The following is a 54,901-nucleotide window of genomic DNA, read 5'->3' on the forward strand; positions in this document are numbered from 1 at the left end:
AAACCGTCTTGATGCTCGCCGACACCGTCGAGCCGGTCTCACCGCCGGCGTCGATCCGCGAAGAGCTGATGGCGCGCATCCTGGTGACTCCGCAGATATCGGATGCTGCTCCCGAGCCCGACGAGGAGGACTTCGCCGCAGCGGGCCCCGCTCCGGTGACCGCGCCCGCTCGCGCCGCCACGGGAGGGATGCGACGCCGGTGGTTCACCCTGGCCGCCTCGATCGTGGCCGTACTCGCCCTCGGGTTCGGCGCGGTGACGATCGGGCAGCAGTTGACGCGCCCGGCCGCCGTGGTCGCTCTCGAGCAGATCCAGGGCGCCCCCGATGCGCAGTCGGCCTCCGTCACTCTCACCGGCGGCGGAGAAGCCACCGCCCACTGGTCGGCCGAGCGCGGCGAGGTCGTGCTGGTCTCCGACGGGATGCCCGCTATCGCCGACGACCAGACGTTCGAGCTCTGGTACGTGCGCGAGGGCGCTCCGATCCCGGCGGGAACGTTCGGTCCGACCGACGGCACCGCCACCGCTCTGCTCGCCGGCGCCTACCAGCCCGGTGACACGATCGCGGTGACGATCGAGCCCGACGGCGGATCGCCCACGGGCGTGCCGACGAGCGACCCGATCGTGGCGATCGCCACGGCCTGAGGGGCACGCAGAGAGGATGCCGCGCAGCATCCGACCCCGATCCGTCGCGGGTAGCCTTGATGGGTGAGCGACGATTCGAGGGAGTACCACAAGCCGGTGCGCCGGCCCGCGGAGCTCTTCGACAGGCTCTTCGCTGGCGATGATCCGGCCCAGGTGTCGCGGGTGGCCCACAGCACCGCGCACGCGCTCATCTCGCGGGTGCGGGACGCCCCCGACGTCGACGTCGTCGAGCGGCTGGTCGCGTTCACCGACCGCAACGGTATCGACGACATCGCCGAGCTGTGGTCGCGTTCGCCCGCGCGAACGCTCCCCGGGGCGCTCTGGCGCCTGTATCTGCTGCAGCTGATGATCCACGACGATCCGCAGACGGCCGCCCTGCTCTACGACCGCGGACGCATCGAGATCGCCTCTCCCGACCCCGTGGTCGCGGGTGCCCCGACGCCGGCCGGCCCCGACGAGCTGGTCGCTCTGATCGACACGATCCTGCGCGGGGTGTTCCAGGGTGACTTCGCCGTCGCGCTCGACCGCGCTGCGGCGTTCTGCCGCGTGCAGGCCGCCGGCGCCACGCACCTCGCCGACGACTACGAGCCCACCGAGCCACAGCGCGCGTCGACGCTCACGACCCGCGCGCTGCGCCTGGCGACGTACGCGGGCGACCTTGCCGGGTGCGCGACGCTCTGGCGTCGTCAGTCGCTCGACTGACCCCCGCCCGAGGGCACGAAAAAGCCGGGCCGCAGAAACGCCTCTCGGCGCATGGCCGCTCAGAGCGGCAAAAGTTGGAGCCCGGGGTTACTGCGGCCCGGCCATACCAGTGTAACAAGGTCGGCTCGGGGGTATTCCCCGAGGTCTAGGCTCGGGGAATGGCCTGGAGCTTCGCCCTCGTGATCGACCCCGCAGCATCCGACGACCCGCGCACCGACTTCGCCGACACGTTCACCGTGATCGACCCGACGGCCCCCGCGCTGAGCGTGGGGGAGCTGAGCACGCAGCGCGGCGACGGCATCTTCGAATCGATCGGTGTCGTCGACGGGCATCCGCAGGAGGTCGACGCGCACCTCGAGCGTCTCGTGCACTCCGCCGAGCTGTGCGACCTGCCCGTGCCGCATCTGGCCCAGTGGCGGCAGGCCGTGAAGACCGTGGCGGATGCTGCCGATCCCGGCGAGAGCGTCATCAAACTCATCCTGAGCCGCGGCGTGGAGCACGGCCCGACCCCGACGGCGTGGGTGACGCTCGCCCGCGCGGCCGACAACACCCGGCCGCGCACCGAGGGCATCCGCGTGGTGCAGCTCGACCGTGGTTACGGCGTCAACGCGTCGGCCGATGCCCCGTGGCTGCTGCTCGGGGCGAAGACGCTCTCGTACGCGGTGAACATGGCCGCGATCCGCGAGGCGAAGCGTCGCGGCGCTGACGACGCGGTGTTCGTGTCGTCCGACGGCTACGTGCTCGAGGGGCCGACCTCGTCGATCGTGCTGCGCTTCGGCGACGTGTTCGTCACCCCCGAGCCCAGCGGCGGCATTCTGCACGGCACGACGCAGCTCAGCCTGTTCGCCTACCTCGAAGCCGAGGGCTACGCGACGCAGTACCGGCGCGTGCTTCCCGCGGAGCTCGCCGAAGCGGATGCGGCGTGGCTGGTCTCCAGCATCCGTCTCGCCGCCCCCATCACCTCGGTCGACGGCGTCGACCTCGCGCTCGACCGCGAGCTGACGGCGTCGATCAACGCCTACCTGCTCTCGCCCCGCGACTGACCGGGCCGGGTTCGGCGCGAGTTGCCGCAACCGGGCCTCACCGAGAGGCGGGAGGCCCCGCATTGCGGCAACTCACGGCCGCGGGCTGCCCCGGAACCGCGAAGGCCCCCACCGGGGAGGTGGGGGCCTTCGCGTTCAGAGGGTGCGGATCAACCGAAGCGACCCGAGACGTAGTCCTCGGTGGCCTGCACCTTGGGCTGCGTGAAGATCGAGGAGGTGTCGTTGTACTCGATCAGCTTGCCGGGCTTGCCGGTGCCGGCGATGTTGAAGAACGCGGTCTTGTCCGACACGCGCGAGGCCTGCTGCATGTTGTGGGTCACGATGACGACCGTGTAGTCGTTCTTGAGCTCGGAGATGAGCTCTTCGATCGCGTAGGTCGAGATCGGGTCGAGAGCCGAGCAGGGCTCGTCCATCAGGATGACCTGGGGTGAGACGGCGATCGCGCGAGCGATGCACAGACGCTGCTGCTGCCCGCCCGAGAGGCCCGAGCCGGGCTTGTCGAGGCGGTCCTTGACCTCGTTCCAGAGGTTGGCGCCCTGCAGCGACTTCTCGACCAGAGCGTCGGCATCGGACTTCGAGATGCGCTTGTTGTTGAGCTTCACGCCCGCGAGCACGTTCTCCTTGATCGACATCGTCGGGAACGGGTTGGGGCGCTGGAACACCATGCCCACCTGACGGCGCACGAGCACCGGGTCGACACCGGGCCCGTAGAGGTCGTTGCCGTCGAGCAGCACCTTGCCCTCGACGCGGGCCTTCGGGATCACCTCGTGCATGCGGTTGAGCGTGCGGAGGAAGGTCGATTTGCCGCAACCGGAGGGACCGATGAAGGCCGTGACCGTGCGGGGCTCGATGTTGAGGGAGACGCCCTCGACGGCGAGGAAGTCGCCGTAGTAGACGTTGAGGTCGTTGACTTCGATGCTCTTGGACACTTCAGGCTTTCTTTTCGGTTCAGCGGCCGGTCTTGGGGGCGAACAGCTTGGCGATGACGCGCGCCACGATGTTGAGCACCATGACGATGACGATCAGCGCGAGGGCGGCTGCCCACGCGCGACCGACGAACGCCTCGGCCGGGATGCCCTGGTTCATGTACTGGGTGTAGGTGAAGACGGGCAGGCTCATCATGCGTCCGCTGAACAGGTCGTAGTTCATGGATGCTGTGGCGCCCGCGGTGATGAGCAGCGGAGCCGTCTCGCCGATCACGCGCGAGATCGACAGCATCACGCCCGTCGTGATTCCCGCGATGGCCGTCGGGAGGACGACCTTGGCGATCGTCAGCCACTTCGGCACGCCCAGCGCGTACGCCGCTTCGCGCAGCTCGTTGGGTACGAGGCGGAGCATCTCTTCGGTCGAGCGGACGACGACGGGGATCATCAGCACCGCGAGGGCCACCGCACCGACGATGCCGAGCCGGATGCCGGGGCCGAAGAACAGCGCGAAGAGGGCGTAGGCGAACAGGCCGGCGACGATCGACGGGATGCCCGTCATGACGTCGACGAGGAAGGTGATGCCCTTCGCGAGGCGGTTGTCCTTGCCGTACTCGATCAGGTAGATCGCGGTGAAGATGCCGATCGGGATCGAGATGACGGCCGCGGCGAGCGTGATGAGCAGCGTGCCGACGATCGCGTGGAGCGCACCGCCGCCTTCTCCCACCACGTTGCGCATCGAGGAGGTGAAGAACGTCGCCGTCCAGTTCGGGGCGCCGGCGACGATCACCGTGACCGCGACCGAGACGAGCGGAACCATGGCCACGGCGAAGGCGGCCGTGACGACGCCGGTCACGAGACGGTCGACGGCCTTGCGGCGGCCCTCGACGATGGCGGAGATCGTGAAGATCAGCACGAGGTAGAGGAGCGCGCCGAGCACGGCAGCCCCGGCGATGTTGAGGCCGGCGCCGGACGCACTGGCCATGATGCCGAACGCGGCGAAGGTGACGGCCAGGGAGCCGATCAGAAGCACCCAGGGCGACCAGCCCGGAAGGCGGCCGTTGGTCAGGCCGTCGGTCGAGACGGACGGCCGCGTGGGGGTCAGCGTTGTAGTCGACATGTCAGTTGGCCCCCGAGAATTCCTTGCGCCGGCTCACGATGTAGCGAGCGAGCGCGTTGACGGCGAATGTGACGACGAACAGCACGAGGCCGGTGGCGATGAGCACGTTCACGTTGAGCCCGTAGGCCTCGGGGAAGCTCAGCGCGATGTTCGCGGCGATCGTGTTGGGGTTGTCGGGGGTGAGGAGCGCGAAGGTCACGCCTCCCGAGACGGAGAGCACCATGGCGACGGCCATGGTCTCGCCGAGGGCGCGGCCGAGGCCGAGCATCGAGGCCGAGACGATACCGCTGCGGGCGAAGGGGAAGACCGCCATCCGCACCATTTCCCAGCGCGTCGAGCCGAGCGCGAGCGCGGCCTCTTCGTGCAGGTTGGGCGTCTGGAGGAAGATCTCTCGGCAGATCGCCGTGATGATCGGGGTGACCATGACCGCGAGCACGATGGCGGCGGTGAAGATCGTGCGGCCGGTGCTGGAGACGGGGCCTGCGAACAGCGGGAACCACCCGGCGTTGTCGACCAGCCAGGTGTAGACGGGCTGGACGGCCGGGGCGAGGACGCCGATGCCCCAGAGGCCGAAGACGACCGAGGGGACGGCGGCAAGGAGGTCGACGACGTAGCCGAGAGCCTGGGCGAGTCGGCGGGGCGCGTAGTGGGAGATGAAGAGAGCGACGCCGATCGACAACGGCACCGCCATGAGCAGCGCGAGAGCGGCTGCCCACACGGTGCCGAAGACGAGGGGGCCGACGTACGACCAGAAGTCGGCGGGGAGGATCGAGGCGTCCGCGTTCGTGGCGAACAACGCCGGGAGCGACTGCACGATCAGGAAGATGGCGACGGCGGCGAGGGTGACGAGGATCATCGAGCCGGCGAACAGCGCCGCTCCCGAGAACCATCGATCGCCCGGGCGGCTCTTCGCTTTCGGGGGCTCGGTCCTGGTGACCGCCGGTGTTGTGGTCATTGCTTCGATTCTCGGTCGGAGTCGGGTGTCGGGGAGGAGCGCTGCGGGCCTGAAGATGCCCGGTCCGACCTTACGGCCGGACCGGGCATCTGTGGGGTCTTACTTGATGGCGTCGATCGCCGTGGTGATCTGCTCGCGCAGGGTGTCGGAGATCGGCGAGCTGCCGGCGGCAGCGGCGACGGCGTCCTGGCCCTCTTCGCTGGCTGCGTAGGTGAAGAAGCCCTTCACGTTCGCGGCTGCGGCCTCGTCCTCGTAGTCGGCGCAGCCGATGAGGTAGCTGACGAGCACGATCGGGTAGGCACCGGCCGCGGTGGTGGTGCGGTCGATCTCGATGGCGATGTCGGTCGCGGCGCGACCCTCCGCCTCGGGCGAGGCGTCGACGACCGCCGCGGCGGCTTCGGGGGAGTAGGGGACGAACTCTTCGCCGACCTTGACCGCAACGGTGCCGAGGTCGCCGGCGCGCGAGGCGTCGGCGTAGCCGATGGTGCCCTGTCCGCCCTGGACGGCGCTGATGACGCCCGAGGTGCCGTTGGCGGCTTCTCCGCCGGAGAGCGGCCAGACGCCGTCGGGCTCACTGGTCCAGACCGAGGGGGCGGTTGCGAAGAGGTAGTCGGTGAAGTTCTCGGTGGTGCCCGAGTCGTCCGAACGGTGCACGGCGGTGATCGCGGTGCTCGGGAGCTCGACGCCGGCGTTCAACGCGGCGATGGCCGGGTCGTTCCAGGTCGTGATGGTGCCCGCGAACATGCCGGCCAGAGTGGCGGGGTCCAGGTTCAGCGAGTCGACGCCCTCGAGGTTGAAGACGACGGCGATCGGCGAGATGTAGGTCGGCAGCTCGACGAGGTCGGAGCCCTCGGCGCACGAGCCGAACGGGCCCTCTTCGATCTCCTCGGCGCTGAACGCGCGGTCGGAGCCGGCGAAGGCGAAAGCGCCCTCCTGGAACGACTCGCGGCCCGCGCCGGAGCCGGCGGCGTCGTAGTTGACCGTCAGCTCGGGGTTGGCCGTCTGGATGCCCGCGGTCCAGGTCTGGACGGCGACTTCCTGCGACGAGGCGCCGCCGCCGACGAGGGTGCCGGTGAGCGTGCCGGTGCTGGACGAGCTGTCGTTGCCGGAGTCGGCGGGAGCCTCGTTCGAGGCGCACCCGGCGAGGGCGAGGGCTGCGACAGCAGCCACGGCGCCGAACTGGGCGAAACGGTTGAGCTTCACGATGTGAATCCTTCGCGTGTGAGGGAAGAGAAGAACCCGGTGCAGGGTTCGAAACCCGGTGCAGGGTTCGTCGTGAACGCTAGACAGCGACTCTTAAGCAACCGGGCTGAAGAGGTGAACGGACGGTGAACAGGCCCGGGATTCCGCGGGTCTGGGGGCCGGTTCAATAGGCTGTGAAAATGCCCGTGACGGACTCTCCTCCCCTCGGCGCGCAGTCCGTGCTCGACCGCTCCGCCTCCGCACCCGCTCCGCGTACCCTCATCGACGTGCTGGCGGAGGTCGCCGCACGCCATCCCGAGGCCTCCGCCGTCGACGACGGATCGGGCGCGCTGAGCTACCGAGAGCTGCTGGCGCGCGTGTGGCAGACGGCCGCACGCCTGCACGAGGCGGGCGTCGAGCGTGGCGACCGTGTCGGGGTGCGGATGCCGTCTGGCTCGAAGGAGCTCTACGTCTCGATCCTCGGCGTGCTCGCCGCCGGTGCGGCCTACGTGCCGGTCGACGCCGACGACCCGGAGGAGCGCGCGCGCCTGGTCTTCGGGGAGGCGCGGGTCGCGGGCGTGATCACCGGCACCGGCGACTACACGCCGGCCGTGGACGACGACGATGCCGATGTCGCTGTCGAAGAGCTGCCGGTCTCCACGCTGTTCGCCGGAGATGCGCCGCATCCGAGCACCCGATCGACGCCCATCGTCGCCCCGCCCACGGTCGACGACGACGCCTGGATCATCTTCACCTCCGGGTCGACGGGAGTGCCGAAGGGGGTCGCGGTCTCGCACCGATCGGCGGCGGCGTTCGTCGACGCGGAAGCGCGCATGTTCCTGCAGGATGCTCCGCTCGGCCCGGGCGACCGGGTGCTGGCGGGCCTGTCGGTCGCGTTCGACGCGTCGTGCGAGGAGATGTGGCTCGCGTGGGGGCACGGTGCCTGCCTGGTGCCCGCGCCGCGCTCGCTCGTGCGGTCGGGCGAAGACCTCGCGCCGTGGCTGCTGCGTCAGGGCATCACCGTCGTCTCCACGGTGCCGACGCTCGCCGCGATGTGGCCGGGCGACGCGATCGAGAATGTGCGCCTGCTGATCTTCGGCGGTGAGGCGTGCCCGCCCGAGCTCGCGGCACGCCTGGTGGCCGAGGGGCGCGAGGTGTGGAACACCTACGGACCGACCGAGGCGACCGTCGTCGCGTGCGGCGCCCCGCTCGACGGATCCATGCCCGTCCGCATCGGTCTGCCGCTCGACGGGTGGGCGCTCGCGGTGGTCGACGACGCGGGCCACCGGGTCGCGGAGGGCGGCATCGGCGAGCTGATCATCGGCGGGGTGGGACTCGCGCGCTACCTCGACCCCGCGAAGGATCGCGAGAAGTACGCGCCCATGCCCACGCTGGGCTGGGACCGCGCCTACCGCTCGGGCGACCTGGTGCGTTTCGACCCCGAGGGCCTCGTCTTCCAGGGCCGCGCCGACGACCAGGTCAAGGTCGGCGGGCGCCGCATCGAGCTCGGCGAGGTCGAGTCGGCCCTGCAAGACCTGCCCGGGATCGCCGCCGCCACCGTCGCCGTGCGCCACACCGAGGCCGGCGTGCCGATCCTCGTCGGCTACCTCGTGACCGAAGGCGGTGCGGAGCTCGACCGCTCGGCCGCGCGGGCGGCGCTGGGCGAACGACTGCCGGCGGCGACCATTCCGCTCCTCGCCGTCGTCGACGAGCTGCCCGTGCGCACCTCGGGCAAGGTCGACCGCGCCGCCCTCCCGTGGCCGCTCCCGGGTGTGGACGCCCCGGTCGCCGTCGACTTCTCGCCCGCGGAGGCCTGGCTCGCCGAGCAGTGGCAGGCCGTGCTCGGCATGCCGGTGCCCGACCGCAAGGCCGACTTCTTCGACCTCGGCGGTGGCTCGCTCGCCGCAGCTCAGCTCGTGTCGCGCATCCGCGCGCGCGTGCCGGAGTTCTCGGTCGCCGACATCTACGACGTCCCCCGGCTCGGCGCGATGGCGAAGGCGCTCGGGCCGCTCGGCGATGACGACGCGAACGCGGGATTCCGCCGCCCGCTGCCGACACCGCGCGCGACGCAGTGGGCGCAGACCCTCCTCGGCGTTCCGCTGTTCATCCTCTCGGGCGTGCGCTGGCTGCTCTACCTGCTGACCGCCAGCGCCATCCTGCAGCTCGTGCCCGGCTTCGACGCTCTCCCGACCGCGCCGTGGCCGCTCATCGTGATCGGCCTCGTCGTGTTCGCGACGCCGTTCGGGCGCATGGCGATCGCTGCAGCATCCGCCCGGCTCCTGCTCGCCGGCCTCGTACCCGGCGACTACCCGCGCGGCGGCTCGGTGCACCTGCGGCTGTGGCTGGCCGAGCAGATCGCGGCCCAGGTCGATGCGGTCGGCCTCGCCGGCGCCCCCTGGGTGACGTACTACGCCCGCGCGCTCGGTGCCAAGATCGGCCGCGACGTCGACCTGCACACGCTCCCGCCGGTGACCGGCATGCTCGAGATCGGCGACCGCGCATCGATCGAACCCGAGGTCGACCTCACGGGGTACTGGATCGACGGCGACCTCGTGCGCATCGGACGAGTGCGCATCGGCGCCGAAGCCAGCATCGGCGCGCGCAGCACCCTCGCCCCGGGCACCCGGATCGGGCAGCGCGCCGAGATCGCGCCGGGCTCGGCCGTGTTCGGCCGCGTGCGCGCCGACCAGACCTGGGCGGGCTCTCCCGCTGTGCGGGTCGGCGGTGCGGGCGGCGGATGGCCGGCCGAGAGACCTCCGGCCGCTCACCGCTGGCTGTGGGGGTATGCCGCGTCGGCCGCCGCACTCGCGCTGCTGCCGCTGATCGCCTTCGCCGTCGGCGGGCTGGTGCTCGCGCAGGGCATGCGCGGCGCGGCAGACCTCGCCTCGGCGCTCGCCGCCGCCCTCGTGTGGCTCGTGCCGGCGGTGCTCGCGGTGGGGGTCGTCTTCGCGGGTTCGGTCGTCGTGCTCGTGCGGGTGCTGTCGATCGCCCTCCGCGAGGGGGTGCACCCCGTGCGCAGTCGTGTGGCCTGGCAGGCATGGACGATCGAGCGGCTGCTCGACGCGTCGCGCACGATCCTCTTCCCGCTGTATTCCAGTCTGTTCACCCCGGTGTGGCTCAGGATGCTGGGAGCCCGCGTGGGCCGCGACGTGGAGGCATCGACGGTTCTGCTGATCCCGTCGATGGCGCGGATCGAGGACGGCGCCTTCCTCGCCGACGACACGATGGTCGCCTCCTACGAGCTGCACTCCGGATGGCTGCGGATCGGTCCCGTCCGGATCGGCAAGCGCGCCTTCCTCGGCAATTCCGGCATGGCGGCGCCCGGTCATCGCGTGCCGCGCGACGGTCTCGTCGCGGTTCTGTCTTCGGCGCCGATCAAGGCGAAGGCGGGGTCGTCGTGGCTGGGTTCGCCCGCCGTGCGGCTGCGGCGCCTCTCGGCCGCCGGCGACGAATCGCGCACGTACCGCCCGACGCCGGGCCTGCGCGTGGCCCGGGCACTGTGGGAGATCTGCCGCGTCGTGCCGGTCTTCGTCACGTGCGCGATCGGTGTGCTGGTGCTGTTCGCCCTCGCGGCGCTGTGGGATTCTCTCGGCCCCGTCGGTGCGCTCCTGCTGTCGGGGGTCGTGATGCTGGCTGCCGGTGCGGTGGCGGCGACGGCGTCGACCCTGGCCAAGTGGATCATCGTCGGTCCGATCCGTGCGGGCGAGCAGCCGCTCTGGTCGAGCTTCGTGTGGCGCACCGAGGTGTCGGACACCTTCACCGAGATGGTGGCCGCACCGTGGTTCGCCCGCGCCGCGACGGGAACCCCGGCCCTGGCGATGTGGCTGCGATCGCTGGGCGCGAAGATCGGCACGGGCGTCTGGTGCGAGAGCTACTGGCTGCCCGAGCCCGACCTCGTGACGCTCGGCGATGCCTCGACCGTGAACCGCGGATGCGTCGTGCAGACGCACCTCTTCCACGACCGGATCATGAGCATGGATGCGGTGGAGCTCGAGGCGGGGGCGACCCTCGGCCCGCACAGCGTGGTGCTGCCGGCCGCGGCGATCGGCGCTCACGCGACGGTCGGGCCGGCGTCGCTCGTCATGCGCGGCGAGACCGTCCCGGTCGGATCGCGGTGGAGCGGAAACCCGATCGGTCCGTGGCGCGCGGTCAAGGCCCGCGCCTACCAGTCGACACAATGACAGGCTGGGGTGAACACCAGAGAACGGCTCCGCACGCCCGGCGCCACGGACACCCCGACAGAGGCCCAGTGACAGAGCTCGCGCACGACCCGTACATGCCCCAGAGCGGCGATCCGACGTTCGGCGTCGAGTCGTACGACCTGCGGATCGGTTACCGCGTGCGAACCAACCGCCTGGAGGGGGTGGCGACCCTCCACGCGGTCGCCCACGTCGCTCTTCGGGCGTTCACGCTCGACCTGGTGGGGCTTCGCGCGACGCGGGTGCGCGTGAACGGCGAGGCGAGAACGTCATACCGCCCCGGACCCCGCAAGCTCCGCGTCGTGCCCGTCGCCCCGATCGCCGCGGGGGAGCGCTTCACCGTGGAGGTCGTCTACGCCGGGCAGCCCGCGCCTCGTCGCTCCCGATGGGGCGCCATCGGCTGGGAGGAGCTCGACGACGGGGCGCTCGTCGCCGCTCAGCCCACGGGAGCCCCGACGTGGTTCCCGTGCAACGACCGGCCCGCCGACCGTGCGCGCTACCGGCTCGAGATCACGACCGAGGACGGCTACGAGACCGCCGCGACCGGCACGCCGAGTGCGCCCGTGCGCCGCGGCGGAACGGTCACCACGACCTTCGCCTCCGACACCCCGACCGCGACCTATCTCGCGGCCGTGCACATCGGCCGCTACCGCACGACACCCCTCGCGGGCACGGGAGTCGCCGCCGTTCCCACGGTGCGCGTGAGCGCACCGCCGGCCCTCCGCGAGGCGGTCGCGTCGGCCTTCGCCGACGTGCCGCGCATGCTGCGCGTGTTCGGCGAGGCGTTCGGACCCTACCCGCAGACCGATTGCGCACTCGTGGTCACAGACGACGTGCTCGAGATCCCGCTCGAGGCGCAGGGGCTTGCCGTCTTCGGTTCCAACCATCTCGCGCCCGCGTCGCAGCGACTCGTCGCCCACGAGCTCGCCCACCAGTGGTTCGGCAACAGCGTCGGGCTCGCGCGCTGGGAAGACATCTGGCTCAACGAGGGCTTCGCCTGCTACGCCGAATGGGTGTGGTCGGAAGCATCCGGTTCCACCAGTGCCGCCGCGCTCGCCGCGTCGTACCACGCCCGTCTCGCCGCCGAACCGCAGGATCTCGTTCTGGCCGACCCCGGACCCGACCGCATGTTCGACGACGTCGTCTACAAGCGCGGCGCGCTGACCCTCCACGCGCTGCGCACGCTCCTGGGCGACGAGACGTTCTTCCGGATGCTGCGCGACTGGACCGCGGTGAATCGGCACCGCACCGTGGTGACCGACGACTTCCGCCGCGCGGTCGCGACGGCCGGCGGAGCCGCCGCGGTGGCGCAGCTGGGCGCGTGGATCGACAGGACGCCGTTGCCGCCGCTCGGCTGAGTGCGGCGTCGGCGTACTGCCAGAATGGACGCCATGCGACGGTTGCGAGTGTCTCGCCTCGTGCGCGGGTCGCTCGCGGCGTGCGTGGCGACCTTCGTCGCCCTCCTCTCGCATGTGTCGGCCGGAGGCGCGATGCCGGGCTGGATCGGCATCGTCGTGCCGCTCATGATCTCGGTGCCGGTCTGTGTCGTCCTCGCCGGTCGCAGCCTCTCGGCGGTGCGTCTGGGGCTCGCCGTCGGCATCAGTCAGACGCTGTTCCACACGCTGTTCGTGCTCGGAACCTTCGCGCCCTCCAGCGGCGTGGCGACGAACCGCGCCCATGTGCACCAGGTGGGCCTGAGCATGCCGATGGATGCCGCGGCCGAGACGGTCGTCACCGGTGCCGGCGCGGCGATGTGGCTCGCGCACGCGATCGCCGCGATCGTCACCGTCGCAGCGGTTCACCGCGGTGAGGCCACCGGGCGACGGCTCATCGAGCTCGCCCGCCGACTCCTGTCGTGGGTGCGCCGCCGCATCCTGACTCCCTCGATCTTCTCGCCCCCGGTGCCCCGCCTCGTGCGGGCGGGGGTCGTCTCGGTACGACCGGCCCTGTCGGTCGTCGTCGTCGCGTCATCGCGCCGGAGGGGTCCGCCCGTCGTCCCCGCGGTCTGAGCACGGCAACGCCGCGCACCGACCCTTCGACGACCCCTTCTTCTGCGATCGACGCGTCCGCTCCGCGTGCTCCCTCACGGGTGTGCGCGGCGCCGTCGTCGACGACCCCGAAACGAGAGACCTCCCCATGACCACGACACTCGCGCGCCCCGACGGCGGGGCGCTTCCCGAGGCGAAGAAGCAGAAAGGCTGGTTCGGCCAGCTGCTGCTCCGCCTGCACTTCTACGCCGGCATTCTCGTCGGCCCGTTCATCTTCGTCGCCGCCGTGAGCGGCGCCCTCTACGCCCTGACCCCGCAGGTCGAGCAGGTCGTCTACGACCATGAGCTGCGCGCACCGGTCACCGGCACCTCGCTGACCCTCGGCGACCAGATCGAGATCGCCGAGGCGTATATCGGCGACGCCGCCGCGCTCTCGGCGGTGCGGCCGGCCCCCGAACCCGGCGACACCACCCGCATCCTGTTCGCGCAGGACGGACTCGGCGAGAGCGAGTCGCGCGCGGTCTTCATCGACCCCGGCACGGGGCAGATCCGTGGCGACCTCGTCGTCTACGGCACCAGCGGGGCACTGCCCTTGCGCACCTGGGTCGATCAGTTGCACCGCAACCTCAATCTCGGCGAACCCGGTCGGTACTACAGCGAGCTCGCGGCATCCTGGCTCGGCGTCGTCGCGCTCGCGGGTCTCGCTCTGTGGATCATCCGCGTCCGTCGCTCGAAGACCAAGAAAGACTTCGTGCGCCCCAATCGCGCGTACCGCGGATACCGCCGGGTGTTCTCGTGGCACACCTCCGTCGGCATCTGGGTGCTGGTGGGCGCGCTCTTCCTCTCCGCCACGGGCATCACCTGGTCGGCCTACGCGGGCGCGAACGTCACCGACCTCCGGGCGGCGCTGGACTGGGGCACCCCCTCGGTGAGCACGAGCCTCTCGGGTGAGGCGGACGCCGGCGGCGGAGAGCACGCCGACCACCACGGCGGGGGGAGCGCCCCGACCGGTGGCGCCGACCCCGCGACGTTCGACGCCGTCCTCGCCGTCGCGCAGGGCGTGAACGTCAACACCGGCCGCGTGGAGATCACACCTCCCGCCGAGCCCGGCACGGCCTGGGTGGTCAAGGAGATCCAGCGCAGCTTCCCCACGGAGGTCGACGCCGTCGCGGTCGACGGCTCCACCCTCGAGGTGGTCGACCGCGTCGACTTCGCGCAGTTCTCGCTCCCCGCCAAGCTCGCGCGCTGGGGCATCGACATCCACATGGGCTCGATGTTCGGCCTCGTCAACCAGATCGTGATGTTCGTCATCGCCTCGGGGATCGCCGCGATGGTCGTGCTCGGCTACGCGATGTGGTGGAAGCGGCGCCCCACGCGCACGGGTGCTCTCGTCGGCACGCCCCCGCGTCGCGGCGCACTGCGGGGCGCACCGTGGTGGGGCCTCGTCGCCGTGATCGTCGGCGCGGTCGCCGTCGGGCTCTGGTTGCCGTTCGTCGGCTACACGCTGGCGGCGTTCGTCGTGATCGACGTCGTCGTCGGATGGTGGCAGCGCTCGAGAACCCGCGCCTGACCACCGCTGACGGTCGGGACGCGTGTCCCGGCCGTCAGCCCGACGTCGTCGCGAAAGCGGCGGAGAGCACGATCCCGGTCGGCCCGTCGAGGTCGACGCCGGAGAGCGCGAACGCCCGGCCGGGCACGCGGGCGGTCCACGACGCGGCCGTACCGACCACGTCGACCAGAGCGGGGTCGAGGCGGAGCCCCCGTCCATCGGCCTTGAGGGTCGCCTCGACGCGCGTCCACGCGCGAACGTCGGCGGGCCGCTCGCCGAGCACGCCCGCGAGGCCGACCGCGTCGCGGCGCGGATCGTCGACGAGCTCGGCGTCGATGCCGACGGCCGCGGCCTCCGCGCGCGAGACGACGGCGACGACCGCATGGTCGCCGGCGTAGGTGACGGATGCTTCGAACTCCGCGCCGGCGATGCGCACCGGCCCGTGGTCGCCGCCGCAGCGCGCGCATCGGTTCGACAGCGCGGCCCCGGGCACGAGGTCGCGGATCAGCTCCCAGGCCGCCGTGCGCCGCGCGAGGCCGGCCGGCACGCGGCCCCACGCGAGGCGGAGCGACGTGGGGGCACCCGTCATCGCTAGAGCCTCGGGTCGTGCGTCTCGATCGAGACGATGCCCGCGCCGGGGTTGTCGACCGACAGATGCGCCACCGAGAAGGCCGCGGTGTCCAGCGTGGATGCGCTGCCGAGATAGGCGCCGGGGCGGGTGCCCGTGGCCGCCGCCAGCTCCGACAGGATGTCGGGGAGCACCGGTCCGTGGCTGCACAGCACGACGGGCTTGCGCGCGCGAACTCGCTCGACGACGACGGTGCGGGGGTCTGACACGCCGTCCGACCACGCCTGCTCGCTGATGAGGTCGGAGCGGTCGACGCGGCGTCCCAGAGCGGCCGAGAGCGGCATGACCGTGCGGATGCATCGTTCGGCGGGGCTGGAGACGATGCGCCGCACCCCGAACGCCAGCAGCGGTCCGACGATCGCGTTGGACTGGCGCCGACCGCGGGTGTTCAGCGGACGTGCCGCGTCGTCGCCGTCCCAGTCCTCCCTCGCCTTCGCCTTGGCGTGGCGCAGCACGACGAGGGGGAACGTGCGCAGCACGCCACCGTCGACGAGCGCGGTGAACGCGTCGAGGATCTCGATGTCGACGGGGTAGCTCAGCCGTGCGCGGGCCTTCTTGACGCTCATCCACTCGACGGCGGAGACCTCTTTGTTGGGAACGAACGATGTCGAGCGCACCGCCGCATCCGTCGCCTCGGTCGCCCAGTAGTGCACGATCTTCGTGCGGCCGTTGGGCATCGCGTAGCGCGAGACCCCCACGGGTGCTCCGAGAGCGACGCGCAGGCCCGTCTCTTCGCGGATCTCGCGCACGGCGGCCTCGGCGAGCGTCTCGCCCGGCTCGAGCTTGCCCTTGGGCAGCGTCAGGTCGCGGTACCGCGTGCGCGTGATCAGCAGCACGCGCAGCTTTCCGTCGACCACTCGCCACACCACACCGCCGGCGGCATAGACAGCGGTCTCGGTCATCGAACCGCCCGGGCCCGGCGCCGACGCTGCACGTTCACCATCGTCTTGTCCTGCATGTCCACGAGGGGTCGGCCGTCGGCGTCCACGCTCCGACGGATCCACTCGCCGTCGGCCCGAAGGTGCCACGAGCTGGTGCCGTCGCTCATGGCGAGGTCGAAGAGGGCGCTCAATTCGAGCAACTGTGCGGGATCGATGACGCGCACGAGCGCCTCGACGCGGCGGTCGAGGTTGCGGTGCATCATGTCGGCGCTGCCGATGTACACCTGCGGATCGCCGTCGTTCTCGAAGGCGAAGATGCGCGAGTGCTCGAGGTAGCGCCCCAGGATGCTGCGCACCGTGATGTTCTCGCTGAGTCCGGGCACGCCCGGCTTGAGTGAACAGATGCCCCGCACCCACACCTCTACCTTCACGCCGGCCTGGCTCGCGCGATACAGCGCGTCGATGATCTGCTCGTCGACCATCGAGTTGACCTTGATCCGCACGCGCGCGGGCTTGCCCGCCTGGGCGTTGTCGCGCTCGCGCTCGATGAGGCGTACGAGCCCCTTGCGCAGGTGGAGGGGGGCCACCAGCAGGCGCTTGAACTTCTTCTCGATCGCGTAGCCGCTCAGCTCGTTGAACAGGCGCGTGAGGTCGCGGCCGACCTGGTCGTCGACGGTGAAGAGGCCGAAGTCCTCGTAGATGCGGCTGGTCTTGGGGTTGTAGTTGCCCGTGCCGACGTGGCTGTAGTGGCGCAGCACGCCCTCTTCCTCGCGGATGACGAGGGCGAGCTTGCAGTGGGTCTTGAGTCCCACGAGGCCGTAGACCACGTGGACGCCGGCCTTTTCGAGCTTGCGGGCCCAGACGATGTTGTTCGCCTCGTCGAAACGCGCCTTCACCTCGACGAGGGCGAGCACCTGCTTGCCGGCCTCGGCGGCGTCGATGAGCGCCTGCACGATCGGGCTGTCTCCCGACGTGCGGTACAGCGTCTGCTTGATGGCGAGCACGTGAGGGTCGCGTGCGGCCTGCTCGAGGAAGGCCTGCACGCTCGTTGCGAACGACTCGTACGGGTGGTGCACCAGCACGTCGGCCGATCGGATCGCGGAGAACAGGTCGGCCCGGCCGTTCTGCTCGCCCGGCTGGAAGGCCGCGGCGGTCTTGGGCACGTGGGGCGGGTAGTGCAGATCGGGCCGGTCGATCTTCGACAGGTCGAACAGGCCGCGCAGGTCGAGCGGGCCGGGGAGGCGGTAGACCTCCTGCTCGGTGATATCGAGCTCGGTGATGAGCAGATCGAGGGTGAGATCGTCCATGTCGTCGGTGATCTCGAGGCGGATCGGCGGCCCGAACCGGCGCCGCAGCAGCTCGGCTTCGAGGGCCTGGATGAGGTTCTCTGTCTCATCCTCCTCGATCGTCATGTCTTCGTTGCGGGTGAGCCGGAAGGCGTGGTGGTCGAGCACCTCCATGCCGGGGAACAGGTGCCCCAGGTGGTTGGAGATGAGCTCTTCGAGCGGCAGGTAGCGCACCCGGTCGCTCGCCGCGACCTTGACGAAGCGGGGGAGCATCGGCGGCACCTTCAAGCGCGCGAACTCCTGACGACCGGTGCGGGCGTTGCGCACCCGGATGGCGAGGTTCAGCGACAGGCCCGAGATGTAGGGGAACGGGTGCGCGGGATCGACGGCGAGCGGCATGAGCACGGGGAAGACCTGCGTCTGGAAGTACTCGGTGAGCGTCTCGCGGTCGCCGTCCTCGAGCGAGTCCCAGGTGACGACGTCGATGCCCGAGTCGGACAGCGCCGGGCGCACCAGGTCGTTCCATGCCGCGGCATGGCGCAACTGCAGCGCGTGCGCGTCGGCCGAGATGTCGGCGAGCACCTCCTGCGGCGCGCGTCCGACGTTCGTCGGCACGGCGAGACCGGTGAGGATGCGGCGTGCGAGACCCGCGACGCGCACCATGAAGAACTCGTCGAGGTTGCTGGCGAAGATCGCCAGGAAGTTCGCCCGTTCCAGGGTGGGGAGCGTCGGGTCTTCGGCCAGCTCGAGAACGCGCTGATTGAAGGCCAGCCAGCTCAGCTCGCGGTCGAGGTAGCGATTCTCGGGAAGCTGGGCGTCGGCCGCCTCGACCGCTTCGTCGAAGTCGTCGTCATCCGCGTCGCCGAGACCTGAATCGAGCGCGTCGTCCTGGATCATTCCCTCATCATGGCAGGGCGAGGTGACACCCGCGTGAACGGGCCGACGGCTTTTCGAGCGCCTACGAGGCTCCCGGTGCTGCCGCGCCGGGAGGAACGTCGTCTTCGTACACGTTGAACCGGTAGCCGACGTTGCGCACCGTGCCGATGAGCTGCTCGAGATCGCCGAGCTTCGCGCGCAGGCGTCGCACGTGCACGTCGACCGTGCGGGTGCCGCCGAAGTAGTCGTAGCCCCAGACTTCGCTCAGCAGCTGCTCGCGCGTGAACACCCGGGAGGGGTGCGTGGCGAAGAAGTGCAGCAGCTGGAACTCCTTGTAGGTGAGGTCGAGCGGCTTGCCGTGCACCTTCGCCGAGTACGACGACTCGTCGATCGTGATGCCGGAGGTCTGGATGCGGCTGGAGACCTGCTCCTTCGCCATCCGACCGACGGCGAGCCGGATGCGCGCGTCGACCTCGGCGGGTCCGGCCGTCATCAGGATGACGTCGTCGACGCCCCAGTCGGTCGAGACCGCGGTGAGTCCGCCTTCGGTGACGACCAGCACGAGCGGGGCGTCGAGCCCCGTGGTGTTCAGGATCTTGCAGAGCGACTTCGCGCCGACGAGGTCGGCGCGCGCGTCGATGAACACCACATCGGCGCTGGGGGCGTTCACCAGTTGCGCCGGTTCGGCAGGGATCTGCCGAACGCGATGACTGAGGAGTTCGAGCGCGGGCAGCACGGAGCTGCCGCCGGGGGCGGAACTCAGAACGAGAAGCTGTGCCAACAGGGACCTCCGCGTCGCGTTCCCCGCGACGTGCCCATCCTAGGGCGACTCGGGCGAACCGGTGTTCGCGGGTGCGCGCGGGCGCCGCGTAAGCGAGAATGTCGAAATGCCCGGTCCTGAACTCGCACCTCGCCGCACGGTCGGCGGGGTGATCGCCGTCTGGGTGGCCGCCGCCCTCGCCGGGATCGCGATCGGAATCTTCGTGCCCGCCGACGATCGAGCCGCCTGGCTCACCGTCGGACTCGCCGCAAGCCTCGTGCTGGCTTTCACCATCCAGCTGTCGTACGGCCGTTCGCAGCAGTTCGTCGAGCGGGTCGCCGCGAGCGTGCTCGGGGCACTCGTCGTGCTGGGCGTCATCAGCGCGGGCTTCGGGCTCGCCGCGATCGTTCCCGGATAGACTGCACGCATGGACCTCCTCGCGCTCGAACTGTTCTTCGTGGGCCTGCTGGGCTTGGCCTCGCTCGCCATCGCTTTCGTCTCGGTGGTCGTCGTGAAGAACCTGTACCGCGGTCAGCGCTGATAGAACGTGTTCGACCTTCCCACCGACCTCCCCGCAGACCTCGCGCCGCTCTCCTGGCTGGTCGGCGTCTGGGAGGGGACGGGCGTGCTCGACTACGAAGCATCCGGGCACACCTATGCCGGCGAGTTCGCCCACCGGGTGAGCTTCAGCCATGACGGCGGTTCGTACTTGAACTATTCGGCCAGCGCGTGGCTGCAGTCCGGCGACGCGACCACACCGCTCGTGTCCGAGATGGGCTACTGGCGTCTGAGTCGTCCCGCCACCGACGCCGACGCGGGGCCGGGTCTCCTTCCGGCACGCGAACCCGCCACGGCCCGCACCGTCGACGACGTCGAAGCGCTCCGCAACGCCGAGGGCGGGTTCGACATCGAGGTCTCGCTCGTGCACGCCGACGGGGTGCACGAGCTGTACCTCGGTCAGGTGCGCGGACCCCGCATCGATCTCTCGACCGACGCCGTGGTGCGTGCGGCCGGTGCGAAGGACTACGTCGCCGCCACCCGCATGTACGGGCTCGTCGATGCCCATCTGCTCTGGGCGTGGGACATCGCTGCCTTCGGCCAGGAGGTGCGCTCGCACGCCTCAGCGCGTCTGGCGCGGGTCGACTGATGGCCACCGACTACTCCGGCGTTGCGGGCGCCGTCGCCGACGAACGGGGCCTGCGTCACGTGGGCGGTCCGCTCGCCGAGCAGCGCGCGCTCGTCGCGGGCCGCGCCGTCGCCCCGCTGGGCGATCGCCGCGTGCTCACGGTCTCGGGCGAAGACAGGCTGAGCTGGCTCGACTCGCTGTCGTCGCAGTCGCTGACCCATCTGGCGCCCGGCGTCGGCACCGAGACACTGATCCTCGACCCGCAGGGCCGGGTCGAGCACGCTGCATCCGTCGTCGACGACGGCGAGACGGCGTGGCTGCTCGTGGACGACTCGGATGCTGCGGCCCTGGCGACCTGGCTCACGAAGATGCGCTTCCGGCTGCGCGTCGAGGTGCGCGACCGCTCCGACGACCTGGCGCTCGTGGGCGGCACCGCAGCGGCCGTCGCCGCCCTGGCCGCGGTCGGTCCGACGGGCACCCCCGTGCGCTGGCGCGACCCGTGGCCCGACGTCTCGCCGGGAGGCTGGGGCTATGCGGCCGTCGAGCCGCACCCCGGTGCCGATCGCGACTGGACCGAGGCCGTCGTCACCCTCGCCGAGCTCGACGAGATCGTCGCCTCGGCCGCGCGCGGCGAGATCGCCCTGGCCGGCCGTGACGCCGTCGATGCGCTCCGTGTCGCCGCCTGGCGGCCCCGAGTGAGCGCCGACGCCGACGAACGCGCCCTCCCGCACGAGCTCGACTGGATGCGCACCGCCGTCCACCTGTCGAAGGGCTGCTACCGCGGACAGGAGACCGTCGCCAAGGTGCACAACCTCGGGCATCCGCCGCGCCGTCTCGTCGCTCTCCAGCTCGACGGGAGCGACAGCGTGCTGCCCGCGCCGGGCGACGTCGTCCGGGCGGGGGAGAACGAGGTCGGGGCGATCACGTCCGTCGCTCTCCACTACGAGGACGGCCCCATCGCCCTGGCGATCGTGAAGCGCTCGGCGCCCACCGACGTCGACCTCGTCGTCGAGACGAGCGACGGTCCGGTCTCGGCCGCCCAGGAGGTCGTCGTTCCGCGCGACGCGGGGGCCACGGCATCCGTTCCCCGTCTTCCTCGGCTGGGGCGGCGCGCCGCTTCGTCGTGAGCTCCGCGAACGAGCCCGCACCGACGACGGGAGTCGTCACGACGGGGTGGCGGTCGAGACTCGATCTTCGTCCTCGCCTGTTCCGGGTGCGCGACTCGGGAGCCGCGATCATCCAGATCGTGCTCGCCGCCACCGGCGCCTACACCTTCGCCCACCTCGTCCTGGGTCACGCGCTGCCGCTCGTCGCCGCGACCGTCACCGTGTCGAGTCTCGGGCTCGTGCGCGACGCGCGACCGCGACGGGTCATCGAAACGGTCGCCGGGATGCTGGTGGGCATCCTCATCGCCGAGGTCATCGTGCTCGTCGCCGGCGGCGGCTGGTGGCAGATCGCGCTCGCGTTGGGCACGACCCTGATCGTCGCCCGGTTTCTCTCGGCGCAGCCCGGCTTCGCCATCGCGGCGGCCATTCAGGCGCTCATCGCCCTCACCGTCGGTGTCGGAGCGCCGCCGTTCCTGCGGCTGCTCGACGGCATCGTCGGAGGGATCGCGGCGCTACTCGTGACCGCCCTCGTGCCCCGCAGCGGGCGTCGGCCGGAGCTGCGCGACGCGGCCACCCTCTTCGCCGGGGTGGACAGTGCCATCTCCACGCTCGTGCAGGCGCTGCGACGGGGCGACCGGTTGCGCGCCGATCGCGGCCTCGAGAAGGCGCGCGCACTCCAGGCGGCGGTCGACCAGTGGCGCACATCGCTCGAGTCGGGGCTCGCGATCGCCCGCATCTCGCCCTTCCTGCACCGCGAGCGCTCGGAGCTCGCGCGACACGAACGCATGCGCCAGTCGATGGATCTCGCGACCCGCAACCTGCGGGTCGTCGCCCGCCGCATCTCGTATCTCGTCGACGACGGCCAGCCCCGGGAGGTCGCCGCCGATCTCCTCGCCGAACTCGGTCGCGCCGCGCGGCTCGTCGCCGACTCCCTCGACGACATCTCGGTGGAGCCCGCCGCCCGGGCGGTGATCGTCGGCATCGCCGCCCGGCTCGACCCCGCCGCGATGCTGCCCGGGGCGGGCCTCGGCGACCACAACCTGATCGCGGCGCTCAGGCCGCTCGCGGTAGACCTCCTCACCGCGACCGGCATGCCGCCGGGGGATGCCCGGGCGATCATCCCGCGCATCTGACCCGGCGTGCGGCTCGCCGAGGCCGTCGCAGCGTTCAGCGGGGCGCGACCGCGTGCCAGGGCACGCCGACCTCGCCGAGGCGCCATCGCGAGCGCTCGAGCAGCGGCCATCCCGCGTCCGCGACGGCGGCGAGGGCCGTACGCCATCGCGAGACGGGGCCGAACGCCGACTGCGCGGCAGCGCGCTCCCATTCGCGGTCGAGGGCGGCGAGCAGATCGTGCACGCGCTCGCCGGGCACGTTGCGGTGGATGAGGGCCTTGGGCAGCCGCTCGGCGGCGATCGACGGCTGCTGCAGCCCGGCCAGACGCAGCGACAGGGTCAGGCTCCGCGGTGCGGCGTCGTGGCCGACCTCGACCCAGGTCATCACGCGGCCGATCTCGTCGCACGTGCCCTCGACGAGCATCCCGCCGGGCGCGAGACGTGAGGCCATGCGTCCCCACGCGTCGGAGACGTCGCCTTCGTCGTACTGGCGCAGCACGTTCATCGCGCGGATGACGGCAGGACGCCGCCCGGCGGGCAGCGGAACCTCGAACCCGCCGCGCGCGAACGACACCCCCGTGATGCCCGATGCGTCGAGCTGCGCCCGCGCTCGCGCCACGCGCTCCGGATCGATCTCGAGGCCGCGAACCTCGACATCGGGGCGCACGCGGGCCAGCCGCTGCGTCAGCTCGAGCGTCGTCACCGCGCTGGCGCCGAAGCCGAGATCGACCACGAGCGGGTCATCGGTTCGTCGCAGCACCCGGTGCCGGGCGATCCATCGATCGACCCGCCGCAGCCGATTCGTACCGGTGGTGCCGCGGGTGATCTGACCGACCGGCGACGCCCCCACATCCCCAGTGTGCCAGGGCCGCTCTCGATAGGATGGCGGCATGACCGCGCCATACACGCTGATCCTCCTCCGACACGGCCAGAGCGAGTGGAACAAGACCAACCAGTTCACCGGTTGGGTCGACGTCCGTCTCACCGAACAGGGCAAGACCGAGGCCGCCCGCGGCGGCGAACTGCTGGCCGAATCGGGGCTGCTGCCCGATGTGCTGCACACGTCGGTGCTCAGCCGCGCGATCCAGACCGCCAACATCGCGCTCGACGCGGCCGACCGGCTGTGGATCCCCGTGAAGCGGTCGTGGCGTCTCAACGAGCGCCACTACGGCGCCCTCCAGGGCAAGGACAAGGCCCAGACACTCGAAGAGTTCGGACCCGAGCAGTTCAAGCTCTGGCGTCGCTCGTTCGACGTTCCGCCGCCGGCCCTCCCCGCCGACGACGAGTACAGCCAGGTCGGCGACCCCCGCTACGTCGGCATCGACGGCGAGGTGCCCCACACCGAATCGCTCAAGCTCGTCATCGACCGCATGCTCCCGTACTGGGAAGACGCGATCGTCCCCGACCTGCGCGCCGGCAAGACGGTGCTCGTCACCGCCCACGGTAATTCGCTGCGGGGCCTCGTCAAGAAGCTCGAGGGCATCAGCGACGACGACATCGCCGAGTTGAACATCCCCACCGGCATCCCGCTCGTCTACCGTCTCGACGAGAACCTCGAGCCCGTCGGCAAGGGCGAGTACCTCGACCCGGAGGCCGCCGCCGCCGGCGCCGCGGCCGTGGCCGCACAGGGCAAGGGCTGACCCGAGGCTGAAACGACGAAGAGCGGATGCTGCGCAGCATCCGCTCTTCGTCGTTCGAGCGTCGTTACATGGGGAGCGTCACCGAGTCGTCGGCGCCCGCCCAGTCGCCGGTGGCGAGGTAGACGACCCGCTTGGCGACGGAGACCGCGTGGTCGCCGAAGCGCTCGTGGTAGCGGCTGGCGAGGGTCGCGTCGACCGTTGCGGTGGCCTCGCCCGTCCAGCCTTCGCCGAGCACCTTCTCGAACACGCTGAGGTGCAGGTCGTCGATGGCGTCGTCGTCGTTGCGGATCTCTTCCGCGATGGAGAGGTCTTCGGTGCGCAGCAGCTCGGTGAGCTTCTTCGCGACTGTCACGTCGAGCTCGCCCATGCGGGTGAAGGTCGACTTGAGGCCCTTGGGGATGGCGCGCTCGGGGAAGCGCGAACGCGACAGCTGGGCGATGTGCTCGGCGAGGTCGCCCATGCGCTCGAGCGAAGCGCTCACGCGCAGCGCAGTGACCACGATGCGCAGATCACGGGCGACGGGCTGCTGGCGGGCGAGGATCTCGATGGCGAGCTCGTCGAGGGCTGCAGCCTTCTCGTCGATGATCGCGTCGGCCTCGATGACGGCTTCGGCGAGGCCGACGTCGCTCGTGGAGAACGATTGGGTGGCCTTCTCGATGGCGACCGTGACGAGTTCGGCGATCTCGACGAGTCGTGCTTGCACGTCCTCGAGGGACTGGTGGAATACTTCACGCATTGCGGCAACCTTCCTGATTCGCAGGCACGCCGGTGCATCCCGCTACCCAGGCGATTTTCCCCAGCCGAGGTTAACGAGCGGTGCCTTACGAGTGAACAGTATCGGGTGCGAACGGGGTACGACGGGGGCTGGGCGGGGGTTGACGTCTCGTGCCGTTTACTCTTGGCCTATGGATCAGACGCAGCTCACGCTGCTCGCCCTCCTCCTGGGAGCGGTGATCGGCGGCGGTGTGAGCGGGTTGATCTCCTACGCCTTCCGGATTCGGGATCGCGCCATCGCCCGCACGTCGGACGACGTGCCCTCGGGTGTGTCGGCGATCCTCGCCGCGATGGACGACGCCGCGATCGTCACCGACGCGTCATCTACCGTGCTGGCCGCGTCGGCGCCGGCCGAGGTCTTCGGCCTTCGCGTCGGCGAGGTCATCCCGAGCGACGAGGTGCGCACTCTCGCGCGTCTCTCGCGCGACTCGGGCGCGCCGGCGACCGAGAACCTGCGTCTGCAGCGCGGCGCCGCGCCGTCGGAACCGCGTCTGGTCGCCGCGCGGGCGACGGCCATCTCGCCACGGCTCACACTCGTGCTGATCCGCGACATCACCGAGCGCGAGCGCGTCGAGGAGATGCGCCGCGACTTCGTCGCCAACACCAGCCACGAGCTGAAGACCCCCGTCGGCGCGGTGACTCTGCTCGCCGAGGCGATCGAGATGGCCGCCGACGACCCCGACCAGGTGCGCATCTTCACCGCGCGCCTCAGCGCCGAGGCCTCGCGGCTCGGTGCCCTCACCTCGCGCATCATGAGCCTCTCGCGGCTGCAGGCGTCGGCCGAGCTGACGGAGGTGCGAGACGTCTCGATCGACGAGGTCGTCGCCTCGGCCGTCGATGCCCACACGCTGCAGGCGGATTCCGCGCAGGTCTCGATCGTCCGCGGCGGCACCCGCGGCCTGTACGTCCGCGGCGAGGCGCAGGTGCTGAGCGAGGCCGTCGGCAACCTCATCGCGAACGCCATCGCCTACTCGCCCCAGGGCTCGAGCGTCGGCGTCGGGGTGAAGGCGATCGACGGAGTGGTCGAGATCGCCGTGACCGACCGCGGCATCGGCATCCACGAGAGCGACCAGAACCGTGTGTTCGAACGGTTCTACCGCGCCGACCAGGCTCGTTCGCGCCGCACGGGTGGCACGGGCCTCGGCTTGTCGATCGTCAAGCATGCCGTGCAGCGTCACGGCGGTGAGGTGCGGCTCTGGTCGCGCCCCGGTCGCGGATCGACGTTCACCATCCGCCTGCCCCTGGCCGATGTGCCCGAGGATCGGGCGCCGCGCACCAAAGCCCGTCGCAAGCCCCGCAAGGCGGCCGTGACGAGCCGTTCCACACCCGTGAAGGGGGAAACAGCATGACCCGAGTGCTTATCGTGGAGGACGAGCCCGATCTCGCCGACCCGCTGGCCTATCTGCTGCGTCGGGAGGGGTACGAGGTCGAGATCGCCGAGGACGGCGCGATCGCGCTGTCCGCCTTCCGTGAGCGCGGTGCCGACATCGTGCTGCTCGACCTCATGCTCCCCGGCATGCCCGGTACGGAGGTGTGCCGTCAACTCCGTCTCAGCACCACCGTGCCGATCATCATGCTCACCGCGAAGGACTCCGAGGTCGACATCGTGGTGGGGCTCGAGCTCGGCGCCGACGACTACGTCACCAAGCCTTACTCGGCTCGGGAGCTCCTCGCCCGCATGCGGGCTGTGCTCCGGCGCTATTCGCAGGTGGAGTCCGACCTCGACGACCGCGTGCTCACCGGCGGGCGTGTGACCCTCGACATCGACCGGCACACGGTGTCGGTCGAGAACAACGAGATCAGCATGCCGCTGAAGGAGTTCGAGCTCCTCGAGGTGCTCATGCGCAACGCGGGTCGCGTTCTCACGCGCGGCCAGCTCATCGACCGCGTCTGGGGCACCGACTACTTCGGCGACACCAAGACGCTCGACGTGCACATCAAGCGCATCCGATCGCGCATCGAGCAGAACCCCAGTGACCCGAACATGCTCGTCACGGTGCGGGGTCTCGGCTACCGCTTCGAGGGATGACAGAAGCCGCGCTCACCCGTCGGGGTGAGCGCGGCTGTCACGGCGTAATCAGGCCTCAGGGCTGGAAGTCGCCGTAGTAGTCGAGTTCGCCGTCGAGAACGGGCACCTGGTAGAGCACGCCCTCGGAATCGCCCGACTGGAAGTAGACCGGGATCGTCGATCCGGGGAGGCCGTCGATCGCGTCGAGGGCGAGCGGCGGCTCGTTCTCCGCCGAGTCGCCGAGGCTCACGGTCTCGCGGGCGCCGACGCGGACGGTCGCCGTCTGAGCGGTGGAACCTTCGCCGAGCTCGAGGCTCAGGGTCTGCGGTTCGTCGGTCTCGTTGACGATCGCGGCGATCATGTTGGCCGCGTCGCCGTCGGCGTCGCTGATGATGACGACGTTGCGCACCTTCAGCGGCCCGGAGTCGGGGATGTTCACCCCGTCACCGGGGGAGTAGGGCAGCTTCGTCGCCTGGGTGGAGACGAGGGCGCAGCCGCTCGTTCCCAGGAGGACGGCGGCACTCAGGGCGATAGACGCGACGAGGCGGGATTTCACGGTTCCTCCCAGCGGAGCAGACGGCATCTTATGCAGTCTACGCGGTCGCTCGACCCCCCGCGGGACCGCGTCGTCCGTGGCGTTCCCGGCTCCAGGGTGGAGAACCTTAGCGCAAACCTGCCTGTGGTATCCTGGACGTTGCCGAAAGGACATAACTACATGCTTTTTGAGGTTGGCGAGACGGTCGTTTACCCCCACCACGGGGCGGCCACGATCATCGAGGTCAAGGACCGGATCATTCGTGGCGAGTCCAAGAAATACCTGAAGCTCAACGTCACCCAGGGAGACCTGATCATCGAGGTGCCCGCCGAGAACGTCGACCTCGTCGGCGTCCGCGACGTCATCGGCAAAGAGGGCCTCGACCGCGTGTTCGACGTGCTCCGCGCCCCCTTCACCGAGGAGCCGACCAACTGGTCGCGTCGGTACAAGGCGAACCTCGAGAAGCTCGCTTCCGGTGACGTGATCAAGGTCAGCGAGGTCGTGCGCGACCTCTGGCGCCGCGACCAGGACCGCGGTCTGTCCGCGGGTGAGAAGCGGATGCTGGCGAAGGCACGACAGATCCTCGTGTCGGAGCTCGCTCTGGCCGAGAAGACCGACGAGGAGCGAGCGGGTCTCGTTCTCGATGAGGTCCTCGCCTCCTAGAGGCAGATAGCGTGGCGGCGTGAGCATGCTGCCGGTTCCCCACGTCGCCATCATCGTCGTCGCCGCCGGGTCGGGTACCCGCCTCGGCGCGGGCGGACCGAAGGCGATGGTCGGAATCGACGAGTCGTCGATCCTCCGCCACGCGCTGGCCGGCGTCTTCCGCGCCGAGCCCGCGCAGGTGGTGATCGTCGCCCCCGCGACGCATCAGGGCGATGCCCTGACCGACGCCCTGGCGGCGGCGGGCGGCCGACGAGACCTCGTCACCGTCGTCGCCGGCGGATCCACGCGGCAGCAATCGGTCGCCGCGGGGCTGCGGGCACTCTGGCCCGACGTCGAATACGTGCTCGTCCACGACGCCGCGCGGGCGTTGGCGCCCGCGGCGCTGTTCGCCCGTGTGCTCGACGCGCTGCACGACGGTCTTCCCGCTGTGCTCCCCGCGCTTCCGGTCATCGACACCGTCAAGCGCGTCGCCGGGCCACGCGTACGAGAAGGGGTCGATCGTGCCGATCTCGTCGCGGCCCAGACGCCGCAGGGGTTCCGCCGCGACATCCTCGACACGGCCTATCGTCTGGCCGACCACGAGCACACCGACGATGCCGCTCTCGTGGCCGCCGCCGGCCACCCGATCGCGATCGTCGACGGCGATCCGCTGGCGTTCAAGATCACGACGCCCGCCGACCTCGATCGAGCCCGTCATCTCGTCGCGCCGGTGCCGCGGGCGCAGACGCTTCTCGATGCGCCGCAGGCGGCCCCGCGCGTGGGTCTCGGCACCGACGTGCACGGTTTCGGGGGTGACGGTGCTCTCTGGCTCGCGGGGGTGGAGTGGCCGGGCGAGCCGGCGCTGTCGGGGCACTCCGACGGCGACGCCGTGGCCCATGCGATCGTCGACGCCCTCTTGGGGGCGGCCGGCCTCGGCGACATCGGCACGCACTTCGGCACCGACCGCCCCGAGTACGTCGGTGCGCACGCCGACGTCTTCCTCTCGCGCACGGCGGCGCTGCTCGGGGAGGCGGGGTGGCGTATCGGCAACGTCTCGGTGCAGATGCAGGCGAACCGCCCGCGCTTCGCTCCGCGCCGGGCCGAGGCCGAAGCGGCCCTTTCCGCAGCGCTCGGCGGGGCTTCCGTCTCGGTCAGCGCGACGACGACCGACGGGCTTGGTTTCACGGGCCGCGGCGAAGGAGTCGCCGTCACGGCGGTCGCCCTCCTCCTCCCGGCGTAAATCCGCGCGGCACGTCAGAGCGCGCGCGACGAACGCCGGGAACGGGTCGTCGACGGCGCGCGCGGCCTAGCAGCATCCGTCCGACTCCGCGGCGGGGGAATGCGTCGGCTCCGCGCGTCGATGTCAGCCCTCGACGGCGAACGGTGCCGGATCGCGGCGTGGCCGGGATCCGACGGCCAGGAGCACCAGGCCCGCGCCCAGGACGGCGAGTCCGCCGACCGCGAGCGGGGAGAGACGTTCGCCGAGCACCGCGACCCCGAGCACTCCCGCGGTCAGGGGTTCGGCGAGCGTGAGGGTCGCCGCCACCGACGCGGTGAGGCGGCCGAGTCCCCACGTGAAGAGCGTGTAGGCGACGGCGATCGTCGCGAGCCCCAGCCAGAGCGACATGGCGAGCCCGCCGGGCGCACCGAGCCACGACAGGTCGACGAACGGCAGCGCCGCGAAGGCCACGGCCGCCGACGTCGCACCCATCGCGCCGGCGACGGTGAACGGATCCCATCCGCCGTCCATGAGCCGGCGCTGCGCGTTCGCGAACACCGCGAACGAGGCACCCGCTCCGACCGAGCCGACGAAACCGAGCGGATCGGCACCGGCGGCGCCGTCTGCGCCGCCGACGCCCAGCAGCACGACGCCGACGAGGGCGAGGGTCGTCGCTGCCACCCAGACCACGGAGGGGCGACGCTTCGTGAGGGCCCACTCGATCAGTCCGGCGATCACAGGCGCCGAGCCGAGCGCCACCACGGTGCCCACCGCGACGCCATTGCGCTCGGTGCCGAGGAAGAACAGCGGCTGATAGACGGCCAGGCACACGCCGGTGACCGCCATGAGTACGACGGCGCGCGGAGTCAGGCGCGGCGAAGCCGATGCGCGACGGCGCGACCGTGCGCCGAGCGACAGCCCGATCGCCGCCAGCGCCGTACCGCCGATGGCGAGCCGCATCGCCCCCACCGCGAGGGGCGTCGTATCGGCGGGACCGAGCGCTTGGGACGTGCCCGTCGTGCCGAAGAGAACGGCGGCGGCGACCACGGCGATCAGGGCGAGCATCCTCCAGTTCTATCGGCTGCCGGGCGCCCGTTACGCCACGAGGGCCCCGGGTAGGCTGGAGCGGTGACTCTCCGGCTGTACGACACGAAAGCGCAGGCCCTGCGCGACTTCGTCCCGCTCGACCCCGGAAACGTCTCGATCTACGTCTGCGGCCCGACCGTGCAGTCAGGACCACACATCGGCCACGTGCGCGCGGCCCTCGCGTTCGACATCCTGCGCCGCTGGCTCGCGCACCGCTTCGGTCGTGTCACCTTCGTCCGCAACGTCACCGACATCGACGACAAGGTGCTCGCCAACGCGACAGCCGTCGAGCCCTGGTGGGCGCTCGCCTACCGTATGGAGCTCGCGTTCTCACGCGCCTACGCCGCGATCGGGATTCTCCCGCCGACCTACGAGCCGCGCGCCACGGCGTCGATCCCGCAGATGCAGGAGCTCATCGCGCGACTGATCGACGCGGGGCACGCCTACCCCTCGGCAGCGAACGCGGATGCCGCGGGAGACGTCTATTTCGACGTGCGGTCGTGGGGCGACTACGGCTCGCTGACCCATCAGTCGCTCGACGCGATGGAGCCGGCCGCCGATGCCGACCCCCGCGGCAAACGCGATCCTCGCGACTTCGCCCTGTGGAAGGGCGCCAAGGCGGGCGAGCCCACCAGCGCGATCTGGGACTCCCCGTGGGGCCCCGGACGCCCGGGGTGGCACATCGAGTGCTCCGCGATGTCACGCCGCTACCTCGGCGCGGAGTTCGACATCCACGGCGGCGGGCTCGATCTGCGCTTTCCGCACCACGAGAACGAGCTCGCCCAGTCGACGGCCGCCGGAGACGCGTTCGCGCGGTACTGGGTGCATAACGGGCTCGTCACCGTCGACGGTCAGAAGATGTCGAAGTCGATCGGCAACTTCGTGCTCGCCGACGACGTGCTCGCCGAGCGCGACCCGCTCGTCGTGCGCTACGCGCTCGGCGCGGCCCACTACCGCTCGAGCCTCGACATCTCCGATCGCGCGTTCTCGGAGGCCGAGGCCGCTCTCGAGCGCATCCGCACCTTCGAGGAGCGCGCGGTGCGTCTGCTCGCCCCCGATGAGGGCGGACGGAAGATGGATGCCGTGGTGCCCGAGCGGTTCGCCGCCGCCCTCGACGACGACCTCGGCGTGCCGCAGGCGCTCGCCGTCATCCACGAGACCGTGCGCGAGGGCAACCTCGCCCTCGACACCGGAGACCGCGACGCCGTCGCCGCTGCCTTCGCCGCCGTGGCCGTCATGACGGGCGTTCTCGGCATCGACCCCCTCGACCCCCGATGGTCGCACGACGGCGATGGCGCTGATGCCGCCGCCCTCGACGCCCTCGTGCTCACCATGATCAACCAACGCGCCGATGCGCGAGCGAGCAAGGACTGGGCGACGGCCGACCGCATCCGCGATGCGATCGCGGCGGCCGGCATCGTCCTCGAAGACGGTCCCGAGGGGACCCATTGGAGCGTGAACCGTGGCTAATTTCGGAAACCCGTCGGCCGGGCGTGGCAAGAAGAAGGGCCCGACCAAAGGCACGGGCGGCAAGAACAAGCGGGCCCTCGAGGGGCGCGGACCCACCCCCAAGGCCGAGGAGCGCGCCTGGCACCCCGCCGGCAAGCGCAAGGCCGCCCAGGAGCGCCTCGCCGCGGCTGGTGGCGGCAAGGGCGGCCGACCCGCCGTGCGCGCGACCGGCGGCAACGCCAGCCGCGGCGGACGGCCGAAGCAGGACGACGACACCGAAACGGTCACCGGTCGCAACTCGGTGCTCGAGGCGCTGCGGGCGAAGATCCCCGCGACGGCGTTCTACATCGCCCAGCGCGTCGAGATGGACGACCGCGTGAAGGAGATGCTGTCGATCGCGACGAACCGGCAGATCCCCGTGCTCGAGGTCACCCGTCCCGAGCTCGACCGCATGGCCGGGTTCGACGGTGTTCACCAGGGCGTGGCGCTCAAGGTGCCGCCCTACGAGTACGCGCACCCGCAGGACCTGCTCGAGCAGATCATCGACCGGGGAGAGCTGCCGTTGCTGGTCGCCCTCGACGGGGTCACCGATCCGCGCAACCTCGGTGCCATCATCCGCTCGACCGCCGCTTTCGGCGGGCAGGGCCTGATCATTCCGCAGCGGCGGTCCGCCGGGGTCAACTCGGCCGCCTGGAAGACGAGCGCGGGAGCCGCCGCCCGCATCCCCGTGGCACTCGCGCCGAACCTGACCGCCACCCTCAAGGACCTCAAGAAGCAGGGCGTGTTCGTGCTCGGTCTCGACGGTGACGGCGATGTGTCGCTGCCGGCGCTCGATCTCGCCGACCGTCCCGTCATCATCGTGGTGGGCTCCGAGGGCAAGGGCCTGTCGCGCCTGGTGACCGAGACGTGCGACCAGATCGTCTCGATCCCGATCTCGACGGCCACCGAGTCGCTGAACGCCGGGATCGCAGCATCCGTCGCCCTATACCAGGTCTCCACTCTGCGCTCCGTCCGCGAGTGACGCCGTCGGCGGGGCTGATCCCGCCGAGGCCCGCTCGATGATCCGCGCACCGATCGAAGGGAACGTCATGGCCCGCATCGCCGTCATCGGAGGAACCGGCTACGCCGGCAGCCACATCGTCGCCGAGGGAGTCCGCCGTGGTCACACGGTGGTCTCGGTCGCACGCACCGTGCCCAACGAGCGCGTCGAGGGCGCGACCTACATCGAGGGCACCCTGCTCGACGTACCGAACCTCGTCGCCGAGCTGCAGGGGGTCGACGTGATCGTGTCGACCGTGCCCGGCCGCGGCGACATGCTCGGAAAGGTGCGCCCGGCCGTCGCCGAGCTCGTCGCGGCTCTGCCCGACACGGTCCGGATCGGCGTCATTGGCGGCGCGGGCGGAAGCCTCGTCGCCGCAGGAGGACCGCGGCTCATCGACACCGACGGCTTCGCCGAGGAGTACAAGCCCGAAGCGCGGGAGGCCATCGAGATCCTCGAAGACCTCGAGCGCACGCCGGCATCGCGCGACTGGTTCTACGTGCACCCCGCCGCCGGTTTCGGCGCGTGGGCGCCGGGCGAGCGCACGGGTTCGTACCGCGACGGCGGCGACGTGCTCGTGACCGACGCCGAGGGCGAATCGTTCATCTCCGGGCCCGACCTGGGGGTCGCCGTGATTGACGAGATCGAGTCGCCGAAGCATCCGCGCGGCCGCTTCACCGTCGGCTACTGACGCTCTTCTGACGCCCGAACGGGTTTCGCGGTCAGCGCGCCAGGTCAGACGAGGTCGCGCCAGTCGATGTCGTCGGCGGGGTCGGGGGTCGGGATGCTGCCCGTGATGACGGGGATCGTCAGCGTCTCGGTCGACGGGCCCATCAGCGTGGCCTCGTCGCGGCGGTGGCGCAGCACGTCGTCGATGTAGGAGGTCAGCACCTCCGCCAGCGGCACGGCGCGCCCGCGGGCCTGCGACATGTACCAGCGGTGCTCCAGCACCTGGTGGAACACCTCGGCGGGCTCGAGCTTCGCGCGCAGGTCGAAGGGGATCGCCATGACGATCGGCTCGAACACGCGGGTGAGCCATTCGTGGGCGACCATCTCCTCGTCGGCTCCCAGGCGAGAGATGCGCGCGCGGAACTCGTCGAGATCGTTCAGCAGTCGTCGGGCCTGGTTCTCCTCGACGTCCAAGCCGGTCAACCGGATGAGGCGCCGTTGGTGGTGTCCGGCGTCGACGACTTTGGGTTCGATCGCCACGCGCGTGCCGTCGGAGGTCGTCTGCATCGACATCTCGCCGATGTCGAATCCCAGCGCGTTGAGGCGCTGCACCCGCTCGGTGATGCGCCACGACTCGTCGACGGTGAAGGTCTCCTGGTCGGTGAGGGCCGCCCACAGCGACCAGTACGACGACATGATGCCGTCGGCGATCTGCACCGCGTCGATGCCGCCCTCGAGGCGCCCGCCCGCCTCGAGGTCCATGATCTCGCCGGCGATGTTCGTGCGGGCCACGTCGAGATCGTGCTCGCGCTGGCCGCGCGTCAGGCCGCCCTCGTGCAGCTCGCCGGTCTCGGCGTCGACGAGGTAGGCCGCGAAGGCCCCCGCGTCGCGGCGGAAGAGGGTGTTCGACAGTGAGACGTCGCCCCAGAAGAAGCCCACGTTGTGCAGGCGCACCAGCAGCACCGCGAGGGCGTCGACGAGCCGTGTGGCGGTATCCGGCCGCAGCACCTGGGTGAACAGCGCGCGGTAGGGGAGCGAGAAGCGCAGATGCGCGGTGACGAGCGCCGCGGGGAGGGGCTCGCCGTCGGCGTCGGTCCTGCCCGCGATGACGGCGACGCGATCGACGCACGGGGCGTCGAGGCGGGTGAGATTGCCGAGCATGTCGTACTCGCGGCGCGCCATCTCCTCGGTGGTCTCCTTGATGGCGACCACGCGGCCCGATAGGTTCGCGAAACGCACGAGGTGCCGGGAGAGGCCCTTCGGGAGGAACACGATGTTGCTGCTCGGCCAGTCGGCGAGGGGCGTCGACCAGGGGAGGGCGAGCAGCCCCGGGTCGACGGAGCTGGCGGTGATGCTGAGGGAGTCGGACACGAGACCTTCCTTCACAAAGACGCGGCGCGCCCGTCGGATCCTTCGATGGAATCGAGGACCGACGGACGCGCCGCGACGGTGCTTCTGACGTTGTGCGTGTTGGCTTACGCCGAGGCGATGGCCTTGTCGTTCAGGCGCTCGCCCGAGTCGGCGTCGAACGCGTGCACGTGACCGGCGCTGGCGGCCAGGGTGACCGTCTCGCCCGCGTTCGGGTGGCTGCGGCCGTCGACGCGCGCGACGAGGTCGGCGCGCTTGCCGTTGATCTCGGTGTGGCCGTAGAGGTAGCCGTCTGCGCCGAGTTCCTCGACGAGGTCGACGACGACCGAGAGGCCCTTGCCGTCGGCGGGGCCGACCACGATGTCTTCGGGGCGCACACCCACGGTGACCTGGCTGCCGTTGGCGCGGCCGACGGTGTCGCGGTCGAGCGGCACGACCTCGGTGCCGAAGCGCACGCCGCCCTCGGCGAGGTCGGCCGAGAACAGGTTCATGGCCGGCGAACCGATGAAGCCGGCGACGAATACGTTGTTCGGCTTCTCGTACAGGTCGCGCGGGGTGCCGACCTGCTGGAGGATGCCGTCCTTGAGAACCGCGATGCGGTCGCCCATGGTGAGCGCCTCGGTCTGGTCGTGCGTGACGTAGACCGTGGTGACGCCGAGGCGACGCTGCAGCGACGCGATCTGGGTGCGGGTCTGCACGCGGAGCTTGGCGTCGAGGTTCGACAGCGGCTCGTCCATGAGGAAGACCTGGGGCTGACGCACGATGGCGCGGCCCATGGCGACGCGCTGACGCTGACCACCCGAGAGCGCCTTCGGCTTGCGGGTCAGGTACTCCTCGAGGTCGAGGAGCTTGGCGGCCTCGAGCACGCGGGTGGCGCGCTCGTCCTTGCCGACGCCGGCGATCTTGAGCGCGAAGCCCATGTTCTCGGCAACCGTCATGTGCGGGTAGAGCGCGTAGTTCTGGAAGACCATCGCGATGTCGCGGTCTTTCGGGGGCACATCGGTGACGTCGCGGTCACCGATGAGGATGCGACCGTCGTTGACCTCTTCGAGGCCCGCGAGCATGCGCAGGGACGTGGACTTTCCGCAACCGGAGGGGCCGACGAGAACGAGGAACTCGCCATCGCTCACCTCGAGGTTGAGCTTGTCGACCGCGGGGCGCGTGCCACCGGGGTACAGACGGGTTGCGTTGTCAAACGTGACGGACGCCATATTCTCTTCTCCTTCACCGGCAGGTACGTGCCGGACGATCCGTAGTGATGGAATGAGCGGGGCGGGTAAGCCCCGTGCGCACGGCTTCGGGCGCAGGGTCATTATGTCACGACCCGGACCCGCTCGGGTGGGGCCACGGATCGGCCGTGCGTCTGGGCTTTTCCCAGCCTGCCTGGCTAGCATCGTCATTCGACCGCGTTCTCCTGCGGCACGCCGGGATCCGAGCCGGCGCACGTCTTTTCCAGAAGGTTTCATGTCCCACGACGAGTCCCCGAACGTGCCCGCGAAGCGCGACCGCCGAGAGGCCGTCCGCGAGAAAGCGCAGCAGGTTCAGACGAAGCAGTCTCGCCTGCGCATCCTGCGCGGCGTGCTGATCGGCGTGGCTGCGCTCGTCGTCGTCGGCGGCACGGCCTTCGGTGTCGCGTGGGCGCTCGACTCCACAGCATCCACCCCCCAGGCGCAGCCCGAGAACGCGTCGCAGGACGGTTTCACCGTCTCCGACATCACCGCTGTCGGCGGCGGCGACGGTTCGATCGCAGACGCCACCCCCGTGCCCGAGCCGACGGATGCTGCGGTCGAGGGCGAAGCCGCGCCGACCACGACACCGACGGCCGCCCCCGCGGTCGACATCCGCGTGTACGTCGACTACCTCTCCGCCGGTGCACGCGAGTTCCAGCTCGCCAACCGGTCGCAGCTCTCGCAGTGGGTGAGCAGCGACACCGCGTCGCTCACCTACTACCCCGTCGCGATGCTCACGGCGAAGTCGAACGGAACGAAGTACTCGCTGCGTGCCGCGAGCGCGGCCGCCTGCGTCGCCACGCACTCGCCCGAACGGTTCTTCGACTTCAACAACGAGTTGCTGCGCGCCCAGCCCGAGATCGACACCGATGGACACTCCGATTCGGAACTTGCCGACCTCGCGCAGGGCTCGAGCGTCACCGACCCCACGACCGTGCGCTCGTGCATCGAGAACGAGGAGTTCGCGGCCTGGGCGAAGGCGGCGACCGATCGCGCTCTCAAGGGGCTGCCCGACACCGAAGGGCTCACCCTCGACAGCATGCCGAAGGTGCTCGTCAACGGCACGCCCTACGTGGGCAAGCTGAGCGACCCGAAGGAGTTCCAGCAGTTCGTCTTCGCCGTCGCGAGCGACGCCTACTTCCGCACCGCCACGCCGACGCCCACCCCCTCGGCGACCCCTGCCGAGACGGCCGCTCCGGCACAGACCGCGGCTCCTGAAGAGACCGCCACCGCCGCTCCGTAAGGCGTGCCCGTGCGCCGATAGACTGGGCGCTCCGCCGGCTTGGCGCAATTGGTAGCGCACCGTACTTGTAATACGGGGGTTGCAGGTTCAAGTCCTGTAGCCGGCACTGTTTGGGCGGGATCCGGCCGCTCCCACGCTTCGATTCCTTCGAGATCCATCGTTTACCCATCGCTTTCAGATGCCGGCTACCACGGTAGGCTCGACAGCACGTCTTTGGGGGAGAGCATGAAGGTTCGCATCGGTGCCGCTGCGCTCGCGGCAGTCTTTATCTTGACGGGGTGCGCTAGTGCCGCGCCGGCGGCGCCCACAGAACCGCCCATAGCGACAGACGCAAGCTCCCCAGACAACACCGCGGCGTGCGAGTCGTTCTGGGATGCGACTGTGGAGCTCGCTCAGGCACTCACTGGTGATGCCAACGCGGTGGAGGCCACAGGCGGTCTCGAAGCGAAGTTCGACGGCGCCTACTTGGATGCCACGGGCGAGGTCGCAAAGCGCATCGAGCGAACGATGGACAATTTCCCGCCTGAGGGCCTGCACATGCTCATGATCGACAGCAGCCAGTTCATGGAAGACATGGAGTCGGTCGTGCGTGCCTGCCGCGCCGACGGAGTTCCGCTTGAGGCGGCGTCTTCAGTAGTCGAGTGACCCGCGATGCCGACATTCGACGAGTGCTTAGCCGAGGCGTACGCGGAGTACATCAGATCGTGGCTGGACGCGCAGCCACGCCCGTAGCCACTCGTCGTTCTCTGGACTGTCGGAGTTCAGCGCGCTGACGTATGAGGCGTCTCGCCAGCATCGGGTTCAACGCAAGCGCTTCTTGGGTGTCGATCGCGCGCCCGAGCAGCTGGAAGTATCGGGCGGGCGGGATGCCGAGATCGGTGCGGCACGCCTCGAGCTTCGCAGCGTGACGCCTCGGATCACGGCCCCACTTCTCCTCGAAGTCGAGCTCGGTCATGGTCGGCATGTGGAGAGTCTCCTCGCGGCCACCGACACCGCGGCTACGCTCACCCGCATGGACGAGCTACCGAACCCGCTCGCGTGCCCGCTCTGCGAGACAGCGCTACTCGACCCAACGTGGTGCCGCCACTGCCGCCTGCCAATTGTCCCCGCCCCGGCGTAGCATCCCGCAGGTGACGCTCTCCCCCGACACCATGCTCGACATTCGCCTGTCGACGATCTGCTCGAAACACCGATACGACTCCGACCCGCGCGCCGCGATCGACGAGCTACTCGCCGCCGCCGGCCACCGGACCGAGATCCTCGCGCACGTCGCCGGCACCTGGTCCGGGTATCACGGCGAGGACGACTACACCCGGGTACTCGCAGAAGCGTTGCGCGGGATTCCTGGCGCCGAGCGATGGGTGTCCGTCGGGAAGTACCGGCGCGGTATTCCGAACAACGGGGCAACCCCGCTGCCCCCGACTCCTAGGCTGGACTGATGCTGATCGGCACTATCCGCCCCACCGAGACCCGAACCGTAGAAGTCGAAGGCGAGTCGCTCGCGGACATCCAGGAGAAGCTCGAGGCGCTGCGCCCCAAGGGGTTCGACCTAGTGAAGTCCACCGCCCACCCGGTTAAGGGCACCATGCTCCTCTCGTCCGTGGGCACGTTCGCCCGTCGTGAGGGCGGCCGTGAGATCGAGGCTGATGACCGGGCCGCCCTTCAAGCCAAGATCCCCGACGGCTATGAGCTCCTCGCGATTCGGGTTCTCTGACCGTCAGGCGATCTTGTCGGCGATCGCGGACATGTGTGAGGCGAGCGCGTAGGCCGCATGGCGGTCGAGGCTGTGTCGGTTCCGGTCGTACCGGTCGACCATTCGCGCGTCCGACCACCGCCCGAATGCCTGCACGTCGCGGGTGCTGACACCCGCGTCGAGCGCGGACGTCGCGGCAGCGTGGCGCAACTGGTGCGGGTGGACGTGACCGAGGCCCGCGTGACGGCCTAGAACCTCGATGCGGCGGTACGCGTCGTGCCGGGTCATCTGTCGCCCCGTGCGGGTCGTGAGCAGCGGCCCCGACGTCCTGTAGCCGACGGCACGGTCGAGGATGCGGAACACCATGGGAGGCAGCGGGATCGTCGCGGGCTTCCCGCCCTTTCCGACGAGATGCAGCACCCGGTGCCCACGCTCGTATCCGGCAAAGTCCTCGATCTGCACCCCGACCGCCTCGGAGCAGCGGAGCCCGAGCATCCCGAGGAGCGCGACAAGGGCGGTGTGCTGTGGGGAGCGCTCCTGTGCTTGCAGGAGCAGCTTCTCGACGTCGTGGGACGTGAGGCGGGTGAGGCGGTTGTCGTCGTAGAACACCTTCGGGCGCCGCACCATCACCGTCGGGTCCTGCGGGATGCGCCCGTCGGCGACCGCCACACGGTAGAACACGGACAGGCCGCTGAGGTAGCCGTAGACGGTGGACTTCTTCAGCCCCTGGTCCTCGAGCAGGTAGTGCGTGTACAACTCGAGCTCGGCGCGTGTGGCGTGCAGGATGTCGCCCGGGTGCCACTCCCGGAACCGGTCAATGATGGCCCGGTAGGTGCGGCGGGAGTCGCTCGAGTATCGGGCGAGGAACGTGGTGATCGCGGCGTCGGTCTCGGTGAGTGCGACGATCGGGCGCGCGAGGGTACGGTGTTGCATGGTCGTCTCCAGCTTGCTCTGGTTTCGGCTAGGCCCGGCTCGGTGTTGGTAGCACCGGTCGGGCCGCTCCCGTCTTTGGGAGAATCCGATCATAGGCGCGACGAAAAGCCCCCGGGCCCGTCTCCCAGCGAACTGGAAGTACGGGCCCGGGGGCTTCGTTGTGCACAGGCGCTATCTGCGCACGATTGGGTGCGTCCGGGGCTACCGGGTCAGGAGTCCGCACACGGTGCACGATGCAAGACCCGGACTCGCCGGGTGCGGCGCCCAGAGGTGTGCGTGATCTGTCGCGCTCGGCCGCTGGTCACTCATGTCTTCCATCATCCTCCCTGCGCACGGGTGCGCCTGTCAGGCGGCGACGCAAGTGACGTCGTCGTAGTAGGTATCCGTGCTTGCCCCACCGCCGCGCATCCCGAATCGGGTGGCGGTGTTGAAGCGGGTCGTGGTGACGGTTCCGATGATGGTGCCGTTCTTGCGGACGGTAATCGTGTTGCCCTGAGCGACGACACGGATCACGTCGCCAGCCGCGAACCCGGTCGGGGTGAACGCGACGAGCAAGGTGGACGCGCCGTTTGCGACGATCTCGTAGATGCCGTTTCCGTTGATGTGGAGGTAGTTCCCGCCGTCCTGGTAGCGGATCACCGGGTTGCTGGCGTTTGCGGTGCCACCGGAGATCGTCCAGGAGATGTCGACGTCCGGCGTTCCCGCATCCACGGTCGCGAATCCCGACGAAGCCGACTTGCACTTATTCGATGCAATCGCCCAGCTACCCACAACCGTCCACGGCTTGCCGTTGAGCGTGTCGCCAAGCGGACCGTCCGCCCGGTTGAAGTCATCCGCGAATCCGATGTTGGCAGAGACAGTCACGGTGACGCTGTTCGACGTAGCCGACCGGACGGCGAACGGGTCTGCCGGGATGAACCGTGCGCTGATCAGGTGCGCGGCCACGGAGAGACTGTTCGTCGCGTACGTGGCTACTCCAGCCGCGACGGTCGACGTGCCAAGTATGGCGGTTCCGTCGTAGAACTGCACCGACCCGGCATAGCTACCGCTGAGTGTCGCCGTGAAGGTCACCGACGCCCCCACCGCCGGCGACGCGGACGACGTCGTAAGAGCGAGCGTGGGGCCGCTCTTTGCGGTGTTCACGCCTTCGATCCGGGCGTCGACCAAGGTCCGGTCGACCTGCGCGTACGCAGCTTTCGCGACCGTGATCATCTCGGCGTAGGACGGGTGCCCTTCAAGGGGTGGCCCAGCCACACCGGCCGCAGCCAGCGCGTCGATGTCCAGGTACGTCCGGCCAGCGCCGAGCGCTCCCTGGCGGTTGAGTTCGCTGAGGCTGCTGAATCCGGCCTGCGCAGACCCAGCGACGTAGACGATCGGTACGTCAGTGGCCATTGCGACTGTGTCGAGGACGGCTTGCCGCAGCGTCGCCAGGTAGGTGACGTCGTTGCGGGAGCCCATGAACGACAAGACGTGGGGGCTCACGCTGAGCGCCGCGGGCACCCGGGCGGAGAACGGGTTAGCGGCCCCGGCGGGGTTGACGAAACCGGAGCCGCCCGCACCGAGGTTCATGTAGAAGTCCATGCCGAGCGCGAAAGCGAACAGCCGGTCGAACGACTCGTACCGGAGGTAGTCGTAGGTCCAGAGCCCCTGCAAGAGGGAGTCTCCGATGCCGACGTAGCGGGCTCGCCATTCGCGCGTGGGGCGACGGTGCACGGTGTTCGCGCCGATCACGACGCCGCCGAACGCGTTGAACCCGTCGTGCTCGACCTGGATGTGGCGGATGCGCGCGTCGGGGAACTGCAGGCGCACGTGGCGGGTGTTGCCGCTGGTGCCGGAGACGCGGAGCATCCGAACCTGCATCATCTTCCCGTTCACGATGACGCGGATGCCGATGTCACCGGTGCGGCCGTCGCGGAACTTGAACTCGATATCGGTCGCGTCCGTGACCGTCTCGGGTACGAGGGTGCCGACTGCGCTGAGCACACCGAATCCGGTGGCGGTGACGTCGGGGCAACCGTTGTAGCGGAACTTGGGGTCTCCGAAGTAGTCCGCGACGGGAGCGACAGCCGTGCCTCCGCTGATCTGGGACGCAGTGGCAGTCGTGATCGTGGGGCGGTCGTAGGTCGCGGGCTGCGCGAAGCGCTCTGCCCAGTACGCCTCGCCGGCCTTCGTCAGCAGACCCGCGACATCCGCAATCTTGTTCTCGAGGATGCCTCCGAACGCCGACCCGGGAGTCCCCGCGACGGTCGCCATCGCGGCATCCGTCGGCGTCGTGGCGCCCTCAAGCGATGCTGCTGCGGCTTCAAGGCGGGCGATGTCTGCTGCCGAGGATGAGACCCACGGCAGGGTCGCCCAGCCGCTGACGCCGTCGCCGACCTTGACGCGGCGGAGGGTGGTGTCGAAGCCGGGCTCTCCCTCTGCGAGGACGGTGCCGGCGGCGGCCCATGCGGCGGAGGTGCCGCGGCGGAACTTGATCTGCTTGAGTTCGTCAGCCATCGGCTACTCCTTGCGTTCGGGTGTGGGGTGAGAAGTGGATGGTGAGGAGGGCCGCGGCTACCACGGCGAGGAGGCAGGCGCGGCCCATCGGGTTACCGGGTGACCGGCGTGACGGGCTCGTTGGGGATGATGAACACCCCGACGCCGGCGAAAGCGGCGATGGCGATCTGCAGCCACTCGGCACCAGTAACACCGCCCGTGAGGAACGACAGCAGCGAGACCAGGGCAGCGGTGGCGAACGCGATGATGGTCTTCGCGTAGGCGCCCACGTTCGACGGGAAGTTGGGGACCGCGTACACGAGGACAGCGCCGAGGCCGATGACGCCCAGGTTGATGAGCTCCTCGGTGGTGACGATGTCGTCGGCCATCGCGGTGACGAGCACCCCGGCGACGGCGAGCAGGACGTACAGCAGGGACTTTGCGTAGAGCTTCATGGGTTCCTCCGGGAACGTATAAACGCCGCCCATCTGGACGGCGTTGGGTGTCGGTGTGGTTACTTGCGGGATGGCGGCTGGTACGTGTCCTCGAGGAGCTTCAGTTCCTCAGGGGTCAGAGCTGGCATGGTGCGGCCCTCTGCCCATGCGTCCTGCACGCGCTTCACGAACTCCGAGAAGATGTGTCGCACGTTCGATAGGACATCGTTGGTGCGTTCGATCTCGTCGGCCTGCGACTCGATCGTGTCCTGCTGTTTCTGCCGCGAGTTCTTCAGGCCCTCGATGTCTGCCTCGAGGATCGCGACGCGCTCGTAGAGGCGTTCCAGTTCGATGCGGCGGCGTTCCGCGATGACGTCCTCGCGGGCGTCTTCCACGGACTGTTCGTCGGTGGTGAGTTTCCGGTCGCCTTGCTTGGCGACCCGGCGGCTGTTCAGGAACATCGCGATACCGAGGATGAAGGTCACGCTGAGGCTGAGGAGAGAGAGCATTTCCCCTGAGGTCATACGAGCCCCCGCTTTCTCGCCTTGCGTGCCGCCCACCATGTCGCTGCTTGTCGGCTGAGGCGGAACAGTTTCCACACGGGCAGAAGGATGAGCACGCAAATCAGCCCGGCGGTCGCCGCGACGAGCGGGTCAGCGAAACCACGGCCGAGGAAGATCGCGATGTACACGGAGATCAGCCCGACGAGGAACAGCTTCGAGACCATCTCCAGCACCCACAGCCGTGGGAACGCCACACCGATGAACGCGGCGAGAGCGAAAACCGCGATCGCTGCCGACCATGTCTCCTGCCACCCCTGGGAGGATGCGGTCTCGACCGTGGCGATACCGTTCCACCACCCGACCGCACCGAACCAGAAGAAGAACGCGTCCGTGAGGGGCAGCACCCACCGGAACAGGCCCCGGTAGCCTTCTGGGACGTGGTCGAGCCCGTGCGGCGCCCACACGGTGGCGCGATACAGGCGGCGCAGCATCAGCCGGCGATCGGGCTGGGGGTCGCCTCCGCGACAACGCGCACGTCGTCGAGGGTGCGGCTGATCTGCCCGGTGATGGACTGGATGCCATGGATGGCGTCGAGGACTTCCATCTGGCGGGACCAGATACGACCGTCACCGCTCGCGTGGTCGCCGTTGTTGTTGAACGCCTCGCCGCGGAGGACGAGCTCGAACGCGCGCCACGGGATCCCGAGGGAGAGCTGCACGGCGTCCATGCCACCGTTGTCGAGCACGTAGTAGAGCGTCCCCGGCTGGTACAGGTGCGCGAGTCGCTCGATGTGCGGCAGATGGGTCTCGTGCTTCACGTACTCCTGGCCGACCGTGAACACGTGGCCAGACCAACTGATGATGCGCATGCTGTCCTCCTGAGGAATGTCGAATGTGGGTGCGTCCACCGCTTGTGCGTGGAGCGATGCGGGCGCGGCTACGTCGGCCCACGGGTCGCGCAGGTACCGGAGGTGCCAGGGCTCGCGGACGCTGTACCCCTCGTCGGTGCTGAACCCGAAGCGGGCCGCGTTGTCGACGAGCCACCGCGCGCGAGGTGATCCGGCAGTGAGCACACCGGCGTCCGCCCCGGTGTCCCGGACGTCAACGGCACCCTTCCGGCCCCCGCCGAGCTGGTGGTTCGATGTGCCGGGGACCGCGACGGTGCCGGCCGCGGAGATCCGCGCCCACTGGACACCGTTCCACCACCGGAAGTCGTAGACGCGGCGCCCGTTGACCTGGCTCGCGGGAACGTAGCGGTCCCGGAAAATGCGCTCCTGCTCGTCATCCGTGCGGATGCCGGAAGATGCCAGGAGCTCCACACCCCAGACGCGGCGGAACTCATCGTTCAGCGCCTCGAGGTCGCGGAGGATCGCGGGCGTCAGACGCGCACCGTCCCGCCATACCCACGTGCCGTCGGCGACCATCAGGCGCCGCCCGTCTCAACGCCGCCACCGGTGGACTCGGAGACGTTGGTGTAGTCGCCGAACCCCGGGTCGTTCGCGTCGATCGTCGTCACGCGGCCGAAGGCGTCGAGCACGTAGAAGTCGGGTGCCCCGTCACCGTCCTCGTCGCGGTAGGCGGGGATCATCGGCTTCGCGACATCCGAGGCCCAGCCGAGCAGTGCGGAACGGATCGCCTCGCGGGCGTCCTCCCGCGTCGTGGCATCGCTCATTGCGGTAGTCCTTTCAGGTCAGACGCGTCGGAGGGACAGGTATGTCTCGTAGCCGCTGTCGCCGAAGACGGAGTTGCCGTACTCGGACCAGAGCCGGAGGCGGTCGCCAGCGATCAGCTGGATCGGCACGCCGAGCGGCGCGGTGCAGTCCTGCGCGGCCTCCTTGACGACGCGGGCGGAGAGCAGGTTCGCGCCGTTCTTCTGCACCGTGCCGCGCACCGTGCCACCACCGGATCCAGTGAAATAGAACTGGGCGAGCACCTCGTACCGGCCGGTGACCGGGACGCGGAGGGTGGTGCCGTCGATGAGCTCGAACCCGCCTGCGCTTGAAACCATCGCGAGCGTCGGGTTCGCGCCACCGCTCGTGCTCTGCCCGTCGTCGACCTTCCCCGCGTGCGCGAACACGGAGCGCGCGGAGGGGATGAGCTCACCCTGCGGGGCCGTCGCCGTGCGGATATACATCTCGCCGGTGTCGGTCTCGATGATGATCCACCCGAGCCGGGTGTCCGCGCTCGTCAGGGCTTCGCGCTGGGCTTTGGTGACCTTGAGGAGTCCGCCGATCTTGGACGCCCACGCGACCATCGCCTGAAAGTCGCCAGCGGGGCCACCTGAGGAGGTGGCGTCGTTGTCCATCTGGGGTTCGTCCTGAGGGCCCGGTGTTGTTCCCATGTCATGCTCTCCAGGTGATCTTGAGCGCACCGGACATGCCGTCTTGCGCGAGTGAACGGAAGATGTTGAAGCCGCCCTGGTTCAGGCCGACGCCCCACCGGTCGCCGCCGGCCTTGAGCGCGGCGAACCATCCAGCAGGATCCGGTGGGGTCTGCCACCCCGAGCCGGGCGCCCATTCGGTGTAGCCACCGAATCCGGGAACCCCGGCCTTGCCGGTCTGGTCGTGCAGCGCGAAGCGGGGTGCCCCGCCTTGCCGCTGGTGGTAGCTGATATAGATCTCGAGGCCGACGAACTCCGCCCCGGCAGGGATCGTGTCCTTGATCTGGGAGCCGTAGAACCACGCGCCGAAGGTGGAGTTACTGGCGTACGGGCGATCGGTCCACCAGCGCGCGGCCCCTCGATCGGTGGACCCGGCGTCGACAGCACGGAACTCGACCGTCCGAACGACGGGAGGCTGGACGACCTCGCCCCCACCCCCTGGGTTCACCGGAGGCTCGACCGGATCCGGCGACGTTGAGAGCTTCATGCAGGACGCACCGGTCGACCAGTTGATGGATACGGCGTCGCCTGAGGTGGGTGGGTCGGAGGGCGGGCCGTAGGGCATGAGAAACGTGCCGAAGTCTGTCGTCACGTTCACGTAGTCGCCCGCCACTGTGGCGACTACCCCAAGTCCGGGCTTTGGAGCGGTTGGTCCGAGCATCATCAGAGAACCGTCGACCGACCAGACGTGCACCGGTTCGTTGATCTCGGGGACGATTCCGGAGGATGCGAAGGGGACGGTGACGCGCTGATCGCCGAGGTCGACGGTCGCGAGCATCCCCTCGTTGCCGACGTAGCGGCCGACGTACGGGGTGACCCGAGACTTCGCGGAGAGGAGTCGCTTCACCTGCTCGTCGTCAAGCGGCATCCGGAACCTCCACGGTCGAGCGGGTAACACCCCCCTGGTGGGAGAGCTTCAAGATGCGGACCGGGACGCCCTCGAATAGCAGGACGTCACCGACTTCACGGAGCGGGTTGAACGGCTCCGAGATGTCGCGGGTGACCGACCGGATGCGTGCAACTCGGGGCAGGAGCTCGGCGGCGTACGCATCGACGGCAACCTGCGTGGTGAGGAGGTCGGAGGCGTACCGGTAGGTGGCGCCCCCGAAAGGCGACTGCGACCCGTCTGAGTTCTGCACACGGAGGAAACCCTCGGTAATCTCCTTCACCCCGTAGAGCGGGTCGCCGGCTGGCGACTTGCCCACGACGACAACCCGGTTGTAGGTGTATTCGGCGGTCATCGACGGAGGCGCGGCGACGACGGCGCGGAAGGCCCCGACCGCTGCTGGCCACGTCTTCGGCCGTCCAGTGAGTGCACCTGAGGCGTCCATGTTCGGCCACGCGTCGAGAGTGTCGAAGAGCGCCTTGAGCGCGGCTTCTTTCGACCCTTCGTATGCGATCGCTGGCACGCTGCGATCGGTGGCGTTTTTCAGCACGGGCAGACCGGTGAGCGACTGAGCTTCCGCCCACACCGACGTTGATCGGGGCGCGGTCGGGAACGGGAACTCGTCCCGCTGGACCTTCGCGAGCCGGTCCTTCAGAGACACGGTGAACGACTCACCGGGGTGGATGAGGCGCCCTTCCCAGAGCATCTTGGCTTCTTCAGCGTCGGGGATTGCGTCGATCACGAACCGCGCCTGGGGGATGCGCTCGGTGAACACCCCACCGCCGATGAGGCAGTCGATCTGCATCTCGGACCCGAAGGGGGAGAACCAGTCACCGATCTGGCGGGGGATCATTGTGCGCGCGTGATCGTCGGACCACACCACTCGAGCGGTCCCGGATCCCACCACGAACCGAGATCCGTCCCATGTGAGGGAAGGGTCCCGCTGAATGTCTACGTTCGCGAGCCGACGGTCTCCGTCGTACATGAGGTCGAACAGCCACGTCCGGTTGAAACCACCGGCGGCGATCGTCTGTCGGGTTCGCTCGGATGCTTCCCTCACGACGATCTCCTATCCGGCCGCGCCGCTGTACTCCCACGCTGTCGCCCAGTCGCTGTATCGAGGCAGGACAGCGGCAATGCCGGTGTAGGTGCCGCCGAGGGCGGCGGCAAGGTCGGGGTAGGTGAGCGAGGGGACGACTAGCGCGGGGTTGGGTTGGTGCACCTGCTGGAGGGTCGCCCGGAACCGGGAGATGCCGCCCCCGTCGGTGCCGTCGCTGATTCCTACGGTCACGTCGATCTCTTGCAGGTTGGTGACGCGGCCGTAGAAGACTCTCGGCATGAGTCCTGCGTTCGGCGCGCGGATCAGCCAGATCGGCAGTTGAGGGTTGGCCGGGGTTCCAAGCGTTGCCCATACGCGGGCGGCCGCTGCGCGGTCTTCGGCCTCAAAATCGATCTCGAGTGCCTGCACCCCGCTCAGCGGGCCGAAGCCAACGAACAATGGGAGCGAGTTCCCCTCGGTGAAGATCGACTCTCCCGGTGCTTCCCGCACAATGGCCGGCCACGAACCGGACATGTTCCGGACGATGGCGTTGAGGTTCGGGTTGAACGGCTGCTGAATGATGACCTGCTCGGCGGCGAGGTCTGCCCCGAGCGTTGTCGACCCGAGCGGTACGCGCCCGTTGGGTTCACCGTTCGCCGTGCACTCGAGCTCGTAGGCGGACAGTGCGTTGGGAGGTGCGCCGTGGTCCAGCACGCCGAGAGCTCCTGAGTAGGGCCGCTCGACGGCGCCCTGCACCTTGTGCGCGACTCCGTCGACCGTCCTCCATACGGTGATGTGGTCCGTCCCGTCAGGGATGTCGACCACGGTGAGCGCGGATGGCCCACCATCAGCTTCGGTGCCTGTTCCTCCGGGTCCTCCGCCGTCGAGGTTGTCCGCGCCGGCTGATGAGGGGCTGCCCCCGTCGTACACGTCGAGATCGGACAGGCGGATCTCGACGCGGGGGACGGGGGCAAGCTCGGGGTGGGGGATCAGCGAAGCAATCACCGTGACGACTCCCCACCGCTCAGCCCAGTAGCTGACTCTGCTCTCGCTTCGATGATCTGCTCCTGCACGAGGGCGCGCATCGGCTTCCCGTCCACGATCAACGTCATGACGGCACCAGCCAGCGACAGTGACACCGGGCCGCTCGATGGGCTGGACACTGGCGATCCGTTCGCGAACGAGGCTGCCCCAGCAGGGATGTACACGCCGCCGAAGATCGCCGCGGTTTCCGCCATGATCGCTTCCGACCGGGCGCGCTTCGATGGGGCGTGCGGGACATAGGTCTCGCCGCCGGTCTCAGGCTCGGCCCAGACACGCCATGCACCTGCCCGGGCCATCTGCGCAACATGATGCTCACGCACCCCGCCATTCGCGTACGACTCGATCAGGTTGCCGTTCGCGGACCCGAAGCCGAGCTGGTCGGCGAACTGCCGATCTGAGATGGGTTTGCCGTTCGGGTAGGCGACGTTGATGGACACCGTCTTATCCCGGAGCCCGGCGATCGCGTCCTTCATCCGCTGGATGCGCTGCTCGGCATCCGACGTCTCGGCGATGACCTTCCACTCCGTCTCGGAGGGGATGCGGAAGATATCATCGGCAAGTGCGGCGGCTTGGTCGGCGGTGTAGCCAAAATCCTGCGCTCGCTTGATCAAGGCGTCGCGGCTCGCCTCAAGAGTCGCCCGATAGTTCTGCGTGTTGCCGTCCAGCGTGAACTGGTTCTCAGCGGCGATCTCGGCTCGAGCGGCGAGGTCGTTGAGCATGCCGAGGTTGTCTCGACCAGCCTGGGTGCTGGTGTCCAGGGTGAGGGCGTAACCCTCCTGACCCTCCCGCGCCTTCGCGATCGTCTCATCAACATTCGCTAGCGCGTCCAGGTAGGCGATATTCGATGAGATCGCGTCCTGCCCGACACCGTTCGCCTCGTTGATCGTGTCGATGAGAGTGCGGAGATCCGACTCGAGGTCGGCGACGCCTTCGGACGCCGCGAGGTACGCCTCGGCGGCACTCTGCGTGACCGGTACCCCCTCTTCGGTGGCTTCGGTGCTGCCTTCCGTGGCCGCCTTCAGGTCATCGTGGCGACCCTTCGACTTGTCGAGCTGATCAGCCATGTCTCGGACCGTGTTGCGTGCGTTCGACAAGCCGATGTCGAAGCCGCCGGTAGCCGCCGAGGCGTCTACCAGTCGACGGACCATCGTGTCTGCGGCGTCGCCGCCCTCGAACAGTGCGTCGGTCAATTCCTTCTGACCGATGCCCGCCTTCTTCGCCTGCTCGAACACGTCAGCGTCGGCGAGCTTCTTGGCGATCATGGAACGGGTGTTCTCGGTGACGGCACCGGTGGTCTCGTCGAGGGTGTCCGCGAACTCTGCCGTGGCCGCACTCATCTGCGCTTGCCGCGCGATGAACAAGGTGACGACGGTCAGCACTCCGGTGAGTGCGAGGCCGGCCGCCGCGCCCACCATGGCTGTGCGCGTGAAGCTGGCACCTGTGCTGTCCAGCGATGCCTTGAGCTCGATGAGCTTGGCCCGCACCCCGATGGCGCCGCCAGCGAAGAGCAGCATGGCGCCGGCCGCGACCCCGAGGCCCAGCGTGAGCATGTGGACGGGCGCCGGGGCTTCGCCGAAGACGTCGATCACCTGCGTGACGGTCTGGACCATCGTGCGGAGTACGTCGTTGGCGCCTGAGCCGGTGCGGATGAGGGCGGTGTCGAACGCGCCACCGAGCTTCTCGACGTCGCCAGCGAGGTTGTCCTGCCGCATGGCTGCCTGCTCGGCGGCATACCCGGAGTCGTTGACCTTCGCCGTCCACTCTTCAACAGCCTGCGCGCCACCTTCATAGAGCAAGGTCGCGGCATTGAGTGACTCGTTCCCGAAGATTCGACCGAGCGCCGCCAACCGCTCCTGCTCAGTGAGTCCACCGAGGTTGCTCTGAAGCTGGTCAGCGATCCCCGCGAGCGACAGCATGTTGCCGTTGGCGTCGAAAACGCTGATGTTGTACTTCTTGAGCTCGCGGTCGGCTGCTGCGGACGGCGCCTGCAGTCCTGCGAGCACGCCACGGAGCGCGGTTCCCGCCTTCTCTCCGATGACGCCTTGTGTCGCGAAATACGCGATCGTGCCGGCCGTCTCGTCGAGAGACAGACCTACGGAGCCCGCAAGGGGGCCAACGTAGCTCAGCGCGAGGGACAGGTCGTCAACGGAGCCCTGCGCCTTTCCCGCGCCAGCGGCGAGCACGTCAGCCACGTGCGCGGCCTGCTCGGCGGGGAGTCGGAACTGGGTCATGGTGGTCGCCATGATCTCTGCAGACCGGGCAACGGCGAGCTGCCCTGCTGCAGCGAGGCCTAGTGAGGCGTTCAGCGAGCCACCGACGATGTCGGAGACCGACTGGCCCGCCTTTGCGAGCTCCTCCTCGGCTGCCGCCGCCTCGGACGCCGAGTAAGCGGTGTCCGCGCCCGCCTTGAGTGCGGCTTCACCAAGATCGCGCTGCTCGTCCGCAGTCGCCATCGTGGCGGCCGCGGTCTGCGACATGGCCTGGTCGAACTCGGTGAACTTCGCCACCGAAAGCCCGACGAGCGCCGCGACCGCCGTGCCGGCGATGAGGAGGCCGGCGGAAAGCTTCTTCGCGGCCTCGACCTGCCGCTCAGTGGAGGCGGCCTGCTTCTCCTGCTGCTGCGAGGACTGCTGCGACTTCTTGCCGACCTCGTCGGTGGCCTTCGCCTGGTCCTCAAGGGGCTTCTTCGACTCGCGGGCCTTCTTGCCGGTCCGGTCGGTGGCGTTACCCGACTCGTCGACCTGCTTGCCCGCCTCGGCGGCGGCCTTACCGGTCTTCTCAAAGGCGTCCTTCGACTCCCGCTGCTCCTGCTTGAAGAGCTGCGCCCCCACCGTCTGGATCCGGAAGATCAGTGCGCCGGCTTCGAACACGAGCACCCACCGCCTTCCCTAGCCAGGTGCCCTCGATGTCGAGGAGACGGGTGATCGCGGAACGGGTGAAGTGCCAGGAACGGGTGTCGAGCGTGACGTCGAGGTTGGGGATGATGCCCGCTTGCGCGAGGTCGATCTCGATCTCGCCGAACATCTCGGGCAGCACCATCTGCCACAGCTCGAGCGCGGTGATGCTCGACGCAGGGTTGGGTGCTGCCCTGACGCCGGCGGCGGCCTGCGCACGCTGTTCGCGCCACTTCGGTGAGTACACGTACTCGGGGTAGGCGCCGGTCGCGTCTGGCCGCCCGATTCCGATGATCAGTCCGTCGCGGACGCCTTGGGCGATGTCCGCGGGGCCAAGCGCCCCAAACGCGCGGCCAGCGCCCCTGTGGCTTTTAGGGTGCCGGTGAGGCCCCCACCGCCCTCGATGTACTGTCGGACGCCGTCCATGCCGAGCGCGGTCTGCCAGAAGAAAGCGGGCATCAGGATGTCGTTGCCCTCCTCCTGGGAGAGCTCGTTGCCGATGCGGTTGTAGTTCGTCTGCTCTGCCTCGGGGAGCGGTTCCCACACGCCGGTGAGGGCGTTCTGTCGGGCACCGTCGACCGCGATCTGCAGTGCGGCGAGCATGTCGGCGGTGGTGTTCCCGCCCGAGAACTGGAGGTAGGTGTCGGTCATCTGGAGACCGGCACGCCCGGGGAGGGGCCGGATCACGAACGGATCCGGCACCCCCTCAAGCGTGATGTGGAGGTCGCGACCGACTTTGTCAGCGGTGATCGTCATGGTCCCTGCACCAATCCGATCAGGCCGCGGTGTACGGCAGGGCGGTGGATGCCCCTGCGGCGTTGGTGACGACGATGGGGGCGGACCCGCTCACCGTCGCGGGGATCACGATGACGAGCGTGTTGTCGTCCACTACGAGGCGCTCGGCGACGGCCTGCCCGTCGATGGTGACCGTCGTGGTGCCGGTGAGCTTGTACCCGCGAACGACGATCTGATCGCCGGTGGTCTGTCCCGCCGGCGATGCGGACTCGAGGATGGGGACACCGGTGCCTGCGATCGGGGACACGATCTTGTCGACCACGCCATCGTTCGTGAGGCTGAACGTGTACCCGCCCTTGTCGGCGTAACCGGTGTTCAGGTCGGCGACAGCGATCGAGAACTTGCCTTCGAGCGCGGGGAGCCGGTCGTCGAACGCGTCGAACCACTGGAACTCGCGCTTGTTCGCCTCGCCCTCCGCGTACGCGGCGTTGAGGAGGTCGATCAGCCACGCCTGCGCGGCGACGATCATCTTCGTCTCCGGGTCGCGGATCGCCTCGACGTTGAACGAGGGGGCGAAGTTGTAGCCGATGATGTCCTCGGAGGTGCGGCCCTTCGTGCCGTACACCTCGCGGGGGATCGCGATCTTCGCCGGGTTGCCGGCGAGGTTGTTGATGTCGCCGGTGATGTTGACGAACACCCCGTTGATCTTGAGGCGGAGGATCTTCTGGTGTGCGAGCGCGACGGACCCCGCGGAGGGCGCCGTCGTGTTGTAAAGGGTGTGGTCGGCCATTGCCGCCTCCTTTGGGGTTGGGTGGTGTGCCGGCGCTTCCGGCGGGGTTCCTACGGCCGGCGGCCGCGGAAGTAGTAGGTCTCAGCGACGGCGGTGCGTCCCTGGGTGTCTCGTTCGAAGGTGAGCCCGGAGAACCGCCACGACCAGCTGATGCCGAGGAGCGCGGGCGTGTATTCCTTCTGGTCGAGCAGCGCGCGCAGGTCGGATGCCCACTGCCGGACCGTGTTCACGGTGCCGATGCGGCGGGTGTACACCTGGACCCGCCAGATCATGTCTGCGCGGCCCTCAGCGACAGGGTCGAGTGAGGTGAGGAGGGTGAACTCGTTGACGCCGGTGGGCATGATCCCGTCGAGCCGGATGCCTTTCTCGGGGATCGTGCCGGTTGGCTGGTAGACGGCCATCCCGGCGGAGTCGAGCAGCTGCGCGAGCGCACGGTTCAGGACGATCTCGGGGGCGTCAGCCACCACGCACCTGCTTGCGGATGATGTCCCCGATCGGGCCCTTGTTCTGCACGGCCGGGGTCTCCACGTACTTCCCCTGGCGGCCGTTCTGGAAGTTCCGTTCGGGGTGCTCGTGGTGCGTCGCGGCGTACGGGGTGTCGTAGACGACTGCCGATCCCTCATCGGGGGTCGTGGCTCGCTCGACCGTTCCGGATCCGACCAGCGTCCCGAGGTCGAGGGGAGCGAGCGGAGCGGAGAGCGCGAGGAGGTACTCGGCAGCGAGGTTCTCGCCAGTGACCAGGCCCGTGTTGATCTGCTCGGTCGTGCGGTCGACGTTGCTCGTCATGCTGACCTGCGCTCGAACACCCATGGTCGCTCCCTACTCGAGGTACAGCTCGACGTGGTTCGGTGTGCGCGCGTTGTACATACCGAGGGCTGAGTCGATGACCTCGGATGTGCGTTCGCGGGGAGTGCCGGCGAAGATGGTGACCTTCGTGCGAGGCGGGTAGTCGTGCTCGGGGAGCAGCACGACCGTGGCGGTTGATGTGATCTCCTGCCCCGACGTGGGGGAGGTGGACCGCCGGTCGACGCGGAGTCGGGTCTTCTGCTCGGCGTAGCAGGGGATACCGGCGACCGGAGCGCCCCACACGTCGCCCTCCGCGCCGTCACCCTCGAACGGGGTGACCGTCGCGGTCTGCGGCAGGTGTTGACGGCGGAGGCGAGGCATGGCGGCCTCCTCAGTGGTAGACGGCGGTGCCGATCAGGCCAGCGTTCGTGAGGATGTCGATGGCCTTGTCGCCGATGCGCTGCGCGAGCTTCTCCCGGGCGGTGGACCCGTCCTTGCCGCTCGACGTGGTGCCGAGGGACACGGACAGGATGCTGACGGCGCCCTGGTGAGACTCGACGCCGCGGGGGTCGCCGGTGTCCTGCCAGTGCTCGACGATCGCGCACACGGCTTCGGCGAACGCATCCGAGGTGTCCGCGTCGGTGGCGTACCCGTCCGTGTCCACGTCGTACACAGCCATGCGGGTGAGCTTCTCGACCTCGATCGACGCGGCACGCAGCCGCTTCGGGAGCAGCCCTTCGTCCCCGTCCCACGGCTCGTCGGCGAGCTCGTCGTACTGCGCCGGGGTGGCGTAGACACGCTGCGGCATCAGGACTCCGGGGCGGGAGGTTCGGAGGCGTCGACCCCAGCCGAGATCTCGGCGATGATCTCCTGGTTGTGAAGGCGACCGGGGCCGACGGGGATATAGGTTTCGCCCACGCCCTCCGGCTCGGCGAACGCGGCGACCGGTGCGGGCACTGCGTCACCTGCGCCCAGAACGGGGATGCCGGGCGCGTTGTGCAGAGCGTCGATCATCTGAGCCTTGGTGGCCTTGGCCGGCAGTTCGACGTTCTCCGTGGCGGCGATGTAGGAAAGCTCGGCCTTCGTGAGGTCTTCGAGCTTGACGCCCTCGATCTCCTCAAAGATCGTTGCGCCGTGCTGGGTGAGGGCGAGTTCGCGCTCGGGGTGCAGGGAGTCCACGTGGGCGACACCGTCGATGAAGTCGACGCCCAGGAACTCCTGCCGGCCGAGGGCCGGGGCGGGGTGGGTGATGCGCAGCATGGTTGCTCCCTGGAAAAGTGGTGGGGTTGGTGACCCCGTCGCGGCGGTTGTAGAACACGCCGCGACGGGGTC

The 54,901-nt window shown here is 69.5% G+C and carries 58 protein-coding genes and 1 tRNA gene (1 of these 59 only partly in view); 24 read left to right on the plus strand and 35 right to left on the minus strand.

The window, feature by feature from the left end; translation table 11 throughout:
- The 3 genes from ABTU82_RS11835 to ABTU82_RS11845 form a co-directional block, all read left to right on the plus strand.
- A protein-coding gene (locus ABTU82_RS11835; protein WP_407173610.1) for an anti-sigma factor crosses the window boundary here: on the plus strand, positions 1-641 show its 3' portion. It extends 133 nt beyond the left edge of the window; only the last 641 of its 774 coding nucleotides appear in the window; its start codon lies beyond the left edge, outside the window; it ends in the stop codon at positions 639-641.
- A gap of 63 nt (positions 642-704) precedes the next feature.
- Complete coding sequence (locus ABTU82_RS11840; protein WP_407173611.1) at positions 705-1,343, plus strand: DNA-directed RNA polymerase subunit beta; 639 nt, start codon at positions 705-707, stop codon at positions 1,341-1,343.
- A gap of 158 nt (positions 1,344-1,501) precedes the next feature.
- Positions 1,502-2,386, plus strand: coding sequence for an aminodeoxychorismate lyase (locus tag ABTU82_RS11845; protein ID WP_407173612.1), 885 nt, complete (start codon positions 1,502-1,504; stop codon positions 2,384-2,386).
- 149 nt (positions 2,387-2,535) lie between these two features.
- Here ABTU82_RS11845 and pstB read toward each other — a convergent pair whose 3' ends face one another.
- From pstB to pstS, 4 genes are all read right to left on the minus strand, one after another.
- Positions 2,536-3,315 carry a phosphate ABC transporter ATP-binding protein PstB gene (gene pstB / locus ABTU82_RS11850; protein WP_116647619.1) on the minus strand — a complete coding sequence of 260 codons (780 nt, stop codon included), beginning with the start codon at positions 3,313-3,315 and terminating at the stop codon, positions 2,536-2,538.
- 19 nt (positions 3,316-3,334) lie between these two features.
- Positions 3,335-4,429, minus strand: coding sequence for a phosphate ABC transporter permease PstA (pstA, locus tag ABTU82_RS11855; protein ID WP_407173613.1), 1,095 nt, complete (start codon positions 4,427-4,429; stop codon positions 3,335-3,337).
- 1 nt (position 4,430) lies between these two features.
- Positions 4,431-5,384, minus strand: coding sequence for a phosphate ABC transporter permease subunit PstC (gene pstC / locus ABTU82_RS11860; RefSeq protein ID WP_116647617.1), 954 nt, complete (start codon positions 5,382-5,384; stop codon positions 4,431-4,433).
- A 99-nt stretch (positions 5,385-5,483) separates the two neighbouring features.
- On the minus strand, positions 5,484-6,587 hold the full coding sequence (pstS, locus tag ABTU82_RS11865; RefSeq protein WP_116647616.1) for a phosphate ABC transporter substrate-binding protein PstS: 1,104 nt from the start codon (positions 6,585-6,587) through the stop codon (positions 5,484-5,486).
- Positions 6,588-6,766: 179 nt separating this feature from the next.
- On the opposite strand from pstS, the gene ABTU82_RS11870 reads away from it, so the two are divergent.
- From ABTU82_RS11870 to ABTU82_RS11885, 4 genes are all read left to right on the plus strand, one after another.
- Positions 6,767-10,747: a Pls/PosA family non-ribosomal peptide synthetase gene (locus ABTU82_RS11870; RefSeq protein WP_407173614.1), complete on the plus strand. Its 3,981-nt coding sequence runs from the start codon at positions 6,767-6,769 to the stop codon at positions 10,745-10,747.
- 68 nt (positions 10,748-10,815) lie between these two features.
- On the plus strand, positions 10,816-12,123 hold the full coding sequence (locus tag ABTU82_RS11875; RefSeq protein WP_407173615.1) for a M1 family metallopeptidase: 1,308 nt from the start codon (positions 10,816-10,818) through the stop codon (positions 12,121-12,123).
- A gap of 33 nt (positions 12,124-12,156) precedes the next feature.
- Positions 12,157-12,774: a hypothetical protein gene (locus ABTU82_RS11880; protein ID WP_133241731.1), complete on the plus strand. Its 618-nt coding sequence runs from the start codon at positions 12,157-12,159 to the stop codon at positions 12,772-12,774.
- 127 nt (positions 12,775-12,901) lie between these two features.
- Entirely contained in the window at positions 12,902-14,323 is a 1,422-nt protein-coding gene (locus ABTU82_RS11885; RefSeq protein ID WP_407173616.1) for a PepSY-associated TM helix domain-containing protein, read from the plus strand.
- A gap of 34 nt (positions 14,324-14,357) precedes the next feature.
- Here the strand turns inward: ABTU82_RS11885 and ABTU82_RS11890 are convergent, their stop codons facing one another.
- From ABTU82_RS11890 to ABTU82_RS11905, 4 genes are all read right to left on the minus strand, one after another.
- Positions 14,358-14,891 carry a 4'-phosphopantetheinyl transferase family protein gene (locus ABTU82_RS11890; protein WP_116647612.1) on the minus strand — a complete coding sequence of 178 codons (534 nt, stop codon included), beginning with the start codon at positions 14,889-14,891 and terminating at the stop codon, positions 14,358-14,360.
- A 2-nt stretch (positions 14,892-14,893) separates the two neighbouring features.
- Positions 14,894-15,832: an NUDIX hydrolase gene (locus ABTU82_RS11895; RefSeq protein WP_116647611.1), complete on the minus strand. Its 939-nt coding sequence runs from the start codon at positions 15,830-15,832 to the stop codon at positions 14,894-14,896.
- On the minus strand, positions 15,829-17,994 hold the full coding sequence (locus tag ABTU82_RS11900) for an RNA degradosome polyphosphate kinase (RefSeq protein ID WP_116647610.1): 2,166 nt from the start codon (positions 17,992-17,994) through the stop codon (positions 15,829-15,831). The genes ABTU82_RS11895 and ABTU82_RS11900 overlap by 4 nt, the downstream gene beginning before the upstream one ends.
- 61 nt (positions 17,995-18,055) lie before the next feature.
- Positions 18,056-18,754 carry a response regulator transcription factor gene (locus ABTU82_RS11905; RefSeq protein ID WP_116647609.1) on the minus strand — a complete coding sequence of 233 codons (699 nt, stop codon included), beginning with the start codon at positions 18,752-18,754 and terminating at the stop codon, positions 18,056-18,058.
- 106 nt (positions 18,755-18,860) lie between these two features.
- Here ABTU82_RS11905 and ABTU82_RS11910 point away from each other — a divergent pair, with 106 nt between their 5' ends.
- The 4 genes from ABTU82_RS11910 to ABTU82_RS11925 all read left to right on the plus strand — a co-directional run bounded on the left by ABTU82_RS11910 (position 18,861) and on the right by ABTU82_RS11925 (position 22,098).
- The gene (locus ABTU82_RS11910) at positions 18,861-19,151 is read left to right on the plus strand and encodes a hypothetical protein (protein ID WP_116647608.1); all 291 of its coding nucleotides are present in this window, start codon (positions 18,861-18,863) and stop codon (positions 19,149-19,151) included.
- 129 nt (positions 19,152-19,280) lie between these two features.
- Positions 19,281-19,880: a nitrobindin family protein gene (locus ABTU82_RS11915; protein WP_407173617.1), complete on the plus strand. Its 600-nt coding sequence runs from the start codon at positions 19,281-19,283 to the stop codon at positions 19,878-19,880.
- Positions 19,880-20,986 carry a CAF17-like 4Fe-4S cluster assembly/insertion protein YgfZ gene (gene ygfZ / locus ABTU82_RS11920; RefSeq protein WP_407173618.1) on the plus strand — a complete coding sequence of 369 codons (1,107 nt, stop codon included), beginning with the start codon at positions 19,880-19,882 and terminating at the stop codon, positions 20,984-20,986. The genes ABTU82_RS11915 and ygfZ overlap by 1 nt, the downstream gene beginning before the upstream one ends.
- Complete coding sequence (locus ABTU82_RS11925; protein WP_407173619.1) at positions 20,983-22,098, plus strand: FUSC family protein; 1,116 nt, start codon at positions 20,983-20,985, stop codon at positions 22,096-22,098. Before ygfZ ends, ABTU82_RS11925 begins: the two co-directional genes overlap by 4 nt.
- Positions 22,099-22,132: 34 nt before the next feature.
- On the opposite strand, the gene ABTU82_RS11930 is transcribed toward ABTU82_RS11925, so the two are convergent.
- Positions 22,133-22,969: a class I SAM-dependent methyltransferase gene (locus tag ABTU82_RS11930; RefSeq protein WP_407173620.1), complete on the minus strand. Its 837-nt coding sequence runs from the start codon at positions 22,967-22,969 to the stop codon at positions 22,133-22,135.
- Here ABTU82_RS11930 and ABTU82_RS11935 point away from each other — a divergent pair.
- A complete protein-coding gene (locus tag ABTU82_RS11935; RefSeq protein WP_116647604.1) occupies positions 22,968-23,717 on the plus strand; it encodes a phosphoglyceromutase in 750 nt (249 codons plus the stop codon). The genes ABTU82_RS11930 and ABTU82_RS11935 overlap by 2 nt on opposite strands.
- Positions 23,718-23,781: 64 nt before the next feature.
- Here ABTU82_RS11935 and phoU read toward each other — a convergent pair whose 3' ends face one another.
- Positions 23,782-24,453 (minus strand): phosphate signaling complex protein PhoU, encoded by a 672-nt coding sequence (phoU, locus tag ABTU82_RS11940; RefSeq protein WP_407173621.1) that lies wholly within the window; start codon positions 24,451-24,453, stop codon positions 23,782-23,784.
- A gap of 169 nt (positions 24,454-24,622) precedes the next feature.
- Between phoU and ABTU82_RS11945 the strand changes: the two genes are divergently transcribed.
- Together ABTU82_RS11945 and ABTU82_RS11950 are read left to right on the plus strand one after the other, a co-directional pair.
- Positions 24,623-25,840, plus strand: coding sequence for a sensor histidine kinase (locus ABTU82_RS11945; protein WP_116647602.1), 1,218 nt, complete (start codon positions 24,623-24,625; stop codon positions 25,838-25,840).
- The gene (locus ABTU82_RS11950) at positions 25,837-26,520 is read left to right on the plus strand and encodes a response regulator transcription factor (protein WP_116647601.1); all 684 of its coding nucleotides are present in this window, start codon (positions 25,837-25,839) and stop codon (positions 26,518-26,520) included. The genes ABTU82_RS11945 and ABTU82_RS11950 overlap by 4 nt, the downstream gene beginning before the upstream one ends.
- A 55-nt stretch (positions 26,521-26,575) precedes the next feature.
- On the opposite strand, the gene ABTU82_RS11955 is transcribed toward ABTU82_RS11950, so the two are convergent.
- Entirely contained in the window at positions 26,576-27,082 is a 507-nt protein-coding gene (locus ABTU82_RS11955) for a DNA modification methylase (protein ID WP_407173622.1), read from the minus strand.
- Between the two features lie 132 nt (positions 27,083-27,214).
- Here ABTU82_RS11955 and ABTU82_RS11960 point away from each other — a divergent pair, with 132 nt between their 5' ends.
- Positions 27,215-27,697, plus strand: a complete 483-nt coding sequence (locus ABTU82_RS11960) for a CarD family transcriptional regulator (protein ID WP_116647599.1) — start codon at positions 27,215-27,217, stop codon at positions 27,695-27,697.
- 19 nt (positions 27,698-27,716) lie between these two features.
- Positions 27,717-28,916, plus strand: coding sequence for a 2-C-methyl-D-erythritol 4-phosphate cytidylyltransferase (ispD, locus tag ABTU82_RS11965; protein ID WP_407173623.1), 1,200 nt, complete (start codon positions 27,717-27,719; stop codon positions 28,914-28,916).
- 123 nt (positions 28,917-29,039) lie between these two features.
- Here ispD and ABTU82_RS11970 read toward each other — a convergent pair whose 3' ends face one another.
- Positions 29,040-29,960 (minus strand): DMT family transporter, encoded by a 921-nt coding sequence (locus ABTU82_RS11970; RefSeq protein ID WP_407173624.1) that lies wholly within the window; start codon positions 29,958-29,960, stop codon positions 29,040-29,042.
- A 63-nt stretch (positions 29,961-30,023) separates the two neighbouring features.
- On the opposite strand from ABTU82_RS11970, the gene cysS reads away from it, so the two are divergent.
- The 3 genes from cysS to ABTU82_RS11985 all read left to right on the plus strand — a co-directional run bounded on the left by cysS (position 30,024) and on the right by ABTU82_RS11985 (position 33,160).
- Positions 30,024-31,451, plus strand: coding sequence for a cysteine--tRNA ligase (cysS, locus tag ABTU82_RS11975; RefSeq protein WP_407173625.1), 1,428 nt, complete (start codon positions 30,024-30,026; stop codon positions 31,449-31,451).
- The gene (gene rlmB / locus ABTU82_RS11980) at positions 31,444-32,451 is read left to right on the plus strand and encodes a 23S rRNA (guanosine(2251)-2'-O)-methyltransferase RlmB (protein ID WP_116647595.1); all 1,008 of its coding nucleotides are present in this window, start codon (positions 31,444-31,446) and stop codon (positions 32,449-32,451) included. The genes cysS and rlmB overlap by 8 nt, the downstream gene beginning before the upstream one ends.
- 67 nt (positions 32,452-32,518) lie before the next feature.
- Positions 32,519-33,160, plus strand: a complete 642-nt coding sequence (locus ABTU82_RS11985; protein ID WP_407173665.1) for an NAD(P)-dependent oxidoreductase — start codon at positions 32,519-32,521, stop codon at positions 33,158-33,160.
- Between the two features lie 44 nt (positions 33,161-33,204).
- Here the strand turns inward: ABTU82_RS11985 and ABTU82_RS11990 are convergent, their stop codons facing one another.
- Positions 33,205-34,509 carry a DUF4032 domain-containing protein gene (locus tag ABTU82_RS11990; RefSeq protein WP_116647656.1) on the minus strand — a complete coding sequence of 435 codons (1,305 nt, stop codon included), beginning with the start codon at positions 34,507-34,509 and terminating at the stop codon, positions 33,205-33,207.
- 104 nt (positions 34,510-34,613) lie between these two features.
- Positions 34,614-35,717, minus strand: a complete 1,104-nt coding sequence (locus ABTU82_RS11995; RefSeq protein ID WP_116647594.1) for an ABC transporter ATP-binding protein — start codon at positions 35,715-35,717, stop codon at positions 34,614-34,616.
- Between the two features lie 253 nt (positions 35,718-35,970).
- Between ABTU82_RS11995 and ABTU82_RS12000 the strand changes: the two genes are divergently transcribed.
- The 3 genes from ABTU82_RS12000 to ABTU82_RS12010 all read left to right on the plus strand — a co-directional run bounded on the left by ABTU82_RS12000 (position 35,971) and on the right by ABTU82_RS12010 (position 37,623).
- Positions 35,971-36,978 carry a DsbA family protein gene (locus ABTU82_RS12000; RefSeq protein WP_407173626.1) on the plus strand — a complete coding sequence of 336 codons (1,008 nt, stop codon included), beginning with the start codon at positions 35,971-35,973 and terminating at the stop codon, positions 36,976-36,978.
- A 33-nt stretch (positions 36,979-37,011) separates the two neighbouring features.
- A tRNA-Thr gene (locus tag ABTU82_RS12005) sits at positions 37,012-37,084 on the plus strand.
- 119 nt (positions 37,085-37,203) lie between these two features.
- Positions 37,204-37,623 (plus strand): hypothetical protein, encoded by a 420-nt coding sequence (locus ABTU82_RS12010; protein ID WP_407173627.1) that lies wholly within the window; start codon positions 37,204-37,206, stop codon positions 37,621-37,623.
- Between the two features lie 52 nt (positions 37,624-37,675).
- Here ABTU82_RS12010 and ABTU82_RS12015 read toward each other — a convergent pair whose 3' ends face one another.
- Entirely contained in the window at positions 37,676-37,942 is a 267-nt protein-coding gene (locus ABTU82_RS12015; protein ID WP_407173628.1) for a DUF3263 domain-containing protein, read from the minus strand.
- Positions 37,943-38,108: 166 nt separating this feature from the next.
- Between ABTU82_RS12015 and ABTU82_RS12020 the strand changes: the two genes are divergently transcribed.
- Both ABTU82_RS12020 and ABTU82_RS12025 read left to right on the plus strand, forming a co-directional pair.
- Positions 38,109-38,417, plus strand: coding sequence for a hypothetical protein (locus tag ABTU82_RS12020; protein WP_407173629.1), 309 nt, complete (start codon positions 38,109-38,111; stop codon positions 38,415-38,417).
- Complete coding sequence (locus ABTU82_RS12025; RefSeq protein WP_407173630.1) at positions 38,417-38,692, plus strand: hypothetical protein; 276 nt, start codon at positions 38,417-38,419, stop codon at positions 38,690-38,692. Before ABTU82_RS12020 ends, ABTU82_RS12025 begins: the two co-directional genes overlap by 1 nt.
- 3 nt (positions 38,693-38,695) lie before the next feature.
- Here the strand turns inward: ABTU82_RS12025 and ABTU82_RS12030 are convergent, their stop codons facing one another.
- The 20 genes from ABTU82_RS12030 to ABTU82_RS12125 all read right to left on the minus strand — a co-directional run bounded on the left by ABTU82_RS12030 (position 38,696) and on the right by ABTU82_RS12125 (position 54,829).
- Entirely contained in the window at positions 38,696-39,604 is a 909-nt protein-coding gene (locus ABTU82_RS12030) for a tyrosine-type recombinase/integrase (RefSeq protein WP_407173631.1), read from the minus strand.
- A gap of 345 nt (positions 39,605-39,949) precedes the next feature.
- Positions 39,950-42,100, minus strand: a complete 2,151-nt coding sequence (locus ABTU82_RS12035; RefSeq protein ID WP_407173632.1) for a hyaluronate lyase N-terminal domain-containing protein — start codon at positions 42,098-42,100, stop codon at positions 39,950-39,952.
- A gap of 92 nt (positions 42,101-42,192) precedes the next feature.
- A complete protein-coding gene (locus ABTU82_RS12040) occupies positions 42,193-42,534 on the minus strand; it encodes a hypothetical protein (protein ID WP_407173633.1) in 342 nt (113 codons plus the stop codon).
- A 59-nt stretch (positions 42,535-42,593) separates the two neighbouring features.
- On the minus strand, positions 42,594-42,998 hold the full coding sequence (locus ABTU82_RS12045) for a proteasome activator complex subunit 4 C-terminal domain-containing protein (protein WP_407173634.1): 405 nt from the start codon (positions 42,996-42,998) through the stop codon (positions 42,594-42,596).
- A 35-nt stretch (positions 42,999-43,033) separates the two neighbouring features.
- Complete coding sequence (locus tag ABTU82_RS12050) at positions 43,034-43,507, minus strand: hypothetical protein (protein ID WP_407173635.1); 474 nt, start codon at positions 43,505-43,507, stop codon at positions 43,034-43,036.
- Complete coding sequence (locus tag ABTU82_RS12055; protein WP_407173636.1) at positions 43,507-44,439, minus strand: D-alanyl-D-alanine carboxypeptidase family protein; 933 nt, start codon at positions 44,437-44,439, stop codon at positions 43,507-43,509. The genes ABTU82_RS12050 and ABTU82_RS12055 overlap by 1 nt, the downstream gene beginning before the upstream one ends.
- Complete coding sequence (locus tag ABTU82_RS12060) at positions 44,439-44,687, minus strand: hypothetical protein (protein ID WP_407173637.1); 249 nt, start codon at positions 44,685-44,687, stop codon at positions 44,439-44,441. The genes ABTU82_RS12055 and ABTU82_RS12060 overlap by 1 nt, the downstream gene beginning before the upstream one ends.
- Positions 44,688-44,705: 18 nt before the next feature.
- Positions 44,706-45,320, minus strand: a complete 615-nt coding sequence (locus ABTU82_RS12065; protein WP_407173638.1) for a hypothetical protein — start codon at positions 45,318-45,320, stop codon at positions 44,706-44,708.
- Between the two features lie 37 nt (positions 45,321-45,357).
- Positions 45,358-46,263: a hypothetical protein gene (locus ABTU82_RS12070; protein WP_407173639.1), complete on the minus strand. Its 906-nt coding sequence runs from the start codon at positions 46,261-46,263 to the stop codon at positions 45,358-45,360.
- Complete coding sequence (locus tag ABTU82_RS12075) at positions 46,253-47,134, minus strand: hypothetical protein (protein ID WP_407173640.1); 882 nt, start codon at positions 47,132-47,134, stop codon at positions 46,253-46,255. The genes ABTU82_RS12070 and ABTU82_RS12075 overlap by 11 nt, the downstream gene beginning before the upstream one ends.
- A 216-nt stretch (positions 47,135-47,350) precedes the next feature.
- Positions 47,351-48,325, minus strand: coding sequence for a hypothetical protein (locus ABTU82_RS12080; protein WP_407173641.1), 975 nt, complete (start codon positions 48,323-48,325; stop codon positions 47,351-47,353).
- A complete protein-coding gene (locus tag ABTU82_RS12085) occupies positions 48,322-51,240 on the minus strand; it encodes a phage tail tape measure protein (RefSeq protein WP_407173642.1) in 2,919 nt (972 codons plus the stop codon). The genes ABTU82_RS12080 and ABTU82_RS12085 overlap by 4 nt, the downstream gene beginning before the upstream one ends.
- Positions 51,143-51,505, minus strand: a complete 363-nt coding sequence (locus tag ABTU82_RS12090) for a hypothetical protein (RefSeq protein ID WP_407173643.1) — start codon at positions 51,503-51,505, stop codon at positions 51,143-51,145. The genes ABTU82_RS12085 and ABTU82_RS12090 overlap by 98 nt, the downstream gene beginning before the upstream one ends.
- A 47-nt stretch (positions 51,506-51,552) precedes the next feature.
- Positions 51,553-52,014, minus strand: a complete 462-nt coding sequence (locus ABTU82_RS12095) for a hypothetical protein (RefSeq protein WP_407173644.1) — start codon at positions 52,012-52,014, stop codon at positions 51,553-51,555.
- 19 nt (positions 52,015-52,033) lie between these two features.
- Positions 52,034-52,783: an IPT/TIG domain-containing protein gene (locus ABTU82_RS12100; RefSeq protein ID WP_407173645.1), complete on the minus strand. Its 750-nt coding sequence runs from the start codon at positions 52,781-52,783 to the stop codon at positions 52,034-52,036.
- Positions 52,784-52,833: 50 nt separating this feature from the next.
- Entirely contained in the window at positions 52,834-53,247 is a 414-nt protein-coding gene (locus ABTU82_RS12105) for a hypothetical protein (RefSeq protein ID WP_407173646.1), read from the minus strand.
- Positions 53,240-53,593, minus strand: a complete 354-nt coding sequence (locus ABTU82_RS12110; protein ID WP_407173647.1) for a hypothetical protein — start codon at positions 53,591-53,593, stop codon at positions 53,240-53,242. The genes ABTU82_RS12105 and ABTU82_RS12110 overlap by 8 nt, the downstream gene beginning before the upstream one ends.
- A 9-nt stretch (positions 53,594-53,602) precedes the next feature.
- Positions 53,603-53,950: a hypothetical protein gene (locus ABTU82_RS12115; protein WP_407173648.1), complete on the minus strand. Its 348-nt coding sequence runs from the start codon at positions 53,948-53,950 to the stop codon at positions 53,603-53,605.
- A gap of 10 nt (positions 53,951-53,960) precedes the next feature.
- Positions 53,961-54,377, minus strand: a complete 417-nt coding sequence (locus ABTU82_RS12120; RefSeq protein ID WP_407173649.1) for a hypothetical protein — start codon at positions 54,375-54,377, stop codon at positions 53,961-53,963.
- A complete protein-coding gene (locus ABTU82_RS12125; protein WP_407173650.1) occupies positions 54,377-54,829 on the minus strand; it encodes a hypothetical protein in 453 nt (150 codons plus the stop codon). The genes ABTU82_RS12120 and ABTU82_RS12125 overlap by 1 nt, the downstream gene beginning before the upstream one ends.
- Positions 54,830-54,901: the final 72 nt, after the last annotated feature.

The sequence above is a fragment of the Microbacterium deferens genome (genome assembly GCF_045517775.1).
Classification (GTDB): Bacteria; Actinomycetota; Actinomycetes; order Actinomycetales; family Microbacteriaceae; genus Microbacterium.

Bases quoted from the DNA above. Each gene is read 5' to 3' on its own strand.
- ABTU82_RS11910 (WP_116647608.1), top strand. From the start codon at position 18,861: ATGCCCGGTCCTGAACTCGCACCTCGCCGCACGGTCGGCGGGGTGATC.
- ABTU82_RS11960 (WP_116647599.1), top strand. From the start codon at position 27,215: ATGCTTTTTGAGGTTGGCGAGACGGTCGTTTACCCCCACCACGGGGCG.
- ABTU82_RS12000 (WP_407173626.1), top strand. From the start codon at position 35,971: ATGTCCCACGACGAGTCCCCGAACGTGCCCGCGAAGCGCGACCGCCGA.
- ABTU82_RS12025 (WP_407173630.1), top strand. From the start codon at position 38,417: ATGCTGATCGGCACTATCCGCCCCACCGAGACCCGAACCGTAGAAGTC.
- ABTU82_RS11885 (WP_407173616.1), top strand. From the start codon at position 12,902: ATGACCACGACACTCGCGCGCCCCGACGGCGGGGCGCTTCCCGAGGCG.
- ABTU82_RS11900 (WP_116647610.1), bottom strand. From the start codon at position 17,994: ATGATCCAGGACGACGCGCTCGATTCAGGTCTCGGCGACGCGGATGAC.
- ygfZ (WP_407173618.1), top strand. From the start codon at position 19,880: ATGGCCACCGACTACTCCGGCGTTGCGGGCGCCGTCGCCGACGAACGG.
- ABTU82_RS11895 (WP_116647611.1), bottom strand. From the start codon at position 15,832: ATGACCGAGACCGCTGTCTATGCCGCCGGCGGTGTGGTGTGGCGAGTG.
- ABTU82_RS12095 (WP_407173644.1), bottom strand. From the start codon at position 52,014: ATGACGATCACCGCTGACAAAGTCGGTCGCGACCTCCACATCACGCTT.
- ABTU82_RS12040 (WP_407173633.1), bottom strand. From the start codon at position 42,534: ATGAAGCTCTACGCAAAGTCCCTGCTGTACGTCCTGCTCGCCGTCGCC.
- pstA (WP_407173613.1), bottom strand. From the start codon at position 4,429: ATGTCGACTACAACGCTGACCCCCACGCGGCCGTCCGTCTCGACCGAC.
- ABTU82_RS12035 (WP_407173632.1), bottom strand. From the start codon at position 42,100: ATGGCTGACGAACTCAAGCAGATCAAGTTCCGCCGCGGCACCTCCGCC.
- ABTU82_RS12065 (WP_407173638.1), bottom strand. From the start codon at position 45,320: ATGGACAACGACGCCACCTCCTCAGGTGGCCCCGCTGGCGACTTTCAG.
- ABTU82_RS11995 (WP_116647594.1), bottom strand. From the start codon at position 35,717: ATGGCGTCCGTCACGTTTGACAACGCAACCCGTCTGTACCCCGGTGGC.
- pstC (WP_116647617.1), bottom strand. From the start codon at position 5,384: ATGACCACAACACCGGCGGTCACCAGGACCGAGCCCCCGAAAGCGAAG.
- ABTU82_RS12010 (WP_407173627.1), top strand. From the start codon at position 37,204: ATGAAGGTTCGCATCGGTGCCGCTGCGCTCGCGGCAGTCTTTATCTTG.
- ABTU82_RS11935 (WP_116647604.1), top strand. From the start codon at position 22,968: ATGACCGCGCCATACACGCTGATCCTCCTCCGACACGGCCAGAGCGAG.
- ABTU82_RS11845 (WP_407173612.1), top strand. From the start codon at position 1,502: ATGGCCTGGAGCTTCGCCCTCGTGATCGACCCCGCAGCATCCGACGAC.
- ABTU82_RS11890 (WP_116647612.1), bottom strand. From the start codon at position 14,891: ATGACGGGTGCCCCCACGTCGCTCCGCCTCGCGTGGGGCCGCGTGCCG.
- ABTU82_RS11880 (WP_133241731.1), top strand. From the start codon at position 12,157: ATGCGACGGTTGCGAGTGTCTCGCCTCGTGCGCGGGTCGCTCGCGGCG.
- ABTU82_RS12050 (WP_407173635.1), bottom strand. From the start codon at position 43,507: ATGCTGCGCCGCCTGTATCGCGCCACCGTGTGGGCGCCGCACGGGCTC.
- ABTU82_RS12125 (WP_407173650.1), bottom strand. From the start codon at position 54,829: ATGCTGCGCATCACCCACCCCGCCCCGGCCCTCGGCCGGCAGGAGTTC.
- ABTU82_RS11945 (WP_116647602.1), top strand. From the start codon at position 24,623: ATGGATCAGACGCAGCTCACGCTGCTCGCCCTCCTCCTGGGAGCGGTG.
- ABTU82_RS12075 (WP_407173640.1), bottom strand. From the start codon at position 47,134: ATGATCCCCCGCCAGATCGGTGACTGGTTCTCCCCCTTCGGGTCCGAG.
- ABTU82_RS11985 (WP_407173665.1), top strand. From the start codon at position 32,519: ATGGCCCGCATCGCCGTCATCGGAGGAACCGGCTACGCCGGCAGCCAC.
- ABTU82_RS12070 (WP_407173639.1), bottom strand. From the start codon at position 46,263: ATGCCGCTTGACGACGAGCAGGTGAAGCGACTCCTCTCCGCGAAGTCT.
- ABTU82_RS12030 (WP_407173631.1), bottom strand. From the start codon at position 39,604: ATGCAACACCGTACCCTCGCGCGCCCGATCGTCGCACTCACCGAGACC.
- phoU (WP_407173621.1), bottom strand. From the start codon at position 24,453: ATGCGTGAAGTATTCCACCAGTCCCTCGAGGACGTGCAAGCACGACTC.
- ABTU82_RS12110 (WP_407173647.1), bottom strand. From the start codon at position 53,593: ATGGGTGTTCGAGCGCAGGTCAGCATGACGAGCAACGTCGACCGCACG.
- ABTU82_RS12060 (WP_407173637.1), bottom strand. From the start codon at position 44,687: ATGAGCGATGCCACGACGCGGGAGGACGCCCGCGAGGCGATCCGTTCC.
- ABTU82_RS11950 (WP_116647601.1), top strand. From the start codon at position 25,837: ATGACCCGAGTGCTTATCGTGGAGGACGAGCCCGATCTCGCCGACCCG.
- ABTU82_RS11870 (WP_407173614.1), top strand. From the start codon at position 6,767: ATGCCCGTGACGGACTCTCCTCCCCTCGGCGCGCAGTCCGTGCTCGAC.
- ABTU82_RS11955 (WP_407173622.1), bottom strand. From the start codon at position 27,082: ATGCCGTCTGCTCCGCTGGGAGGAACCGTGAAATCCCGCCTCGTCGCG.
- ABTU82_RS11970 (WP_407173624.1), bottom strand. From the start codon at position 29,960: ATGCTCGCCCTGATCGCCGTGGTCGCCGCCGCCGTTCTCTTCGGCACG.
- ABTU82_RS12100 (WP_407173645.1), bottom strand. From the start codon at position 52,783: ATGGCCGACCACACCCTTTACAACACGACGGCGCCCTCCGCGGGGTCC.
- ABTU82_RS11930 (WP_407173620.1), bottom strand. From the start codon at position 22,969: ATGCCGCCATCCTATCGAGAGCGGCCCTGGCACACTGGGGATGTGGGG.
- ABTU82_RS12055 (WP_407173636.1), bottom strand. From the start codon at position 44,439: ATGGTCGCCGACGGCACGTGGGTATGGCGGGACGGTGCGCGTCTGACG.
- ABTU82_RS12015 (WP_407173628.1), bottom strand. From the start codon at position 37,942: ATGCCGACCATGACCGAGCTCGACTTCGAGGAGAAGTGGGGCCGTGAT.
- ABTU82_RS12120 (WP_407173649.1), bottom strand. From the start codon at position 54,377: ATGCCGCAGCGTGTCTACGCCACCCCGGCGCAGTACGACGAGCTCGCC.
- ABTU82_RS12115 (WP_407173648.1), bottom strand. From the start codon at position 53,950: ATGCCTCGCCTCCGCCGTCAACACCTGCCGCAGACCGCGACGGTCACC.